General features: G+C 71.0%; 56 protein-coding genes (1 of these 56 only partly in view). 35 read left to right on the forward strand and 21 right to left on the reverse strand.

From position 1 onward, the window contains the following. Positions 1-247: 247 nt before the first annotated feature. From AB0J91_RS27230 to AB0J91_RS27250, 5 genes are all read right to left on the reverse strand, one after another. A complete protein-coding gene (locus tag AB0J91_RS27230) occupies positions 248-2155 on the reverse strand; it encodes a cellulase family glycosylhydrolase (RefSeq protein ID WP_363874330.1) in 1908 nt (635 codons plus the stop codon). A 266-nt stretch (positions 2156-2421) separates the two neighbouring features. After that, positions 2422-3261, reverse strand: coding sequence for a carbohydrate ABC transporter permease (locus AB0J91_RS27235; RefSeq protein ID WP_132673377.1), 840 nt, complete (start codon positions 3259-3261; stop codon positions 2422-2424). Beyond that, positions 3254-4225 (reverse strand): sugar ABC transporter permease, encoded by a 972-nt coding sequence (locus AB0J91_RS27240; protein WP_363874334.1) that lies wholly within the window; start codon positions 4223-4225, stop codon positions 3254-3256. The genes AB0J91_RS27235 and AB0J91_RS27240 overlap by 8 nt, the downstream gene beginning before the upstream one ends. Then, complete coding sequence (locus tag AB0J91_RS27245) at positions 4222-5529, reverse strand: sugar ABC transporter substrate-binding protein (RefSeq protein ID WP_363874337.1); 1308 nt, start codon at positions 5527-5529, stop codon at positions 4222-4224. Before AB0J91_RS27245 ends, AB0J91_RS27240 begins: the two co-directional genes overlap by 4 nt. A gap of 134 nt (positions 5530-5663) precedes the next feature. Further along, entirely contained in the window at positions 5664-6686 is a 1023-nt protein-coding gene (locus tag AB0J91_RS27250) for a LacI family DNA-binding transcriptional regulator (RefSeq protein WP_363874340.1), read from the reverse strand. A 141-nt stretch (positions 6687-6827) separates the two neighbouring features. On the opposite strand from AB0J91_RS27250, the gene AB0J91_RS27255 reads away from it, so the two are divergent. Genes AB0J91_RS27255 through AB0J91_RS27265 form a run of 3 tightly spaced genes read left to right on the forward strand, consistent with a single transcriptional unit; the run spans position 6828 to position 8727 of the window. Further along, on the forward strand, positions 6828-6983 hold the full coding sequence (locus AB0J91_RS27255) for a hypothetical protein (protein WP_363874343.1): 156 nt from the start codon (positions 6828-6830) through the stop codon (positions 6981-6983). A gap of 38 nt (positions 6984-7021) precedes the next feature. After that, the gene (locus tag AB0J91_RS27260; RefSeq protein ID WP_363874346.1) at positions 7022-7774 is read left to right on the forward strand and encodes an SDR family oxidoreductase; all 753 of its coding nucleotides are present in this window, start codon (positions 7022-7024) and stop codon (positions 7772-7774) included. Then, positions 7771-8727, forward strand: coding sequence for an aldo/keto reductase (locus AB0J91_RS27265; protein ID WP_363874349.1), 957 nt, complete (start codon positions 7771-7773; stop codon positions 8725-8727). The genes AB0J91_RS27260 and AB0J91_RS27265 overlap by 4 nt, the downstream gene beginning before the upstream one ends. Before the next feature lie 21 nt (positions 8728-8748). On the opposite strand, the gene AB0J91_RS27270 is transcribed toward AB0J91_RS27265, so the two are convergent. Then, positions 8749-9687, reverse strand: a complete 939-nt coding sequence (locus tag AB0J91_RS27270; protein ID WP_363874352.1) for an NADP-dependent oxidoreductase — start codon at positions 9685-9687, stop codon at positions 8749-8751. A gap of 99 nt (positions 9688-9786) precedes the next feature. On the opposite strand from AB0J91_RS27270, the gene AB0J91_RS27275 reads away from it, so the two are divergent. The 9 genes from AB0J91_RS27275 to AB0J91_RS27315 all read left to right on the forward strand — a co-directional run bounded on the left by AB0J91_RS27275 (position 9787) and on the right by AB0J91_RS27315 (position 19164). Further along, complete coding sequence (locus AB0J91_RS27275) at positions 9787-10608, forward strand: PhzF family phenazine biosynthesis protein (protein WP_363874355.1); 822 nt, start codon at positions 9787-9789, stop codon at positions 10606-10608. Between the two features lie 232 nt (positions 10609-10840). Then, the gene (locus AB0J91_RS27280; RefSeq protein ID WP_363874358.1) at positions 10841-11950 is read left to right on the forward strand and encodes an NDMA-dependent alcohol dehydrogenase; all 1110 of its coding nucleotides are present in this window, start codon (positions 10841-10843) and stop codon (positions 11948-11950) included. A gap of 93 nt (positions 11951-12043) precedes the next feature. Further along, on the forward strand, positions 12044-12997 hold the full coding sequence (locus tag AB0J91_RS27285; RefSeq protein WP_363874485.1) for a TIGR03560 family F420-dependent LLM class oxidoreductase: 954 nt from the start codon (positions 12044-12046) through the stop codon (positions 12995-12997). Continuing rightward, complete coding sequence (locus tag AB0J91_RS27290) at positions 12994-14112, forward strand: NDMA-dependent alcohol dehydrogenase (RefSeq protein ID WP_363874361.1); 1119 nt, start codon at positions 12994-12996, stop codon at positions 14110-14112. The genes AB0J91_RS27285 and AB0J91_RS27290 overlap by 4 nt, the downstream gene beginning before the upstream one ends. A gap of 17 nt (positions 14113-14129) precedes the next feature. Next, positions 14130-15419 carry an AMP-binding protein gene (locus AB0J91_RS27295; RefSeq protein WP_363874364.1) on the forward strand — a complete coding sequence of 430 codons (1290 nt, stop codon included), beginning with the start codon at positions 14130-14132 and terminating at the stop codon, positions 15417-15419. 11 nt (positions 15420-15430) lie between these two features. Beyond that, on the forward strand, positions 15431-15976 hold the full coding sequence (locus AB0J91_RS27300) for a UGSC family (seleno)protein (protein WP_363874367.1): 546 nt from the start codon (positions 15431-15433) through the stop codon (positions 15974-15976). Beyond that, entirely contained in the window at positions 15973-17040 is a 1068-nt protein-coding gene (locus AB0J91_RS27305) for a hypothetical protein (RefSeq protein ID WP_363874370.1), read from the forward strand. The genes AB0J91_RS27300 and AB0J91_RS27305 overlap by 4 nt, the downstream gene beginning before the upstream one ends. Further along, a complete protein-coding gene (locus tag AB0J91_RS27310) occupies positions 17037-18143 on the forward strand; it encodes an alcohol dehydrogenase catalytic domain-containing protein (protein WP_363874373.1) in 1107 nt (368 codons plus the stop codon). The genes AB0J91_RS27305 and AB0J91_RS27310 overlap by 4 nt, the downstream gene beginning before the upstream one ends. A gap of 16 nt (positions 18144-18159) precedes the next feature. Beyond that, positions 18160-19164, forward strand: a complete 1005-nt coding sequence (locus AB0J91_RS27315; RefSeq protein WP_363874376.1) for an amidohydrolase family protein — start codon at positions 18160-18162, stop codon at positions 19162-19164. 1 nt (position 19165) lies between these two features. Here the strand turns inward: AB0J91_RS27315 and AB0J91_RS27320 are convergent, their stop codons facing one another. Beyond that, positions 19166-19984: an IclR family transcriptional regulator gene (locus AB0J91_RS27320; RefSeq protein WP_363874378.1), complete on the reverse strand. Its 819-nt coding sequence runs from the start codon at positions 19982-19984 to the stop codon at positions 19166-19168. 458 nt (positions 19985-20442) lie between these two features. Here AB0J91_RS27320 and AB0J91_RS27325 point away from each other — a divergent pair, with 458 nt between their 5' ends. From AB0J91_RS27325 to AB0J91_RS27355, 7 genes are all read left to right on the forward strand, one after another. After that, the gene (locus AB0J91_RS27325; protein ID WP_363874381.1) at positions 20443-22074 is read left to right on the forward strand and encodes an ABC transporter substrate-binding protein; all 1632 of its coding nucleotides are present in this window, start codon (positions 20443-20445) and stop codon (positions 22072-22074) included. Beyond that, positions 22071-23078 carry an ABC transporter permease gene (locus AB0J91_RS27330; RefSeq protein WP_363874384.1) on the forward strand — a complete coding sequence of 336 codons (1008 nt, stop codon included), beginning with the start codon at positions 22071-22073 and terminating at the stop codon, positions 23076-23078. Before AB0J91_RS27325 ends, AB0J91_RS27330 begins: the two co-directional genes overlap by 4 nt. After that, entirely contained in the window at positions 23065-23907 is an 843-nt protein-coding gene (locus AB0J91_RS27335) for an ABC transporter permease (RefSeq protein ID WP_363874387.1), read from the forward strand. Before AB0J91_RS27330 ends, AB0J91_RS27335 begins: the two co-directional genes overlap by 14 nt. After that, positions 23904-24941: an ABC transporter ATP-binding protein gene (locus AB0J91_RS27340; RefSeq protein WP_363874390.1), complete on the forward strand. Its 1038-nt coding sequence runs from the start codon at positions 23904-23906 to the stop codon at positions 24939-24941. Before AB0J91_RS27335 ends, AB0J91_RS27340 begins: the two co-directional genes overlap by 4 nt. Further along, entirely contained in the window at positions 24938-25957 is a 1020-nt protein-coding gene (locus tag AB0J91_RS27345; protein WP_363874393.1) for an oligopeptide/dipeptide ABC transporter ATP-binding protein, read from the forward strand. The genes AB0J91_RS27340 and AB0J91_RS27345 overlap by 4 nt, the downstream gene beginning before the upstream one ends. 88 nt (positions 25958-26045) lie before the next feature. Beyond that, positions 26046-26279, forward strand: coding sequence for a hypothetical protein (locus tag AB0J91_RS27350; RefSeq protein WP_363874396.1), 234 nt, complete (start codon positions 26046-26048; stop codon positions 26277-26279). A 163-nt stretch (positions 26280-26442) separates the two neighbouring features. Continuing rightward, the gene (locus tag AB0J91_RS27355; protein WP_363874399.1) at positions 26443-27372 is read left to right on the forward strand and encodes an SDR family NAD(P)-dependent oxidoreductase; all 930 of its coding nucleotides are present in this window, start codon (positions 26443-26445) and stop codon (positions 27370-27372) included. A gap of 109 nt (positions 27373-27481) precedes the next feature. Here AB0J91_RS27355 and AB0J91_RS27360 read toward each other — a convergent pair whose 3' ends face one another. Then, positions 27482-28243: a TetR/AcrR family transcriptional regulator gene (locus AB0J91_RS27360; RefSeq protein WP_363874402.1), complete on the reverse strand. Its 762-nt coding sequence runs from the start codon at positions 28241-28243 to the stop codon at positions 27482-27484. Between the two features lie 67 nt (positions 28244-28310). Between AB0J91_RS27360 and AB0J91_RS27365 the strand changes: the two genes are divergently transcribed. Continuing rightward, the gene (locus tag AB0J91_RS27365; RefSeq protein ID WP_363874405.1) at positions 28311-28688 is read left to right on the forward strand and encodes a VOC family protein; all 378 of its coding nucleotides are present in this window, start codon (positions 28311-28313) and stop codon (positions 28686-28688) included. Between the two features lie 14 nt (positions 28689-28702). Here the strand turns inward: AB0J91_RS27365 and AB0J91_RS27370 are convergent, their stop codons facing one another. Next, a complete protein-coding gene (locus AB0J91_RS27370) occupies positions 28703-30043 on the reverse strand; it encodes an MFS transporter (RefSeq protein WP_363874408.1) in 1341 nt (446 codons plus the stop codon). 28 nt (positions 30044-30071) lie between these two features. After that, a complete protein-coding gene (locus tag AB0J91_RS27375) occupies positions 30072-31358 on the reverse strand; it encodes an FAD-dependent oxidoreductase (RefSeq protein ID WP_363874411.1) in 1287 nt (428 codons plus the stop codon). Between the two features lie 240 nt (positions 31359-31598). Here AB0J91_RS27375 and AB0J91_RS27380 point away from each other — a divergent pair, with 240 nt between their 5' ends. Continuing rightward, positions 31599-32393 carry an SDR family oxidoreductase gene (locus AB0J91_RS27380; protein WP_363874414.1) on the forward strand — a complete coding sequence of 265 codons (795 nt, stop codon included), beginning with the start codon at positions 31599-31601 and terminating at the stop codon, positions 32391-32393. 280 nt (positions 32394-32673) lie between these two features. On the opposite strand, the gene AB0J91_RS27385 is transcribed toward AB0J91_RS27380, so the two are convergent. The 3 genes from AB0J91_RS27385 to AB0J91_RS27395 all read right to left on the reverse strand — a co-directional run bounded on the left by AB0J91_RS27385 (position 32674) and on the right by AB0J91_RS27395 (position 35297). Then, positions 32674-33441 (reverse strand): IclR family transcriptional regulator, encoded by a 768-nt coding sequence (locus tag AB0J91_RS27385; protein ID WP_363874417.1) that lies wholly within the window; start codon positions 33439-33441, stop codon positions 32674-32676. Beyond that, positions 33441-34676 carry a D-arabinono-1,4-lactone oxidase gene (locus tag AB0J91_RS27390; protein ID WP_363874420.1) on the reverse strand — a complete coding sequence of 412 codons (1236 nt, stop codon included), beginning with the start codon at positions 34674-34676 and terminating at the stop codon, positions 33441-33443. The genes AB0J91_RS27385 and AB0J91_RS27390 overlap by 1 nt, the downstream gene beginning before the upstream one ends. A gap of 69 nt (positions 34677-34745) precedes the next feature. After that, entirely contained in the window at positions 34746-35297 is a 552-nt protein-coding gene (locus AB0J91_RS27395) for an NADPH-dependent FMN reductase (protein WP_363874422.1), read from the reverse strand. A 117-nt stretch (positions 35298-35414) separates the two neighbouring features. Between AB0J91_RS27395 and AB0J91_RS27400 the strand changes: the two genes are divergently transcribed. The 4 genes from AB0J91_RS27400 to AB0J91_RS27415 all read left to right on the forward strand — a co-directional run bounded on the left by AB0J91_RS27400 (position 35415) and on the right by AB0J91_RS27415 (position 39065). Beyond that, positions 35415-36071, forward strand: coding sequence for a helix-turn-helix domain-containing protein (locus tag AB0J91_RS27400; protein WP_363788632.1), 657 nt, complete (start codon positions 35415-35417; stop codon positions 36069-36071). A gap of 136 nt (positions 36072-36207) precedes the next feature. After that, positions 36208-37215: a TRAP transporter substrate-binding protein DctP gene (gene dctP / locus AB0J91_RS27405; protein WP_363874425.1), complete on the forward strand. Its 1008-nt coding sequence runs from the start codon at positions 36208-36210 to the stop codon at positions 37213-37215. A 9-nt stretch (positions 37216-37224) separates the two neighbouring features. After that, positions 37225-37758, forward strand: coding sequence for a TRAP transporter small permease (locus AB0J91_RS27410; protein ID WP_363874428.1), 534 nt, complete (start codon positions 37225-37227; stop codon positions 37756-37758). After that, positions 37755-39065, forward strand: coding sequence for a TRAP transporter large permease (locus AB0J91_RS27415; protein ID WP_363874431.1), 1311 nt, complete (start codon positions 37755-37757; stop codon positions 39063-39065). The genes AB0J91_RS27410 and AB0J91_RS27415 overlap by 4 nt, the downstream gene beginning before the upstream one ends. 138 nt (positions 39066-39203) lie before the next feature. Here the strand turns inward: AB0J91_RS27415 and AB0J91_RS27420 are convergent, their stop codons facing one another. Together AB0J91_RS27420 and AB0J91_RS27425 are read right to left on the reverse strand one after the other, a co-directional pair. After that, complete coding sequence (locus AB0J91_RS27420; protein WP_363874434.1) at positions 39204-40670, reverse strand: CoA transferase; 1467 nt, start codon at positions 40668-40670, stop codon at positions 39204-39206. A gap of 70 nt (positions 40671-40740) precedes the next feature. Beyond that, the gene (locus tag AB0J91_RS27425; RefSeq protein ID WP_363874437.1) at positions 40741-41361 is read right to left on the reverse strand and encodes a TetR/AcrR family transcriptional regulator; all 621 of its coding nucleotides are present in this window, start codon (positions 41359-41361) and stop codon (positions 40741-40743) included. An 82-nt stretch (positions 41362-41443) separates the two neighbouring features. On the opposite strand from AB0J91_RS27425, the gene AB0J91_RS27430 reads away from it, so the two are divergent. Next, positions 41444-42256, forward strand: a complete 813-nt coding sequence (locus tag AB0J91_RS27430) for an oxygenase MpaB family protein (RefSeq protein WP_363874440.1) — start codon at positions 41444-41446, stop codon at positions 42254-42256. A 62-nt stretch (positions 42257-42318) separates the two neighbouring features. On the opposite strand, the gene AB0J91_RS27435 is transcribed toward AB0J91_RS27430, so the two are convergent. Continuing rightward, the gene (locus tag AB0J91_RS27435) at positions 42319-43104 is read right to left on the reverse strand and encodes a DUF1932 domain-containing protein (protein ID WP_363874443.1); all 786 of its coding nucleotides are present in this window, start codon (positions 43102-43104) and stop codon (positions 42319-42321) included. A gap of 289 nt (positions 43105-43393) precedes the next feature. Between AB0J91_RS27435 and AB0J91_RS27440 the strand changes: the two genes are divergently transcribed. The 7 genes from AB0J91_RS27440 to AB0J91_RS27470 all read left to right on the forward strand — a co-directional run bounded on the left by AB0J91_RS27440 (position 43394) and on the right by AB0J91_RS27470 (position 49350). Beyond that, positions 43394-44698: an MFS transporter gene (locus AB0J91_RS27440; protein WP_363874446.1), complete on the forward strand. Its 1305-nt coding sequence runs from the start codon at positions 43394-43396 to the stop codon at positions 44696-44698. A gap of 86 nt (positions 44699-44784) precedes the next feature. Further along, positions 44785-46302 carry a histidine kinase gene (locus AB0J91_RS27445; RefSeq protein ID WP_363874449.1) on the forward strand — a complete coding sequence of 506 codons (1518 nt, stop codon included), beginning with the start codon at positions 44785-44787 and terminating at the stop codon, positions 46300-46302. A 31-nt stretch (positions 46303-46333) separates the two neighbouring features. Further along, positions 46334-47002, forward strand: coding sequence for a response regulator transcription factor (locus AB0J91_RS27450; RefSeq protein ID WP_363788897.1), 669 nt, complete (start codon positions 46334-46336; stop codon positions 47000-47002). 147 nt (positions 47003-47149) lie between these two features. Next, entirely contained in the window at positions 47150-47860 is a 711-nt protein-coding gene (locus AB0J91_RS27455) for an alpha/beta fold hydrolase (RefSeq protein WP_363874452.1), read from the forward strand. An 11-nt stretch (positions 47861-47871) separates the two neighbouring features. After that, positions 47872-48153 (forward strand): muconolactone Delta-isomerase family protein, encoded by a 282-nt coding sequence (locus AB0J91_RS27460; protein ID WP_363874455.1) that lies wholly within the window; start codon positions 47872-47874, stop codon positions 48151-48153. After that, positions 48150-48503, forward strand: coding sequence for a protocatechuate 4,5-dioxygenase subunit alpha (gene ligA / locus AB0J91_RS27465; RefSeq protein WP_363874458.1), 354 nt, complete (start codon positions 48150-48152; stop codon positions 48501-48503). The genes AB0J91_RS27460 and ligA overlap by 4 nt, the downstream gene beginning before the upstream one ends. Beyond that, positions 48496-49350 carry a class III extradiol dioxygenase subunit beta gene (locus tag AB0J91_RS27470; protein ID WP_363874461.1) on the forward strand — a complete coding sequence of 285 codons (855 nt, stop codon included), beginning with the start codon at positions 48496-48498 and terminating at the stop codon, positions 49348-49350. Before ligA ends, AB0J91_RS27470 begins: the two co-directional genes overlap by 8 nt. A gap of 39 nt (positions 49351-49389) precedes the next feature. Here AB0J91_RS27470 and AB0J91_RS27475 read toward each other — a convergent pair whose 3' ends face one another. Beyond that, positions 49390-50643, reverse strand: coding sequence for an amidohydrolase (locus AB0J91_RS27475; RefSeq protein WP_363874464.1), 1254 nt, complete (start codon positions 50641-50643; stop codon positions 49390-49392). Between the two features lie 167 nt (positions 50644-50810). Between AB0J91_RS27475 and AB0J91_RS27480 the strand changes: the two genes are divergently transcribed. Then, positions 50811-52730, forward strand: a complete 1920-nt coding sequence (locus tag AB0J91_RS27480; RefSeq protein ID WP_363874467.1) for a primary-amine oxidase — start codon at positions 50811-50813, stop codon at positions 52728-52730. Between the two features lies 1 nt (position 52731). Here the strand turns inward: AB0J91_RS27480 and AB0J91_RS27485 are convergent, their stop codons facing one another. Next, entirely contained in the window at positions 52732-52941 is a 210-nt protein-coding gene (locus AB0J91_RS27485) for a DUF2277 domain-containing protein (protein WP_363874470.1), read from the reverse strand. Positions 52942-53017: 76 nt separating this feature from the next. Between AB0J91_RS27485 and AB0J91_RS27490 the strand changes: the two genes are divergently transcribed. After that, positions 53018-53806, forward strand: coding sequence for an MBL fold metallo-hydrolase (locus tag AB0J91_RS27490; protein ID WP_363874473.1), 789 nt, complete (start codon positions 53018-53020; stop codon positions 53804-53806). 9 nt (positions 53807-53815) lie between these two features. Here AB0J91_RS27490 and AB0J91_RS27495 read toward each other — a convergent pair whose 3' ends face one another. The 3 genes from AB0J91_RS27495 to AB0J91_RS27505 all read right to left on the reverse strand — a co-directional run. Beyond that, positions 53816-54883 (reverse strand): DUF418 domain-containing protein, encoded by a 1068-nt coding sequence (locus AB0J91_RS27495; RefSeq protein WP_363874476.1) that lies wholly within the window; start codon positions 54881-54883, stop codon positions 53816-53818. A gap of 104 nt (positions 54884-54987) precedes the next feature. Next, positions 54988-55665 (reverse strand): response regulator transcription factor, encoded by a 678-nt coding sequence (locus AB0J91_RS27500; RefSeq protein WP_363874479.1) that lies wholly within the window; start codon positions 55663-55665, stop codon positions 54988-54990. Next, positions 55662-56034: the 3' portion of a histidine kinase gene (locus AB0J91_RS27505; protein WP_363874482.1), read on the reverse strand. The gene runs 830 nt beyond the window's last position; the window shows 373 of its 1203 coding nt (coding positions 831-1203); its start codon lies beyond the right edge, outside the window — the gene reads right to left on this strand; the stop codon is at positions 55662-55664. The genes AB0J91_RS27500 and AB0J91_RS27505 overlap by 4 nt, the downstream gene beginning before the upstream one ends.

Genomic DNA, 56034 nt, shown 5'->3' on the forward strand with positions numbered 1-56034 from the left:
ACGATGGGCCTGTACTTCCTGGCCCCGGCGATGGGCCAGGGCCTGGGCGCCCAGGTGGTCAAGGCCGACCGGCACCGTCGGGCTTCGCTGAAGGTGGCGGCGTAGCCGCGTGCACCAGGAGTGGCGCCCGGACCCAGTCCTCACGGCAGGCCGGCGCGGGGCACGTCGACGCGGACCGCTCGCAGCAGGTGGGTTGTCAGGCCGGCGGGCCTCGACCCCAGAGAGACCGAGGCCCGCCCGCGGGGTGTCAGGACTTCAGCTCGACCACCTCGACGCCGAACGGCGGCAGCGTCACCTCCGACAGCGACTCACCGGACAGGCTCCGCAGCGAACCGGTCGTGCGCGGGGCCGCCGTCGCGTCCTCCGCGTGCTGGCTGACCAGCCACGCGAACCGGCGTCCGTCCTCGTGCACCACGACGTCGGCGAACACCTTCGGGTCGTCCACCACGACCTCGCGGGACACCCCGGCGACCTCGGCCAGCGCGGCGTAGAGCCGGTGGCTGTCATCCGGGTTCACGCGCGTGCTGCGGGCCGCGAACAGCTCCACCGGGTACGTGCACAGCACCGCCTGGCCCTGGCCGGTCGCGCAGCGCAGCAGCGCCGGATTGCCGTGCGCGTCGGTGGCCACCACCTCGGCCCCGTCCGGGACGACGGGCAGGAACGAGCGGCTGTGCTCGTTGCCCGACACCCGGAACCGCAGCGCCGCACCCCGTTCGATGCCGCCGAAGTCCTCGACGAAGGTGAACACAACCTCCTCGTCGGTGACCTCGTCGACCACGCCGTAGGTGATCTCCTTGCGCACGCCGAAGGTCTCGTCGAAGTAGGGGATCCACGGCTGCCGGTGATGTCCCACCTCACCGGCGGTGTAGGACAGGTACAGCACCGCGCCCTCGGCGACCCGCTCGCGCAGCCGCTGCCACGTCGGGCCCTGGATCTGCTTCACGCACGGCAGCAGGTAGAGGTCGCAGTCGGCGTCGACGCCGTCGCGCTCCCTCGTGAATCCCACCGGCAGGTCCGCTTCCCGGGCCGCCGCGTACGCCTGGTGCAGCGTGTCGAAGATCAGCGGCCGGTCGTCGTCCTGGGTGAACGGGTACCCGCGTTCCAGGTACTCGGTCACCAGCAGGCTCGCGCGCGCGTCGCTGCGGTGGCAGCGGGCGAAGTCCACCTGTTCCAGAACCTCGGCGAAGGCGGCCAACTCGTGCAGCGGGGGTTTCGGCGCGCCCGTGTGATCGGTGATGCCGAAGTGCATCTCGAACGGGTGGTGCGAGTACGGGCCCTGACCGATCAGGTCGTCGTAGTCGGTGTTGTTCCACGCCACCCAGCCCGTCGAGCCGCCCAGCAGCGAGTTGTGCAGCGTCTGCCGGTAGTAGTGGCCGGCGTTCTCCGGCGACACCTGGTCGCTGGACAGGCCGAACTCCTCCAGCACCACCGGCTTGTCGGCCACCGCCGACAGCTCGCAGAGGAACGCCGCTATGAGGTGCTGGCGGACCGGGTCGCTGTCGATCCGGTACACGTGCGGACCCACGAAGTCCACCATCGCGCCCGTCTCGCGCACCGAGAACCCGTTGTCCACGCCGGTGACCTCGATGCCCCACGCGCCGTCGCCCAGCGACACCGGTTGGGTGCCGCCACCGGCGCGCACCGCCTGCACCATCAGCTGCGCCCACGCGCTGACCTGCTCGGTGGGCGCCTTCGGTTCGTGGCGCAACCGGCCGTAGATGGGCATCTCGTTGCTGAGCAGCCAGCCCGCCACCGCCGGATGCCCGGCGAAGCGCTCGGTCATCCGCTGGACGAACCACGCCTGCCGGGACACCAGCCACACGTCGGCGTAGAGATCCCGGCCGCCGCGCCACTCCGGATCCCAGTTGTCGCCGGACATGTGCCCGACCAGGAACGTGGGGATCGAGGTCATGCCGATCTCGGCGTGGGCGTCCAGGAAGTCCTGGTAGTGCGCCACCTTCTGCTCGTCCACGGTGTCCGGGGTGGGCATGAAGTCCGGCCAGTAGAAGAACGACCTGGTCTGCCGCAGGCCGTGGTCGTGGAGCACCCGGAGCTCGTCGCGCACGACCTCCGGCGAGTAGTTCCGCCACATCAGAGGACCACCGGTGCGCGACCAGAAGTTGGCCCCCAGCCACACCTGGGGCTGTCCGGCCACCGTCACCTTCGCACTATTACGTCGCATGAAAACCTTCCGCTCTATGGCATGGTTCGTGGTTGCTTTGCTGGGCGGTGCGGGTGGCGGAACCTGAGCGGTGCTGTGGACTCCGTGCGCCACTCCTGATGTATGTCCAATACACGGCGTCGCGGCGTACTCGCCACAGCACCGCTCAGAACCCGCGGCGGTGCGGGTTGAGTCCCACACTTGAAACTGGTTCTACCGGCGCAATCCTGACCTTGGGGGACCCGCCCGGCGAATGTGTGTCATTTGACGGCGCCGGCGGTCAGGCCTTGGGCGAGGTAGCGCTGCAGGGCCAGGAAGCCGATGACGACCGGGATGCTGACGACCAGGGAGGCGGCCATCACCTCGTTCCAGTACACGGAGGTCTCCGTGGAGTACTCGCGCAGTCCGACCGCCAGCGTCCGCGAATCCGAGTCCGTCATGATCGAGGCGAACAGCGTCTCGCCCCACGCCGTCATGAACGCGTAGATGCCCACCGCGGCGATGCCCGGGCGCGCGGCGGGCAGCACCACGCGCCACAGCGCGCCGATCGGGCTGGCGCCGTCGATCAGCGCGGCCTCGTCGAGATCGCGCGGGATCGTGTCGAAGTAGCCGACCATCATCCAGATCGCGAACGGCAGCGAGAACGTCAGGTAGGTGACGATCAGCCCGAGCTGGCTGCCGTAGAGCTCGATGCCGGTGTAGCGGCCGATCGTCGCGTAGATCAGGTACAGCGGCAGCAGGAACAGGATGCCCGGGAACATCTGCGTGGACAGCACCACGATCCGGAAACCGTTGCGCCCGCGGAACCTGTAGCGGCTGACGGCGTAGGCCGCCAGGATCGCCAGCGTCAGCGACACCAGCGCCGCGCCCAGCGCCACGATGGCGCTGTTGATGAAGTAGTCCGCGAGATCGATCGTGGACCACATGTCGATGAACGGCTCGAAGGTGAGGTGGTCCGGGATCCACTGGAACCGGTCCCGCACATCACCCAGCGGCTTCAACGCCGAGGTCACCATCACGTACAGCGGCACCAGCGTGAACAGCGTCAGCAGCGTCAGGCCCACGACCCGCAGGACGCGGAACCACCTCGGCTCAGGCATCCTTCATCCTCCGCGATGTGAAGGCCAGGTACCCGGCCGTGACGACCAGCAGGAACAGCAGCAGCAACGTCAACATCGCCGACCCGAGGCCGAAGTTCCAGGTGATGAACGAGTTGTTGTAGATGTGGATCGACAGCAGGTTCGCCGCGTTGGGCACCGACTTGTCGAACAGGATGTAGGGCACGTTGAAGTCGTTGAACGTCCACAGGAACAGCACCAGCACCAGGACCTGGTTCACCGGCCGCAGCATCGGCAGCGTGATCGAGCGGAACTGCTGCCACAGCCCGGCACCGTCCACAGTGGCTGATTCGTAGACGTCGTTCGGGATGGACTGCATCCCCGCCATCAGCACCAGGAACGCGAACGGCCACAACCTCCACGTCGCCGTGGCCACCGTCGCCAGGAACGCGTTGTCGCCCAGCAGCCAGAACGTCTGGCCTCCGGTGAGGCCCAGCCCGCCCAGGGTCGCGTTGACCATGCCGTCGTCCTGGTCCAGCAGGAACTTCCAGATCATCGCCGCGGTGTAGACCGGCAGCGCGTAGGGGACCAGGAACAGGGTGCGCAGCACCGCACGTCCCCGGAAGGAGCGTTGCAGCAGCGTCGCCGCGAACACCCCCAGCAGCCAGGACAGTCCCACGGTGAGGATCGAGAACCCGGCGGTCACCGCGAACGAGCGCAGCAGGGTGACACCGACGGCGCTGTTGAAGTCCAGCGCGAAGCCGAAGTTCGACAGGCCGGCGAACGGCGCGTTGAGCCAGTCCCGCAGGTAGAACTGGGTCAGCTCCAGCGCGCTCATGTACAGCCCGCCGAGCATCGGCAGCAGGTGCACCAGCAGCTCGAAGCACAAGGCGGGCGCCACCAGCAGGTACGGCAGCAGCCGACGGCTCGGCGACCACGTGCGTCTCCGCGGGGGTTCCGGCGTCGTCGTCGGCCGGGTGGGGGAGGGTGCGGCGGTGCTGGTCAACTTCCGGTACCTCGCATCTTCTGCTCGGCGTCGGCCAGCGCGGCCCGCACGTCCTCGGTGGTGACCTGGCGGCCCGTGGCGATCTCGGCGAACAGGTCCCGCATCGCCGATCCCACGGTCGTCTCGAAGTGCGCCTCGGTCGGGATCATCGGTGCCGGTTCCGAGTAGTTGGCCAGCACGTCCGAGAAGACCTCGTCCTCCTCGGTGTGGAAGGCGGGATCGTCGTAGGCGTCGGTGACCACCGGCAGCGTCCCGTACTTCTTGTTCAACGACGCCTGGATGTCCTTGCTGGTCAGGAACTCCACCAGCTTCAACGCCTGCTCGCGCTTCGGGCTGTCGGCGAACACCGCGACGTTCGACCCGGCCACGTGGCTCAGCGCGGGCGTCCCGCCACGCGGCAGCGGATCGGGCGCGGGCAACCTGACCACGCCGTAGGCGTCCTCGGACATCCCGTTGTCCTCCAGCGTCGGGATGACGCTGTTCTGGGCGATGAGCATCGCCGCGTTGCCGTCGGTGAAGTCCTCGGCGGCGCTGGAGGTGTTGCCCTCCTCGGCGTCGCCGGGGCTGACGACCTTCTGCGTCGACATCAGGTCCAGGTAGCGCTGGACGGCCGAGACCGCACCCGGGGAGTCGAACTCGGGGCCGTTGGCGGTGATGAGGTCGACGCCCTCCCAGCGGGCGAACATGAAGGCGAAGTGGGCGTTCTCGGTGTAGCTGGCGCCCGCGATGGTCAGTCCCCAGCGGTTGCGGGCAGGATCGGTCAGGCGTTGGGAGGCGGCGAGGAACTCGTCCCAGTTGCGCGGGGGAGCCAGTCCGGCCTCGGCGAAGAGCTTCTTGTTGTAGAACACGCCGTAGCTCAACCCGTACAGCGGGAGCGAGGTCGGGACCTGGCCCGCCATGCCGGTCGAGCTCATGCTGCTGTCCAGGAACCGCTCCCGGCCGCCGAAGCGCTGCATCAGCTCGTCGTCGAACGGCACGAACGCGCCGGTGGCCTGCAGCGACGCGGCCCAGGTGTTGCCGAGGTTGACCACGTCGGGCCCGACCCCGGAGGTGGCCGCGCCCAAGATCCGGTTGAGCAGATCGGACCAGCCGATGACCTCGACGTTCACCTCGATGCCTGTTTGGGCGGTGAACTGGGCGAGCTCGTCGTGCAGGATTTCCATGTCCTGCTCGGCGCTCTCGCCCTGGTTGCTGGCCCAGTAGGTGATCGTGTTGGGGTCCTCGGCCGAGCCCGCGCATCCCGTCAGAGTCCCGGCGAGCAGGGCCGCGATGAGCGACACCGCCGCGAGTGAGCGTTTGATCACGAAACGACTCCTCGGCCTCGTCGGACCCGTCGTTGGGCCCGCCGCTCAAAGTAGGGACTTAACCGGTTAACAAGAAGGCCCGGTCCGATCTGCGTGACCGATTCGTTACTTTTGGTGTTCGGGTGCTGCTCCGGTCAGCCGAACACCGGTGCCGCAGCGGTGCTCTCGCGCGTGATGAGCTCGCGGGGCTGCAAGCGGGAGTCGTCGGCGACACCCGTTTCGATCAGCTCCAGCAGCATCAACGCCGCTCGTGCCGCGGCAGCGCCCACGTCGTGCGAGAAGGCCGTGATCGCCGGGTGCACCACCCGGCACAGCATCGAGTCGTCCCACGCCAGCACCGAGACGTCCCCGGGGACCCGCACTCCGAGTTCGGCTGCCCGCGCCACCGACGCCACCGCCATCACGTCGTTGTCGTAGATGATCGCCGTCGGCGGCCGCGCCGAAGCCAGCAGCCGCGCCGTGGCCGCCACGCCGCCACCTTCGGTGTAGTCGCCGGAATCGCGCACCAGCACCACACCGGGCCGTTCCTCCGCCGCCCGCCCGAGTTCCCGCTCGCGGCGAGCGGTGTGGCGCAGCTGCCCCGGTCCCTGGACGTGGCCGATCCTGCGGTGGCGCAGGTCGGCGAGGTGCTCGATGGCGCTGTCGGCGATGTCGTGCTCGTCGACCCACAGCACGGGAATCCCGGCCATGGGCTGTTCGGTCCCGAAGAACACCGCCGGTATCCGCAGCTCCCGCAACAGCGCCGGGCGCGGATCGTCGACCCGCAGATCGGTCAGCAGCACCCCGTCGACGCGGCGCTCCGCCCACCACCGGCGGTAGGTCTCCAGCTCGGTGTCCGTATCGGACGCCAGCGCCAGCTGGAGGGAGAATCCGTGCGCCGAGAGCGTCTGCTCCAAACCGGCGACCACCTGCATGAAGAAGGGTTCGGTCCGCAGCACCTCCGGAGACCGGGCGAGCACGACGCCGACGGTGGCGGCCCGGTCGCTAGACAGGGCCCGCGCAGCACTGCTGGCGCGCCACCCCATGTCCGCGGCCACGTCGAGGATCCGCTCCCGCGTCTCCTGGGACACGCCACCGCGGCCGTTGAGCGCGTAGGACACCGCGGCCTTGGACACGCCCACCGCGCGGGCGATGTCGATGATCGTCGGTCGCTTCACCACGCGGCTCCCGGTCTGCAGGCACCTCGAATCCTCCGGAACACCCGGGAAGTATGCCGGAGGGATGCGGCGCGGGGCTCCGGTCGGGCGGCTCGGTAGGATCCGATCCGCCCGCTCGCAGCTGCTCCCACGGGATGGCTCATGTCCGAAGCACCGCCTCCGACGCGTGATGCCGCTGACTTCGCGTGGTTCGAGCGCGACCGGGTGGTCGTCGTGGAAGGCGAGGTGCTGGCCTCCACCTCGGAACCGGCGGACCCGGTTGCCCGCGCCTTGTTGCCGCCGCGTTCGAGCTGCTAGTTCTCCTGGGAGATCTCGGCGAGCGAAGGGGCTGACCGGTGAGCGCAGGGGAGTTCGAGGGGCTGGCGGCGGTGGTCACCGGCGGCGGGTCGGGCATCGGCCTGGCGGTGGCGCGGAGGCTGACCGATGGCGGGGCGAAGGTCGCGGCGCTGGACCTGGACCCGGGCGCGGTTCCGGCCGGGATCCTCGGTCTCCGGTGCGACGTCACCGACCAGGACTCGGTGCGGGAAGCGGTGCAGGAGGCCGTCGAGCACCACGGTGGCCTGGACGTCGTGGTCAACAACGCGGGCATCGGCGCGCAGGGCACGGTCGAGACCAACTCCTACGACGAGTGGCGCCGCGTCTTCGACGTCAACGTGCTGGGCATCGTGCGCACCAGCCGCGCCGCCCTGCCGCACCTGCGCAGCTCGGCCGCCGCGTCGATCGTCAACACCTGCTCGATCGCGGCGACGGCGGGCCTGCCGGAACGCGCCGCCTACAGCGCCAGCAAGGGCGCCGTGCTGTCGCTGACGCAGGCGATGGCCGCTGATCACCTCGCCGAGGGGATCCGCGTCAACTGCGTGAACCCGGGCACGGCCGACACGCCGTGGGTGCGTCGGCTGCTGTCGGCGGCGGACGATCCCGACGCGGAGCTGGCCGCGCTGAACGCTCGGCAGCCCTCGGGCCGCCTGGTCTCCGCCGACGAGGTGGCCGCCGCGGTCGCTTACCTGGCGGGTCCCGCTGCCGGGGCGACGACGGGGACGTCGTTGGCGGTGGACGGCGGCATGCAGGGCCTGCGGTTGCGGAAGTGACCGTCCTGGGCCGATCCGGGGTGCGGGTGAGCGCCCTGGGCTTCGGCGGTGCGGTGATCGGCAACCTCTACCGCGAGGTCTCCGAAACGACGGCGGCGGAGACCGTCGCGGCGGCGTGGGACGCCGGGGTCCGCTACTTCGACACCGCACCGCACTACGGCCTGGGACTGGCCGAACGCCGGCTCGGCGCGGCGCTGGCGGGACGGGCTCGGCACGAGTTCTCGGTGTCGACCAAGGTCGGCAGGATCCTCGAACCCGTCCCGAACCCCGGGCGAGCCCGCGACGTGGCGGGCGGCTTCGCGGTCCCCGCCGACTTCGCGCGGCGGTGGGACTTCAGCGCCGACGGCGTCCGCCGCTCCCTGGAGTCCAGTGTGGACAGGCTGGGTCTGGATCGCGTCGACCTGGTGCTGCTGCACGACCCGGACGAGCACTGGGCGCAGGCGGTCTCGGAGGCGTACCCGGCCCTGCACGAGCTCCGCTCGCAGGGCGTGGTGGGGGCGATCGGGGTCGGGATGAACCAGTGGCAGATGCTGCGGCGCTTCGTCACCGACACCGACCTCGACGCGGTGATGCTCGCGGGCCGCTACACGCTGCTGGACTCCTCCGGTGAGCCGCTGCTGGACGAGTGCGCGCGCCGCGGCGTGTCCGCGCTCGCGGCAGGCGTGTTCAACGGCGGGATGCTGGCCACCGACGACCCCGCTGCCCACGCCGTCTACGACTACCGCCCGGCACCACCGCAGGTGGTGAGCAGGGCGCGACGGATGGTCGAGATCTGCCGCCGCCACGGGGTGGCGCTCCCGCAGGCGGCCATCGCGCACGCCGCGAGGCACCCGGCCGTGGCGTCGGTGGTGCTGGGAGCGCGGTCGCCGGAGGAGGTCCGGCGCAACGCCGAGCTGTTCCACGCGCCCGTGCCCGAGGAGCTGTGGGAGGAGCTGGCGGCGGCCGGGCCCTGACCGTCCGGCCGCCGCCAGCGGTCAGAAGCGGATGACCAACCGGCCCCGGGTGCCACCGGCTTCGAGCCGCCGGTGCGCTTCGGCACCATCCTCGATCGGGTAGGCGTCGGCGATCCGCAGCGTCAGCGCGCCGTCCTCGACCTGCTGCCGCAACCGGTCGAGCTCGGCCTGCTCCAACCAGTAGTCGCGGACGAGCACCGCGTGGTACCGGATGCCGCGTTCGGTTTCGGCGGTGAACCCGCGCACCGTGGCGATGCCGCCGCCGTCGCGGACCGCGGCCTCGACCCGGTCGTTGAGCACCGCCGCGTCCACGACGCCGTCCACACCGCCGGGCGCGATCTCGCGGATGCGGTTGGCGACGTCGTCACCGCGCTCGACGATCTCGTCGGCGCCCAGCGAGGCGACCAGGTCGCGGTCGGAGTCCTTGGCGTCGGCGATCACCCGCAGGCCGTCGGCCTTGGCCAGCTGCACGACGTAGCCGCCGAGGGTTCCGGCGGCACCGGTAACGGCGAGCAGACCGCCGGGCGGGAGCCCGAGCCGGTCGAGGGCGAGGCGCGCGGTGAGCCCGTTCATCGGCAGCGTCGACGCGGCGTCGTGACCGGTCCCGGCGGGGGTGCGGGCGACCGACGCGGCCGGCACCACGAGGCTCTCCGAGTAGGCGCCGTGGGCACCGGACGGGATGACGATGGCCATCACGTCCTCGCCGACCCGCAGGTCGGACTCGGTGCCCTCGCCGATCTCGTCGACGACGCCGGCGGCGTCCATTCCCGGCACGTAGGGCGGTTCGACATCGCGGTACCGGTCGGGGAACCAGCCGGCGCGACCGGCGGTGTCGGTCGGGTTGACCGCCGCCGCGCGCACCCGGATCCGCACTTCGCCCGGTCCCGGATGCCGCTCCGGCACCTCGTGCACACCCAGGACCTCCGGACCGCCGAACTCGGTGAAACCAACGACACGCATGTCGATCACAACCCGGGACGGGCGGCGGCTATTCCGCGGCGTCAGGCGGATCACGTGGCCGAACCGGGCGAGGGGGTCCGCGCCCGCTAGTGTGCGTTCATGCGGAGGTTCCAGCAGGTAGACGTGTTCACCGACGTCCCGTACTACGGCAACCCGGTCGCGGTCGTGCTCGACGCGGAAGGTCTGTCGGACGCGCAGATGCAGCGCTTCGCGGCGTGGACGAACCTGTCGGAGACGACCTTCGTGCTGCCGCCGACCAGCGATGCGGCCGACTACCGGGTGCGGATCTTCACGGCCTCCGCCGAGCTGCCCTTCGCCGGTCACCCGACGCTGGGCACCTGCCACGCCTGGCAGTCGGTGCACGGTCGGCGCGACGCGGTGATCCAGGAGTGCGGAGCCGGGCTGGTGACGGTGCGCCGGACAGGTGGCGGACTGGCCTTCGAGGCGCCCCCGCTGCTGCGTTCGGGTCCGGTGGAACCGGAACTGCTGGAACGCATCGCCGCCGCGCTGGGCATCGACAGCGGCGAGATCGTGGACGCGCGGTGGGCCGACAACGGTCCCGGATGGGTCGCGCTGCTGCTGTCCGACGCCGATGCGGTGCTGGCGCTGGAGCCCTCCTACCGCGACGATCTCAAGATCGGTGTCGCGGGCCCGCACCCGGCGGGCGGACCCGCCAGGTACGAGGTCCGCGCGTTCGCCCCGGGCGGCGGCGGTTGCACGGAGGATCCGGTCACCGGCAGCCTCAACGCCTCCCTCGCGCAATGGCTGCTGACCTCCGGCCGCACGACGGCCCCCTACACCACCCGGCAGGGAACGGCCCTCGGTCGCGCCGGTCAGGTCCGCGTCGACACCGACGAGCGCGACGCCATCTGGGTCGGCGGAAGCACGATCACCTGCATCGACGGCACGGTCGAGATCTGAGCCCTCGCTCGACGACAGCGCAGGTGACCGAACCGGGCTCGCACGTGGTGCGGGCCCGGTTCGGCCGTTCCGGTTCGTTCCGCGGCTGCGGCTTCCGCGTCGCAGAAGCGGTGTCGCCGAGCCGGGGCGGCCGGGGGCATCGTGAAACGCGTTGCGGGTGAGCGCGTTCGCCGGTCCAGGACCGCGAGCCCCCGCGGATGTGCCGTGCCGATCGTCCAGGAACGAGGCCCACATGAGCATGACCACGCGTGCCGCCATCTGCCGGGAGCCCGGTCGGCCCTGGGAGATCACCGACGTCGAGCTCGACGAACCGAAGGCGAACGAGGTGCGGGTCCGCTTCCACGCCGCCGGGTTGTGCCACTCCGACGACCACATCCAGAAGGGCGACGCGTTCATGCGCTTCCCCGTGGTCGGCGGGCACGAGGGGGCGGGGGTCGTCGAGGCGGTCGGCGAGGGCGTGACCCGGGTCGAGGTCGGGGACCACGTGGTGTGCTCGTTCATCCCGGCCTGCGGGTCCTGCCGGTACTGCTCGACGGGCCAGCAGAACCTGTGCGACGCCGGGAAGAACGCCTCCACCGGCATGTTCGCCGACGGCACCTTCCGGTTCCACCTCGACGGCGAGGACCTGGGTGGGCTGTGCGTGCTGGGCACCTTCGCCGAGCGCGCGGTGATCTCGGAGTTCTCCTGCATCAAGATCGCCGACGAGATCCCGTTCGACGTCGCCGCTCTGGTCAGCTGCGGGGTGCCGACCGGGTGGGGTTCTGCGGTGCACGCGGCGGGTGTTCGGGCCGGGGAGACGGTGGTGATCTACGGGTCCGGGGGTGTGGGCAGCAACGCGGTGCAGGGTGCGCGTTTCGCGGGGGCGAAGAACGTCGTGGTGGTGGATCCGGTGGAGTTCAAGCGGGACATGGCCAAGGTCTTCGGTGCCACGCACACCTTCGCCGACGCCGCCTCGGCGCACGAGTTCGTCGTCGAGACCACCTGGGGAGAGCTGGCCGACCACGCCATCATCACCGTCGGCGTGCTGCACGACGCCGTCATCGACTCCGCCCTGCAGGTCGTCGGCAAGAGCGGGCAGGTCACCATCACCGCCGTCGGCAACGGCAGCGTCGACGCCCCCGCCGGGATGTTCATCGGCTACCAGCGGCGCGTGCAGGGTGCCATCTTCGGCGGCTGCAACCCGCTGCACGACGTCCCGCGCCTGCTGGGCCTCTACCGGTCCGGCGATCTCAAGCTCGACGAGCTCATCACCCGCAGGTACCGGCTGGACGAGGTCAACCAGGGATACCAGGACATGTTGGACGGCAAGAACGTTCGCGGCGTCGTCGTCCACGAGCAGTGACCCCCGCTAGGAGCAGATCGATGACGAATGCTGTGGCGGACCTCCGGCCGAAGGCGGTGGGTTTCCTTGGCGCCGCGTGAAAGCGGGGTCCGGATGCGGGTGCTCATGGAGCCCCGCCACGGAGCGCGCTACGCCGACGTCCTCGCGCTGGCGCTGGCCACCGAGCAGGCCGGGTTCGAGGCGTTCTTCCGATCCGACCACCTCCTCGGCGTCGACCCGGACGATCCCGAGTACCGGCCCACCGACTGCTGGACCACGCTCGCCGGACTGGCCCGCGAGACCAGCCGGGTCCGGCTCGGGTCGCTGGTCACCGCGAGCACCTTCCGGCCCCCGGGACTGCTGGCCGCCATCGTCGCCTCCGTCGACGAGATGAGCGGCGGCCGGGTCGAGCTCGGCATCGGAACCGGCTGGTACGGACGGGAACACGATGCCTTCGGCCTCGAATTCCGCACCACCCGGGAGCGGTTCGACAGGCTCGAAGAGGTGCTGGCCGTCCTCACCGGACTGTGGTCCACCGAAACCGGTGCGGCTCCCGGCTTCTCCTTCGAGGGCGAGCACTTCCGCATCGACGACAACAGGACCCCGCCCCGTCCGACGCAGCTGCCGGGCCCGCCGATCATCATCGGTGGTGCCGGGCCGAAGCGGACCCCGGCGATCGCCGCGCGCTACGCCGCCGAGTTCAACGGAGCCCTGGGCGGTGACCTGCGCGAGCGCTTCGCGATCTTCGACCGCGCCTGCGAGGCGATCGGTCGCGATCCCGGGACCGCGCGGCACTCGGCGGTGCTGCCCGTCGCCTGCGGCACCACCCATGCCGACATCGATCGCCGGGCAGCGGTGATCGGCTCGGAGTTCATGCGCGACCACGCCGCCATCGGCGCGCCGGAGCATCTCACCGACCGGATCGGCGAGCTCGCCGACAGCGGTGCGGACACCGTCTACCTGCACGTCTACGACATCCACGACCTCGACCAGATCGCGCTGATCGGTGCCGAGGTGCTGCCGCACGTGCCGGGTGCGGCACAGCCGGAAACGGGGGTCACGTCATGACCATCACCACGCGCGCCGCCATCGCGCACCGGCCGCACGAAGGCTGGGAACTCGCCGAACTCACCCTCGACGAACCCGGATCGCACGAGGTCCGGGTGAGGTTCCACGCCGCCGGGCTCTGCCACTCCGACGACCACATCACCAAGGGCGACGCGCCCGTGCGGTTCCCGATCGTCGGCGGCCACGAAGGCGCGGGATTCGTCGAGTCGGTCGGACCGGACGTGCGCCGGGTCAAACCCGGCGACCGCATCGTGTGCTCCTACATCCCCGCGTGCGGCGCCTGCCGGCCGTGCTCGACCGGGCACCAGAACATGTGCGTGAAGGGCCTCAACGCGGGCACCGGGATGTTCCTCGACGGCACCTTCCGGTTCCACCTCGGCGACGAGGACCTCGGCGGCTTCTGCACGCTGGGAACGTTCTCGCAGCACGCGGTGGTGTCGGAGTGGGCGTGCGTACCGCTGGACGACGACATCCCCTTCGAGATCGGTGCGCTCGTCGGCTGCGGGGTGCCGACCGGGTGGGGTTCTGCGGTGCACGCCGCCGGTGTTCGCGCCGGACAGACCGTGGTGATCTACGGGGCCGGGGGAGTGGGCAGCAACGCGGTGCAGGGCGCCCGCTACGCCGGGGCGAAGAACGTCGTCGTGGTGGACCCGGTGGAGTTCAAGCGGGACATGGCGAAGGTCTTCGGCGCCACCCACACCTTCGCCGACGCCGCCTCGGCGCACGAGTTCGTCGTCGAGACCACCTGGGGGCAGCTCGCCGACCACGCCATCTGCACGCCCGGGGTGCTCTCCGAAGAGGTCGTCAACGCCGCGGTGCAGGTCGTCGGCAAGGGCGGCAAGGTCACCATCACCGCCGTCGGCAAGCTCGGCGAGAACACCGTGCACGTGCACGCGGGCAACACCATCAGCTACCAGCGCCAGATCCGCGGCGCCCTGTTCGGCGACTCCAACCCGCTCCACGACATCCCCCGGCTGCTCGGGCTCTACCGCTGCGGCGATCTCAAGCTCGACGAGCTGGTCACCCGCAAGTACCGGCTGGATCAGATCAACGACGCCTACCAGGACATGGCCGACGGCAAGAACATCCGCGGCGTCGTCGTCCACGAGTCCTGAGCCACCGGAGGATCACCTTGGTCACGCCGAGCTTCGTCGCGCCGGACGATCGCGACGCCGTGTTCGACCTGCTCCGCGCCCAGCTCGACGGGCTGCCTGCGCGCTCCGCCTTCTACGCCGAGAAGTTCGCCGAGCACGGCATCACCCCGGCCGCGTTCGACTCGCTCGAAGACCTGGCCAAGTTCCCGTTCACCACCAAACCGATGCTGCGCGAATCCCAGTCCGCCAGACCGCCGCTCGGCGAGCACGCCGCGGCGGAGCTGGCCGACGTGGTGCGCGTGCACGCCTCCACCGGCACCACCGGCAGGCCCAGCTGGGTGGGCGTGACGCGGCGAGATGCCGCGGCCTGGACCGAGATGGTCGCCCGCGCCTTCCGCACCATGGGCGCCACCAGCGACGACGTCGTGGTGCACGCGGCCGGGCTGACCCTGTTCGTCGGCGGGCTCCCGGTGCGCGACGCGTTCGAGCGGATCGGTTCGACGTTCATCCCCATCGGAACCGGGGCGTCGGAGAAGGTCGTGCAGGCCATGGAAACCCTCGGCGTCACCGCCCTGCACTCCACCCCGTCCTACGCCCGCTACCTCGCCGAGCACCTGCGGGCGCGCGGGCGCGATCCGAGGGAGTTCGGGTTGCGCAGGATCTTCGTCGGTGGCGAACCCGGCGGGGGAGAGCCCGCGTTCCGCGAGCACGTCGAGCGGGAGTGGGGTGCGCCGGTCACCGAAGGTCTCGGCAACGCCGACATGGCTCCGGTCCTGTTCGGCGAACGCCCCGGCACCGGCGGCATGCGCTTCACCGGCGGCCGGCACGTCCTCGTCGAGCTCGTCGATCCCGACAGCGGCGCGGTGGTCGTGCCGGAGACCGGTGCGCGCGGCGAGCTCGTCTACACCTCGGTGGACCGGGAGTGCTGCCCGCTGGTGCGGTTCCGCACCGGAGACCGGGTGGTGGTCACCGGTGTCGCCGACGACGGGATGCCGCTGATCCGCTGCTTCGGCCGGACCGACGACATGCTCATCGTGCTCGGCGTCAACGTCTTCCCCTCGGCCATCCGGGATCTGGTGCAGGCCATGCACCCGCGCACCACCGGAGCCATCCAGGTCGTGCTGCCCGAAGCCGGGCCGCGCGTCGAACCACCGCTGCGCGTGCAGGTCGAACGCGGCGAGCAGGCCGACGACCTGGCCGAACTGACCACCCGCATCGAGGAAGCGATCCGCACGCGCCTGTCGGTGCGCGCCGAGGTGGACCTGGTGCCGCCGGGCTCCCTCGAACGTTCCGAGATGAAGACCCGGCTCACCCGGATCGCGACCTGAGAGGAGCCGACGTGCCCAGCAGAATCCTCGACCCCACCGGAGGCGCGACGAACGCCGGAGCGGAGGCGGCGCAGCTCGCCGAACGCCCTGCCGGTCTCGTCGGCGCCCGGGTGGGCTTGCTGGAGAACACCAAGCAGAACGCCGACCTGATGCTGCGCGAGCTCGCCGAGCTGCTGTGCACCGAGCACGGCGCGGCCGGTGTCGAAGTCCTGCGCACCAAGCGGGCTTTCGCCCAGCCCGCTCCCGCGGAGCTGATCGCGGAGTTCGCCGAGCGCTGCGACGTGGTGATCACCGGCGTGGGCGATTGCGGTTCGTGCAGCGCCTCGGCGGTGGCCGACGGACTGCTGTTCGAGCGGGCCGGGTTGCCCGCGGCGGTGATCTGCAGCGACGCGTTCGTGGCCACCGCGGACGCGATGGCCGAGCTGCGCGGTGACCCCGGCTACCGCTACGCCACCACCGCGCATCCGGTCGCGATCCTCACCCCGGACGAGGTGCGGCAGCGCGCCAGCGACGTGCTGCCCGAGGTCGTGGCGCTGCTGACGAGGGAGGGCTCGTGACCGCGCACGACCCCGACCTGGCCCAGCAGGCCATCGAGCACTGCTACGAGCAGGGCTGGTCAGACGGCTTGCCGCTGGTTCCGGCATCCCAGCCGCTGGTGGACCGGTTCCTGGCCGAGGTCCGGCGCGAACCCGACGAGGTGATCGGTCGGCTTCCGCAGTTCGAGCGGGTCGTGACCGTCGAGCTCGCCGCGATCAACGCCGCGATGGCCGGATGCCTGCCCGAGCACTTCCCAGTGGTGCTGGCCGCCTGGGACGCGCTGATGCGGGAGCGGGCCGCCACCGGTGGCGGCTGGCAGTCCACGAGCGGGCCCGCCCCGCTGATCGTCGTCAACGGGCCGGTGCGCGAACGCCTGGGGTTCAACCACGCCGGTGGAGCGTTCGGGCCCGGTTTCCGCGCCAACGCGACCGTCGCGCGGGCGATCGGCCTGATCGTGCGCAACGTCTTCGGCGTGCGCCCGCACGTGCTGGAGCAGGCCACCCAGGGGCTGCCGGGGCGCTGGCAGATCTGCCTCGCCGAGAACGAGGAGGAATCCCCCTGGGAACCGCTCGCCGAGGAAGCAGGAGCACCGGCGGGCTCGTCGGCGGTCTCGGCGACCTTGCTGCGGACCTGCGAGTTCGTCGACAACCGGCACACGAGCGCCCCCGAGCAGCTGCTCGCCGACTTCGCCGACACGATCTCGCGCACCGGCTCCTGGATCTTCCGGCACGCGGGCGCGGGCATCGTGTTCTGCCCCGAGCACGCCCAGCTGCTCGCCGGCGCCGGGTTCGGCAAGGCCGAGGTGCGCGCGTGGCTCGCCGAGCGCTGCGGCCGCGAGGTCAGCGACCTCGCCGCGGCCGGGAAGGACGGGCTCAGCGACAACGGCGTCCGCCACGCCGACGGCACCAGGCCCGAGGAGTTCGACCGGCTGCTGCCCGGCGACAGCCGCACGCACCTCCCGCTGCTCGTGGCCGGGGCGCGCAACGCCGGGATCTCCATGGTGGTGCGGCTCTTCGGCGAGTGGTCGGGCACGGCGGTGCGGATCGACGACGATCTTCCAGAACAACGGGGAAGGCAGACATGAGCGAGAAGGTGCGCGCCGCGGTGCAGAACGGGCCGAGGCAGATCGAGATCCGCGAGTTCGACCGGCCGAAGATCGGCGCCGACGACGGGCTGCTGCGCGTGGAGGCCAACGGCATCTGCGGCAGCGACGTCGAGATGTACAAGGGCCACATGACGATGCGCGGCGGGTTCCCGGTCATCCCCGGGCACGAACCGATGGGCATCGTCGAGGAGGTCGGTGACGAGGCCGCGAAGCGGTGGGGAGTGCAGCCCGGCGACCGGGTGGCGCTGGAGGTCATCGTGCCGTGCCGGGTGTGCGGCGACTGCCTGACCGGCCGCTACCAGGGCTGCAAGAACCGCACCATCGGCCACGGCGTCACCGGGATCGACGTCGCCCCGAGCCTGTGGGGCGGCATGGCCGAACACCTCTACCTGACGCCGAACGCCATCCTCCACAAGATCGACAACACGCTGCCCGCCGAGGTCGCCGCGATGTTCAACCCGCTGGGCGCCGGTGTGCGGTGGGCGGCGAAGCTGGGCGGCATCCAGCTCGGCGACACCGTCGTCGTGCTCGGCGCGGGGCAGCGCGGCATCGCCAGCGTCATCGCGGCCCGCGCGGCGGGCGCGGGCACCATCATCGTCACCGGACTGGAGTCCGACGCGCACAAGCTGGCGCTGGCCGCGGAGTTCGGCGCCGACCACACCATCGTCGTCGACGGCGAGCACGCCGAGGACCTCGTGCGGCGGGTCACCGAGATCACCGATGGGGCGATGGCCGACGTGGTGCTGGAGCTCACACCGATGGCGGCGCAACCGGTCACCGACGCCCTGCTGGTGGCCCGGCACGGCGGGCGGGTCGTGCTGGCCGGGCTGAAGGGGAACCGCGAGGTACCGCTGCGCACGGACCTGATCATCAACCGCGCCCTGCAGGTGTTCGGCGCGTTCGGCGTCGACGCCGAGTCCAACGCCGCGGCCATCCGCCTCATCGAATCGCGCAGGTTCCCGCTGGAGAAGCTGCACACCCACACCTTCGGGCTCGACGACACCGCGCTCGCCGTGGAAACCCTCGCGGGCGAGGTGCCGGGCGAATCCCCGGTGCACGTGTCGGTCCACCCCCACGACTGATCCCCGGGAGGAATCCGTGCTGGTCGACACGCACGCGCACCTGCTGCCCCGCGACTACCCGGCTGACGCCCCGGAGTGCTTCCCGCGCATGGAGCCCATCGACGGCGACAGCGCGCGAACGCTGCTGTTCGGCGCGCTGAAGTTCCGCGCCAGGGACGTGTTCTTCGACGCCGAGCGGCGCGTCGAGGCGCAGGACGCCTCCGGGGTGGACGTCGAAGTGCTCAGCCCGATGCCGCCGCTGCTGCGCTACGACCTGCCGCCCGCTGACGGCCTGTCGCTGGCGCGACACGTCAACGAGTTCACCGCGTCGCTGTGCCGAACCCACCCGCAGCGCCTGCTGGGTTTGGGGATGGTTCCGCTGCAGGACCCGGAATCGGCCGCCGCCGAGCTCACCGCGATCCGCGACCAGGGGCTGCACGGGGTGGAGATCGCCTCCAACGTCGCGGGCGAATCCATCGGCGACGAGCGGTTCCTGCCGCTGTTCACCGAGGCCGAACGACTCGGGCTCGCGGTGTTCGTGCACGCCATGCCCACCGCCACCGACCGGCTCCCGCCCGCGGCGATGGGGACCTACGTGGTGGGCCTGGAAGGAGCGCTGGCGGCGTCGTCGATGGTCGTGGGCGGTACCGCCGCGAAGTGCCCGGACCTGCGCATCGCCTTCAGCCACGCCGCGGGCGGCTACCCGCTGATGCTGCCGCGCGCCCAGTACTTCTGGGGCGGTTCGTGGAACGAGGAACCCGTCGACCTCGACCGGGCCGTCGCCCCCGACGACGGGCCGTCACCGCTGGAGCTGGCGCGGCGCTTCTACTACGACTCCCTGGTCTTCGACCACCGCGCGATCCGCTACCTCGTCGACCTCCTCGGTGCCGACCGCCTCCTGGTCGGCTCGGACTTCCCGGCCATGCCCCGCGAGGACCCCGCCGCCCGGACGCTTCGCGCGATGGACCTGCCGCCCGAAGCGCTGCGCCAGATCACCGGCGAGAACGCCTTCGCCTGGCTCGGAATCGACCCGCCGGGCTGACCTAGGGCTGGGGCACCGGCCGGAGGGGGAGCCTCCTGCCGGGGTCGAGGCCGCGGGAGATCGCCCGGGAGGCTTGGGTGAGCAGGGCGGTGAGTTCGCGCGGGCGGGCGTCGGCGGTTTCGACCACGACGCTGATCGCGGCGATGACCTCGCCGCGCGGGCTGTGCACCGGGACCGCCACCACCATGTCCGGCAGGGTGATCTGCCCGCGCGCGACGGCCACACCGGTGTGCCGGATCTGCGCGAGCTTGCGGCGCAGCTCCGCGGGGTCGACCACCGTCAGCGGTGAGAAGCGCTCCAGCGGCGAATCGAGCACCTGCTCCTGCAGGTCGGAGTCGGCGAAGGCCAGCAGCACCAGGCCGGTGCCCGTCACGTGCATCGGCCAGCGGTCGCCCACCCGGCTCGACACCGGGTTGCGCACCCTGGCCCGGATCGCCTCGACGTAGACGACCTCGACGCCGTCGCGGACGCCGAGGTGCACGTTGCCGCGCGTGATCTGGTGCAGGTCCTGAAGGTAGGGGAACGCGGCTTCGCGCAGTTCCAGGCCGCGCGGTGCCAGCGCCGACAGCTCCAGCAGGCGCAGCCCCACCGAGTATCGCCCTTCGTCGTCGCGTTCCAGCGCGCCCCAGCCGAGCAGTTCGCGCACCAGGCGGTGCGCGGTCGGCAGCGTCAGCCCAGCGCGGCGGGAGATCTCGCTGAGCGAGAGGGTCCGATGCCGCGGCCCGAACGCGTCGAGCACCGCGAGGACCTTGCCGGCCGCGGTGGGCCGCCGATCGGCCGGATCTTCCGCTGTCGTCTCGACTTCCGGTACAACCGTCATCACGCCGACCCCTTTGTCAACGTCGCCAGCTCGGGTCTGTTGCCTCCGCCCCAGTCTTGCCAGCCCGAGCGCGGCATCACAAGGGACGAGGCCCGGTTTCCGCCACCTCCGCCGCAACGACGCACCCGCTCCGGGACAAACGACGTACCACCGCTGCGGCCATCGGAGGTGCGGAGGTCCCGGCGGCCCGTCCCCGCTTCCGGACGGTGCGATCGGGAGGCGGTGGGCGCAGTTTCCCTTTCGTCGGGCGGAACCGGCCTGCATCCGGTGGGGCGGGTTGGTGACTCTGTAGCGGCGAGAACGTGAGCGCGGTCACTGCGGAGCACGACGGCGGAAACGTCCGGGAACCGCCGTGCTCGTGCCGTGCTCGCCCCACCACGGATCGGCAGCGGCGCCGTTGAACGAGCGCTCCCGCGCCGGTCCGCAACCGAAGCGGGAGTGCTCACGTGAGAAGCAGAATGCGACCGCTGTCAGCGAAGTGGGTTCCGACCACGAGAGCGGCACTGGTCTCGGCCGCGCTGTCGGTCCTGCTGGTGGCCACCGCGTGCGGCAGCGGCGGCGGAGCCGTGGACGCCCGCCCCTCCGGGCCGCCGCAGCGCGGCGGGGCGATCACCGTGCTGGCCGACGGCAGCTTCGGCGGTGGCTGGCCCACCGGGCTCGACCCGGCCACCAACACCACCGGTGGCGCCAACATCTCCCAGATGTTCGCCATCTACGGCGGCCTGTTCCAGTTGCGCGCCAAGGGCGACGACGGCAGCGGCGCCGAAGTCGTGCCGCACCAGGCCGAGAGCTACGAGCTGCTCGACGGCGGACGCGACGTGCGCATCACCCTGCGCGAGGGCCTCCGGTTCTCCGACGGCACGCCGATGGACGCCGAGGCCGTCGCGTTCAACCTGCGCCGCGCGATGAGCTCTCCCTGCACCTGCCGTCCCGCGTGGCCGCTGGCCGACAACGGCGTGACCGTCGAGGACCCGCGCACCGTCATGCTGCACTTCACCCGCCCCTACGGCGCCGCGATCAACAGCATGCCGACCTCCAACACCAACTGGATCGCCTCGCCGACGGCGTTGCGGACCATGGGCGAGGAGGCGTTCAAGATCAAACCGGTCGGTGCGGGCCCGTTCGTCGTGGAGTCCAACAAGCTGTCCTCCGAGCTGGTGCTCAAGCGCAACCCCACCTACTTCGAACCCGGCTTGCCCTACCTGGACGGGCTGACCTTCAAGTCCATCGGCGGGGACCAGCCCGCCTACCAGGCGCTGCTGGCCGGACAGGCCCAGGCGTACGAGGGGCTCAACACCACGCCGCTGCTGGAGCAGGCGCAGCAGAGCGGCAAGCTGGTCGTCACCGCCCAGCCCCCGACCTCGCCGTACGTCGTGCAGCTCAACACCAAGTCCGCACCGTTCAACGACGAGCGCGCCCGCGAAGCCATCTACGCCGCCACCGATTTCAACGCCATCTCCCAGGGCCTGTTCCGGGGCCGGTACCCGGTGAGCCAGTCCTTCACCGGCGCAGGCGGGCTGTTCCACCACGAAGCGGTCGAGGGCTACCCGCCCCACGACCCCGCGCGCGCCAGGAAGCTGGTGCAGGAGCTGGGCGGGCTGACCGTCGAGCTGGGCACCCTCGGCAACTACGTGGCACAGCAGGTCATGACCGCGTTGCAGACCCAGTGGCAGCAGGCCGGCATCAAGGTCACCGTGCACGAGTACGAACTGTCCACGTTGGTCCAGCAGTTCAGCTCCGGTCGCTGGCAGGCGATGCTGCAGACCGCGGGCGCCTGGGATCCCGCAGCCGGTGTGGGCGTGGGATTCCGGTTCAACTCGGCCTCGCGGTTCAGCGGGGTGTCCGACCCGGTGCTCGACGAGCTGCTCAACAACGCCGCCGCCACCGCCGACCCCGCGCAGCGCGACGCGCTCTACGGGCAGGCGGGCAAGCACATCAGCGACCGCGCCTACGCCCCGTTCGGCCTGGCCTTCGCCCCGGCGAACCTCGCCGCGGAGGGCGTGCACGGGCCCGGCCTGACCACGAAGATCCCGCCGATGCTGGTCAACAGCGGGGTGCTGTGGGACGAGGTCTGGAGGGAGCGGCCGTGACCGCGGCGGTGGTGAACCGGCCGCGCATCGGGCGGATGGCCTCGTCGCCGAGCCTGCGGCTGATCGGCAAGCGGCTGCTGATGGCCGTGCCGATCCTGCTCGGGGTGAGCGTGCTGACCTTCTGGGTGCTCAACCTCATCCCCGGCAGCGCCGCCCAGCAGCTGCTCGGCGCCGAAGCGACGCCCGAGCAGATCAGGGCGCTGGAACAGCAGCTCGGCCTGGACCAGCCCGCTGCCGTGCGCTACCTGCACTGGCTCGGCGCGGCCGTCACCGGTGACCTGGGGACGTCGGTGGTCAGCGGCCAGTCCGTCACCGGGCTGCTGGGCGAACACCTCGCGGTCAGCGGTGAACTGCTGGCCCTGGCGTTCCTGTTCTCGCTGGGCGCCGCGATCCCGGTGGCGCTGCTGGCCGCGTTCCGGCCCAACGGCTGGTTCGACCGGGTGAGCATGCTGGTGAGCATCACCGGCCTGTCGGTGGCCAACTACGTGCTCGCTCTGCTGCTGGTGCTGGTGTTCGCGGTGAACATGACGGTGTTCCCGGCGATCGGGTTCGTCCCGCTCTCCGACGGCGTCGGCGCGAACCTGCACTCCCTGGTGCTTCCCGCGCTCGGCCTGGGAATCCCGCTGTTCTGCATGTACACCCGGTTCCTGCGCGGCGACCTGGTCGACCAGCTGCGCGGCGAGGAGTACATCACCACCGCCCGCGCCAAGGGCATCGGGCCGTGGCGGGTGCTGGTGCTGCACGCCTTCCGGAACTCGGCGTTCGGACTGATCACCGTGGTCAGCCTGAACCTCGGCACGCTCATCGGCGCGACCGTGATCATCGAGCAGATCTTCGCGCTGCCCGGACTCGGACAGCTGCTGCTGCAGGCCATCAACACCCGCGACTACGTGGTCGTGCAGGCGTGCGTGGTGCTGTTCGCGGTGGTCACCGTGGCGGCGAACCTGATGGCCGACCTGCTCTACGCCGTGCTCGACCCGAGGATCCGCTATGGCAGTCGCTGACACCGCCCCGGTGCGAGGCTCCTGGTCCCGCACCCTGCCCATCGCACTGCCGGCCGCGATCGCCGCGCTCATGATCGGCGCCTGCTTCCTGGGTCCGCTGCTGCTTCCGCTGCCGGCCCCGACCGGCGGCAACGTCCTGGAGTCCTACCTGCCGTCGTTCTCGGCGGGGCACCCGCTGGGAACCGACCCCAACGGCAACGACATCCTCTCCCGGGTCCTGCACGGCGGGCAGGCGTCGCTGACCGTGGCGGTGTCGGTGAACGTGCTGGGCCTGCTGGCCGGCGGAACCCTCGGGGCGCTGTCGGGCCACCTCGGCGGAGTCGGCGACACGATCATCATGCGGGTGCTGGACGTGCTCATCGCGTTCCCGTCGCTGGTGCTGATCCTCGCCGTGGCGCAGAGCCTCGGGCCGAGCCAGACCAACACGATCCTGGCGCTGGCGTTCTTCAGCGTCCCCGCCTTCGCCCGCATCTCGCGCGCGGCGACCCTGCGGCTGCGGGAGCAGCCGTTCATCGCCGCGGCCCAGCTCTGCGGCACACCGGCCTGGCGGATCCTGCTGCGGCACGTCGCGCCCAACATCGTCCCGCAGCTGATCACCTTCGCGATGCTGGGCATGGGGCTGGTCATCGTCATCGAGGGCGCCCTGAGCTTCCTCGGGCTGGGCATCCAGGCACCCGCGCCGAGCTGGGGGAACATGATCGCTCAGGGGCAGCAGAGCCTGTCGGCGACACCGATGCTGGTGGTGTGGCCGTGCCTGGCGCTGTTCGTGACGGTGCTGGCGTTCAACCTGCTCGGCGAAACCCTGCGATCCCGTTGGAGCGGCGAATGAGCATCGAACGCGCCACCCGAACCCGTCCGTCCGCCGCGGACGAGGCGGAAACAACTCCGCTGCTGGAGGTGTCGGACCTGCGGGTGCGGTTCAGCGGGCGCGGCAGGCACGTGCACGCCGTCAACGGCCTGTCCTACCGGTTGCAGCCGGGTCGGATGCTGGCGATCGTCGGCGAGTCCGGTTCCGGCAAGAGCGTCAGCGTCCGCTCCCTGATGGGCCTGCTGCCGCCCACGGCGGAGGTCACCGGCTCGGCGCGCCTGGACGGCGTGGAACTGGTCGGCATGCCGGAGAAGGAGATCCGCGCGCACCGCGGCGCCGACATCGCCATGGTGTTCCAAGACCCGGCCCGGTCGCTGAACCCGACGATGCGCATCGGTGACCAGATCACCGAAGGCATCCGCGCCCACAGCGACCTCGACCGCACCCGGGCGCGCGAGCGCGCGGTGGAGCTGCTGCGGCTGGTGCGGTTGGCCGCCCCGGAGCAGCGCTTCCACGAGTACCCCCACCAGCTCTCCGGAGGCATGCGGCAGCGGGTCATGATCGCCATCGCGCTCGGGGCCCGACCGCGGCTGCTCATCGCCGACGAGGCGACCACCTCGCTGGACGTCACCACCCAGGCGCAGATCATGGAACTGCTGCTGGACCTGCAAGAACGGCTGAACATGGCGGTGATCCTGATCAGCCACGACCTGGGACTGGCCGCCTCCTACGCCGAGGACGTCATCGTCATGTACGCCGGAAGGGCCGTCGAGCACGCCCGCACGGCCGACCTCTTCGAGCACGTCCGGATGCCCTACACGCGAGCCCTGCTGGGGGCGATCCCGGTGCTGGACCGGCAAGCCCACACCCTGCTGCCGGTCATCCCCGGTCAACCACCCGACCTGGCCCGGCTGCCCGAGGGCTGCGCGTTCCGACCGCGCTGCTCCTCGGCCGACGACCGGTGCGGCCGGCCGCCGCCGTTCGCCGAGCACGAACCCGGGCACTGGTGGGCCTGCTGGCATCCGGTCACCGACGACGAGGAGGCGAGCGCATGACAGCGGTCGAGCACCGGCAGGCGGCCGGTCCGGCACGCACCGGCGAACCTCTGCTGCGGGTCCGCAACGTCGTCCAGCAGTTCACCTCCCGGGGAGCCGGGGGAGTCAAGGGCGGCACCGTGCACGCCGTCTCCGACGTGTCCTTCGACCTCCACCCCGGCGAAACGCTCGGCGTGGTGGGCGAAACCGGCTCGGGCAAGTCCACGTTGGCCCGATCGGTCCTGCAGTCGCCCCGACCGAGGTCCGGTGAGGTGATCTTCCAGGGCACCGACCTGATGACGTTGCGCAGGCGGGCGCTGGTGGAGGCCCGTCGCGAGATGCAGATGGTGTTCCAGGACCCGTTCGGTTCGCTCAACCCGCACTGGCGCGTCACCGAACTCGTCGAGGAACCCCTCCGCGGCTACGGGATGCGCGCCGCCGGGGCCCGTCGCAGGCGAGTCGGCGAACTGCTCGACCTCGTCGGGCTCGACCCGGCCACCTACGGCCGACGCAGGCCGAAGGAGCTCTCCGGCGGTCAGTGCCAGCGGGTCGCGATCGCCCGCGCCATCGCGCTCAACCCCGCGCTGGTGATCTGCGACGAAGCCGTGTCGTCGCTGGACGTGCTCGTGCAGGCCCAGGTGCTCAACCTCTTCGAGCGGCTGCGCCGCGAACTCGGCCTGTCCTACCTGTTCATCTCCCACGACCTCGCGCTTGTCAAGCAGGTCAGCGACCGGGTCGCGGTCATGCACCTCGGGCAGCTCGCCGAGGTCGGGCCCGCCGAGTCGCTCTACCGGCATCCACGTCACCCCTACACCGCCGCGCTGCTGGCCTCCATCCCGGCGCTCGCACCCGGTGCGGGCAGGGCGCGGGGACGGTCGGCGCCGCTGGCCGGGGAACCGCCGTCGCCGCTGGAACCGCCCAGCGGATGCCGGTTCCGCACCCGGTGCCCGAAAGCCGAAACCCGGTGCGCGCAGGAGAGTCCGGTCCTGCGCGAGCACGCGCCCGGACACCTCGCGGCCTGCCACTTCCCGCAGTGACCGGCGTTCCGCGACGCGAAAAGCCCGTGGCAGCGGGAAACCGGCCGCCCGTACCGTGCGAAGGAACCGCCGACCCCGGAGGTGTGGCGTGAGCATCGACGAATCCGCGCTCGCACAGCTGCGCAGCACGCTCGCCGCCGACGACTACGACCTGGCCGTCACCGGCACCGGCACCGGCACCGACGTGCGCGTCAGCATCACCGCCGGTCCCGCGGCCTGCGAGGACTGCCTGGTCCCCAAACCGCTCATGCGCGGTGTCCTGCACAAGGCCCTCGGCGTGCCCGAGGACGCCATCACCCTGATCTACCCCGGCGAGGACTAGGAGCCGTTGAGGAATTGCGTTGCTTGGCGGTGCGGGGGTGGACATCGGCGTCCCGGCGTACTCGCCACGAAACCGCTGGAGAACCTGCGGCGGTGCAAGCTGAGTCCCACACCTGAAACAGCGGCTCCGCCGCATTCCTGAACAACTCCTAGAGGGAGCGCACGTGGAGATCTCGCTCGAAGGCAAGGTCGCGATCGTCACCGGCGCAGGACCCAACATCGGCAGCGGGATCGCACTCGCCCTGGCCAGGTACGGAGCGACGGTCGCGTGCAACGACGTCGACCCCGACGCGGCCGAGACCTGCGCGAAGCGCGTCGAGCGCAACGGCGGCACCGCCATCGCCATCCCCGGCGACGTCACCGACGAGCAGCAGGTCACCGGCTACGTCTACGACGTCGTCGAGCGGTTCGGCCACGTCGACATCCTCGTCAACAACGCCGCCGTGCTCGGCGGCCGTGGAGTGCTCGACGAGAGCGCCGAGTTCTTCCGACGCGCGGTCGAGGTCGCCGCGCTCGGCAACTTCCTCAACACCAAGCACGTCGGCAGGCACATGGCCGAACGCGGCATCCGCGGGTCCATCGTGGCCATCTCCTCCTCCAACGGGTGGTCGGGCACCGCGGGTGTGATCGCCTACGCCTTCCACAAGGGAGGGGTGAACAACTTCGTGCGCGCCGCCGCCATGGACCTCGCGCCCTACGGCATCCGCGTCAACGGGTTCACCCCCACCGCGCCGACACCCGACAACCCGGCGCTCATCGCCGAGCGCGGTCCCGGTGGTGTGCTGGAACGCCCGCGCGCCAACGGGATCGGCGGGGAGACCGGTGACGAACCGTGGCGGCGCCCGTCGCGTTGGGCGGGGGAGCGGGTCCCGCTGGTCCCGATGGGCACCACCGGAACGCCCACCGACATCGGCCACGCCGTCGCGTGGCTGTGCTCGGACTACGCCCGCCTGATCACCGGGTGCGATCTGGTCGTCGACGGCGGCGCGCGCGCCAAGAACTTCGCCTACGCCCCCGCGGCCCCGGCCGACACGGCGGGCCCGGTCCCGCTGATCCCGCTGGACATCACCGGAGAACTCGACCGCGACCTCTAGGCGTTGTGTAAGAACGCGGCGGAGCCGCTGTTTCAGGTGTGGGACTCAGCTTGCACCGCTGCAGGTTCTGCTACTGGCACCGCCAAGCAACGCAATCCCTCAACAGCACCTAGCCGTCGATCAGCGCGGCGAGGCCGTCGAGGATGCGGGCCAGGCCGAACTCGTAGGCGTGGTCGGGGCTGTAGGCGGCCCGGTGCTCAGCACCGGCCGCGGCGCCGATGCGCGCGGCGTTGGGGTACTTCGCGGGGTCGAAGACCTCCGCCAGCAGGGGGGCGTTGATCCGCCACCACTGCTCGTCGGTGGTGGCGCTGTCGCGCTGCGCCGCTTCGGATTCGGCCGCCGCGAGGGCGGTGGAGTGGACGAAGTCGAGCACCAGTGTCAGCGCCGAGTCGATGGCCACGTCGTCCAGGCCGAGGCCGAGGAACGTGCCGAGCTCGTGCTCGTACTTGGTGATCAGCCCCGGACCCAGCGGCGGTCGGCTCGTCGAGACCTTCAACGCCCACGGGTGGAGCCGGTAGAGCTCGCGGTTGCGCGCGGCGAGCTCGACGACCCGCTCCCGCCACGGCAGCTCCGCCAGGGGGTCTCGCGGCATCCGCTGGTAGATCGCGTCGAGCATGAGGTCCAGCAGCTCGGCCTTGCCGGGGACGTAGGTGTACATCGACATGGTCGACACGCCCAGGCGTTCGGCGACCCGGCGCATCGTCACCGCCGCCAGCCCGTCGGCATCGGCGAGTTCGACCGCGGCGTCGACGACCTGCTCGATGCTCAGGCCCTTGCGCGGGCCGCGCTGCGGCGAGCGCTCGCCCAGCTCGTTCCGCCACAGCAGTTCCAGCGTCCGCCCGGGATCCCCGGCGCTGCTCCGCTCAACCACCGCACATCACCTCCGTACGATGTACACTGTACGACGTACGGGAAAAGGGAGCACGAGGGGATCGCCGATGCGGATCACAGCAACCGCGGTGTCGCTCAACGTCGAGGACGTGGCGGCGTCGAGCCGGTTCCTGGTGGAGCACTTCGGGTTCGCCGAGGTCATGGCCGCCGACGGGTTCGCCTCGCTGGCCAGGGACGACGCCGGGGTCAACGTGGTGTTCCTGCGACGCGGGCTGGCCTCGCTGCCCGAGGACCAGCGCGACGACCACGCCGCCGGGCTGATCCTGGCCTTCGAGGTCGACGACCTGGAGGGCGAGCTCGCCCGGCTGCAGGACGAAGGCGTGGTCATCACCATGCCGCTGACGGTGGAGGAATGGGGTGAGCGGGCGTTCCAGGTCCGCGACCCCAACGGCGTGATCGTCCAGCTCGTCGACTGGAAGGGCTGAACGCGGGTGCGGGCTCACGCCTCCGCGGCGGGGGCCCGCACCTCGGCGTCCGCGGTGGCCGGCGGGTTGGTCTCCGGCCCCCGGCGGACGGCGAAGAACATCAGAACACCGCCGAGGAGCACCAGCACGATCGGCCCGTACTCGTAGGGCATCAGCGCGCTGAGCCCCAGCAGCCAGAACGTGTAGAGGCCGGGCAGGATCAGCCCGAACATGTAGCCGATCCCGTAGCCGCTGGCCCGCACGCTCGCCGGGAACCGCTCGTTGAGGTACACCAGGATCACGCCCAGCGGAGCCGACGGCGTCGCCTTGGCGATGATGCCGAGCAGGACGATGAACCACGCCGGAGCTCCGGCCGGGACCGTGACCGCCAGCAGCAGGAACGAACCCGAGACGGCCACGGTGATCACCAACGCCGCGCGCATCAGCAGCTTGCGCCGCCCGATGCGCTGTCCCAGCACCGCCATGCCCAGGATGGCCGCGATCGTCACCACCGATGAGATCATCTCCACCGTCGTCGTCAGCTGCGGGCTCACGTCCAGCACCTGCACCAGCAGCGTCGGCAGGAACGACACCGACATCTGCGCGGTGAACCAGTAGCCGCAGGTGAACAGGAAGACGCTGAAGATCAGCGCCCGGTGCGTGGTGAACAGCTCCACCACCGGCTGCTTGCGGCCGGACGCGCGCCGCTGCTCGTAGACCGACTCGTCCTCGACGACCTTGCGGTAGTGCATCAGGTACGCCACGCCGAGCACGAACCCGACGATGAACGGGATGCGCCAGCCCCAGGTGAGGAACCCGTCGTGGCTGAAGGACTCCAGCAGCACGAAGATCAGCAGGTTCACGCCGAGCACCGAGGCCGGTGCGCCCATGCCGATGAGGCCGCCGATCCGGCCGCGCCGCTCCGGTTTCGCCTGCTCCAGCGCGAGCGGGATCGGTGCCGAGTAGCCGCCCGCCAGGAAGATCCCGCCCACCAGGCGGAGGATCGCGAACAGGGTGATCGCGCCGAAGCCCATGAGCTCGTAGCCGGGCAGCAGTCCCATCACCAGCGTGATGATCGTGAAGCCCCAGCCGCTGATCATGGTGACCCGCTTGCGGCCGATGCGGTCGGAGAGGTTGCCGAAGATGACGCTGCCGATCGGCCGGGCCAGCAGCCCGATGGTGAACAGCAGCGTCGTGAACGTCGCCCGCGCCTCCACCGGCAGCCCCGGTGGCAGGAAGTAGCCCATGGCGGCCGGCAGCACGAACGCCGGCAGGTAGACGTCGAAGCTGTCGACGAACATCGAGATCGCGCCGCCGCGCGCGGATCTGCGCTCGTCGGCCTCGGTGATGGGCTTGCCGGAACCGGACAGCGTCATCGCCGACCTCCCGTGGTTGTGGTGGTGCTCAGCCGTCCAGGTTCTCCGCCAGCCGTGCGGCCAGCGCTTCGTGATCGACCGCGTGCAGCGAGCCCGTCCCGGCCAGGTCCAGCGCGTGCGCCGCACCGGCGCCCATCGCCGCGCACGGTCCCATCACGCGGATGCTCGACAGCGCCGCCGCGTCGCCGTCCGCGCACCGGCCCGCCACGACGAGGTTGTCCACGTCCGGAGGCAGCAACGATCGAAGCGGCACGTAGTGGACGTGGTCGGGGCCGAAGGTCTCCCACACGTAGCCCTCCGGGCGGTCGTGCAGCTCGATCGGCCAGGACGTGCGGGCCACCGAGTCCGGGAACCGGGTCCCCGCGCGGATCTCGTCCGCGGTGAGCTGGTGAACCGCCTTGACCCAGCGCGTCTGCCTGCGTCCCGGAAAGCCGTAGGTGCGCACCCTGGCCTGGCCGAACACCTGCGGGTACTCCTCGCGCAGGAACGCCACGACCCGGTCGGCCTGGGCCCTGCCGCGCAGTTGCGCGCGGGAGGCGTCGACCGGGTCCAGAGGTGCCTCGATGTGGGTCATGTTCAGCACCGCCGTGCCGCGCCCGGGGAAGAAGAACGCCAGGCCGTCGCGTCGCATCAGCCCGAACTCCTCGGCCCGCGCGGTGAGTCGCGCGGAGAGGTCGGCGGGTTCGGGAGCGCGGTCTTCGCCGAGGTTTTCCACGACGACCTGCTGGGACCCGTAGATCTCGCGTTCCGGCAGGTGGCAGGGGAGTCCGGCCTCCCACGCGAGGGAGGCGTCCCCGGACGCGTCGACGAACCCGGCCGCGGCGACCGACACCTCGCCGAACCGGGTCGCCAGCCGCAGTGAGTGGATCCGCGCGTCGCGCGACACCGAGGTCAGCGAGGCGTTGGTGATCACCTGGATGTCGTGTGCCAGCACCGCGTTCTCCACCCACCGCCCGAGCGCCACCTCGTCGTAGTTGACGGTGATGGTGTGCCGGTGGTTGAAGTGGAGGTCGTTGGTGCGGGTTAGATCCCGGAAGATGTCGTCGAAAATGCCGTGCGTCAGCTGGCGGTAGTCCGGTCCGTTGCCGAAAACCCCGCAGAACAGGCCGATTAGCGAGTTGACCATCTGCCCGCCGAGCACCGGCAGCGCGTCGACCAGCACCACGCGCTTGCCGAGCTTCGCGGCTTCGATCGCCGCCGACACGCCGGTGATCCCGGCTCCGAGGACGCACACGTCGGCGGCGACGTGATGGGCCACCGGTCCGGACGGTCTGGTGACCACCCGGACCGGAAGGTCCGACAACGGATGCGGCATGGATCACACCCTAGGGAGCTCCTCCCGCGACGCGGAAATAGACGACGACAGGCCCGCCTCATCAACCGGGTCGATAGCCGCAGCTCACCCACCGCGCGAGCTCGCCACCGCACCGCGCAATTGGCCAACACCACGTCCGTCCCCCGGAAACCCCGCTGCTCCGAAGGTGGGGCTTTGGCCCCGGACGCGGGGGTCTGGTTGGCGGAGCGAGCAGGAGCGGCGCCGCATATTCTCGCGGGCATGCAGCTAGATCTTTCGGGACGCACCGCGTTGGTCACCGGTTCGACGCAGGGGATCGGGTACTCCATCGCGCAGGGACTGGCCCGAGCCGGAGCCCGGGTCGCGATCAACGGCCGCACCGCTGAGCGGGTCGACGAGGCCGTGCGGCAGATCCAGCAGGACGTGCCCGGCGCCGAGGCCGTGGCGGCGGCCGCCGACGTCACCACCGAGGCCGGGACCGCTGAGCTGCTGAAGATCCTCCCGCGCGTGGACGTGCTGATCAACAACCTCGGAATCTTCGGCGCCCAGCCGGCCATGGAGATCACCGACGAGGACTGGCGCCGCTACTTCGAGGTGAACGTGCTCGCCGCGCTGCGCCTCACCCGCTCGTACCTGCCGGGGATGACGGGGGAGGGCTGGGGCCGCATCCAGTACATCGCCAGCGATTCGGCCGTGGTCATCCCCGCCGAGATGATCCACTACGGCATGTCCAAGACCGCGTTGCTCGCCGCTTCCCGCGGCTTCGCCAAGGAAGCCGCCGGAACCGGGGTGACCGTGAACTCGGTGATCGCCGGGCCAACGCACACCGGTGGCGTGGAGAAGTTCGTCTACGAGCTGGTCGACTCCTCGCTGCCGTGGGAGGAGGCGCAGCGGCGGTTCATGCGCGAGCACCGGCCGCAGTCGCTGCTGCAACGCCTCATCGAGCCGGAGGAGATCGCCAACATGGTCGTCTACCTCAGCTCCCCGCTGGCCTCGGCCACCACGGGTGCCGCGGTGCGCGTCGACGGCGGCTACGTGGATTCCATCCTGCCCTGATCTCGCAGGTGGGAGTGGTGGACCAGCCAGTCCCACATCGGTGCCGCGGCGTCGAACTCGCGCTCGGTGCCGCGGCGTCGAACTCGCGCTCGGCGCCGCAGCGGCAGACCGCGCGGATCCTGTCGCCGGGCAGCCACTCCACGCGGTTGGCCAGGGTCTCGCCGGTCGGGCAGAGGGTGTCGATGGCGAGCTCCTGTCGGGTCCGCGATCCGTTCGCGAAGGGCGTGGGAGCTCCACCGTAATCGCTGTTGATCTTGACAGTAAACGGCAGAACCGTAAATCAGGGTTCGGCGATCGCTCGCGAGATGGCGCGGGCGCCCGCGCGCACCAGCGCGCTGAGCGCGTGCGGGCTGGCGCTGCCGTGGCGCACGACCAGCGACACCGCGGCGACGACCTCGCCCCGCTGGTCGTGCACGGGCGCCGCCACCGACAGCGCGTCGTCGGTGACCTGGCGATCGCTGACCGCGACACCGCAGCTGCGCGCCTCGGCCAGCATCCGCCGCAACACCGCCGGGTCGGTGGCGGTCAGGTCGGTGAAGCGCGGGATCGGCCCGCCGAGCACCTCGTCCTGGACCTCGGTGGGTGCGTGCGCCAGCAGCACCAGCCCGACTCCCGTGGCGGTGAGCGCGAACCGCCCGCCCACGCGGGTGCGCACCGGGACCGCGCCGCTGCCCGCTATCCGCTCGACGAAGACGACCTCGGTGCCCTCGCGGACCGCCAGCTGCACGTTCTCCCGGGTCACCGCTGAGAGGTCTTCCATCGTCGGCAGCGCCCGCTCGCGCAGGCCCAGACCGCGCGGTGCGAGCGCGCCCAGCTCCCACAGCCGCAGACCCACCCGGTAGGCGCCGTCCTCGCCGCGTTCGAGCGCGCCCCAGTCGACCAGGTCGCCGAGCATCCGGTACGCCGTCGAGGGCGGAAGCCCGGCCAGGCGGGCCAGTTCGGTGAGCGTGAGCGCCGTGCGCTCCGGGGAGAACGCGTCGAGCAGGTGCAGCGTGCGGCGCACCACGGGACCGGTTGCGCCGGCCGGTTTTCCACGCCGCGCGGCCATCATAGCCCGATCGTGCGGCTGAGGAAATCGTTGCCGAACTTGCCGTCGGGGTCGAAACGCCGTGCCAGCGAGCGGAAATCGGCCAGCTTCGGGTACAGCAGGTCCAAGTCCGCGGGTTCGGTGGTGAACAGCTTGCCCCAGTGCGGGCGCCCGCCGAAGGGCTCCAGCGCGGCCTCGACGTCGGGCAGCAGCCGCTCCACCGACGCCTGCGCGGGACGCCAGGTGAAGTGGAAGGCCACCGAATCGGCGCCGTGCGCGGGGCTCAGCCACAGGTCGTCGGCGGCGATGGTGCGGATCTCGCCGATGTGCAGCAGCGGAGCCATCTTGTCGGCCATCGGTCGCAACGCCGCCAGCGCCGCCGCGCCGTGCTCGGCGGGGACGAAGTACTCGCTCTGCAGCTCGTCGCCGTCGCTGGGAGTGACACCGGCCTTGAAGTGTGGCAACCGCTCGTGCCACGAGCCCGCGTCACCGAGCTGCTCGGTGAGGTTGTCGATCCCGGTGCCGCGCAGCATGTGCGTGGGCGCCTCGGCCGGGCGGGCGCCGAAGAAGTCGGTCCGGGCGTCGTCTCCCACCCGGGCCTTGGCCCACACCTGGACGGTCTGGTCGAAGTCGGTGAACACGCTGACGCTGTAGGCGGCGGAGGTGATGGCGTCGAACTCGCCGAGCAGCGAGTCCCACTCCAGGCCGAGGTGCACCGTGGTGGCGACGTCGAAGGCCGGTTGGACGTGCAGGCCGATGCGGGTCACGACGCCCAGCGCGCCCAGGTGCACCACGGCACCGGCGAAATCGGGGTCGTCGGGGCGCAGCCGCACCAGTTCGCCATCGGCGCGCACGATGTCGAGGCCGGCCACCGCCGCGCTCAGCGAACCGTTGCGCACGCCGGAGCCGTGGGTGCCGGTGGCGGTCGCACCGACGACGGTGATGTGCGGCAGCGACGCCATGTTGTGCAGCGCGCGGCCGGAAGCGGCCAGGTGAGCGGCGAGGTCGCCGTAGCGCATGCCGCCGGGAACCCACACGACGTCACCGTCGATCTCGACGTCGTCGGGCAGGGCGTCCAGCGAGAGGTGATCGGCGGTGGTGTCGGCGATGTCGTTGAAGCAGTGCCGGGAGCCGAGCGGCTTGATCCGCCCGGCCTCGGCGACGATCCGCCGCACCTCCTCCACGCTGCGCGGGCGGTGCATCCGCTGCGCGCTGTAGGTGAGGTTCCCAGCCCAGTTCGTTCCACTACCAGCCACGGGGAAACGTTAACGCGGCGAACGCCGGCGGCGGTACGGACCGCGATCATCGCACCGCCGCCGGAGGGCTCATGCCGAGACGTTGGCGGTGAGCTTGGCGATCGCGGTCGTCAGCTGCTCGACGACCTCCGAGTCGTCGGCCGGGTGGGTCTCGGCGAAGCGGGTCATGGAGCCGGGGATGCTGAGCTTGACCTCGTCGACGATGGCCGCGCCCGCGATGCCGGCGGACTTGCGGGTCTCGTCCTGCGCCCAGACCCCGCCGTACTGGCCGAAGGCGGTGCCGATGACGGCCGTGGGCTTGCCGGACAGGGCGCCGGCGCCGAACGGGCGGGACAGCCAGTCGATGGCGTTCTTCAGCACGGCCGGGATCGTGCCGTTGTACTCGGGCGCGAACAGCAGGAACGCGTCGGCCGCGCCGGCGACGTCGCGCAGCCGGGTGGCGGCGGCGGGCACGTCGGCCTCGGTGTCGATGTCCTCGTTGTAGAAGGGCAGGTCGCCGAGGCCGTCGAAGATCTCGATCTCGACATCGCTGGGGGCGAGGCTGCGCGCGGCTTCGGCGAGCTGGCGGTTGTGCGAACCGGAGCGGAGGCTGCCGACGAGCGCGAGGATCTTGACGGACATTGGTATCTCTCCAGGTGAGGAGTATGGTGGAAGTTATTCGGACCGTGGTCCGATTAACTTTGTACCACTGAAGCGGACCGTGGTCCAGTTCCTTGTGGGAGGCGTTACGCTGTGCGCATGAGTGCTGGCACTCCGCGGATCGGCCCGACCGGCGACACCCTGGCCGGGCCGGTGGAACTCGACCTCACGTCCGTCGACGGCGAACGCCGTCCGCGCGCCGACGCCGTGCGCAACCGGGCCAAGCTGCTCGACGCCGCCGCTCGCCTGATGGCCGACTGCGGCGCCGCGAACCTGACCATGGACGCCGTGGCGGCCGAAGCCGAGGTCGGCAAGGGCACCGTCTTCCGCCGCTTCGGCGACCGCAACGGCCTGCTGCTGGCCCTGCTCGACCACGAGGAGCAACGCCTCCAGGAGGCGTTCCTGTCCGGCCCACCACCGCTGGGCCCCGGTGCTCCGGCCATCGACCGGCTGCGCGCCTTCGGGCCCGCCGTGATGCGCCACGAGCTCGACAACCTGGAGCTCTACCTCGCCGCCGAGCCGCCCGCCGAACGCCGCTGCGTGGTGCCCGCCCGCGGACTCCGCCGGAGCCACCTGGCGATCCTGCTGCGCATGACCGAAGCCACCACCGACGTCGAGCTCGCCGCCGAAACCCTGCTGGCCTCCCTCGACACCCCGCTGGTGCACCACCTGGTCGAGCAGCGCGGGTTCAGCCTCGCGCGTCTCGAGTCCGGCTGGCAGGACCTGGTCACCAGGCTCGCGACGCCCTTGCCCTGATCTTCCGCTGAGCGGGAAGATCGATTTGGTGAAAACGCGTTCGCGGTGCGAACCTCCGGCGGCTCAAGCGTGAAGGGAGTTCGCCGGTGAACGACCCGGAGTTCGAAGTGCCGCCCCGGTTTTCGGGGAGGGCTGGATGAACGCCGTCCCGAGGCGGAGCTTCCTCGCCGCGGCCGGGCTGGGCGTTCTCGCCGGGGTCGCGGGCTGCGCACCCGGCGCGCACCGGCCGGTGGCCGCCACCTACCTGACCACGTCCTACGACGACCTCTACCCGGGCGTGGAGATGTTCCTCGGCAAGGCCCGCGAGCTCGGCGGGTTCGACTTCGACGTGTTCCCCTCCGGGCAGCTGCTCGGCGCCGAGGAACTCGTTCCCGGGATGCTGCACGGCGTCGCCGACGTGGTCGTGCAGACCAGCTCGTACGTGTCCTCCAGCTTCCCGATCCTCGGTTCGCTGGAACTTCCCTTCACCACCGAGGACTTCGACCGCTACCTGCGCGCCTGCGATCCCGACAGCGACATGTCGGAGCTGATCAACCAGAGGTTGACCGGCCAGAACATGCGGATGCTCGGCGGCATGGCCACCGGGTTCGAATACCTCTGGACCATCGACAAGCCCATCCGCACGCCCGAGGACGTGCGCGGGCTGAGGATGCGGGTCGCCGGTGAGATCGAGGGCGAGACCGTCAAGGCGCTCGGCGGAGCACCGGTCTTCCTCGGATCCGCCGAGGTCTACCAGGCGCTGGAACGCGGCACGATCGACGGGATGATGAGCTACCTCGGCACCGTGGTCTCCCGCGACCTGCAGGAGATCCTGCGCTACGGCACCGCCGCCCACTTCGGTGCGTACACAGTGGACGCCTACTGCCGCAACGACTGGTACGCCGGGCTCGCGCTGCAACAGCGCCACGCGCTCGACGAAGCCGGACGGGTGCTCTTCCGCGACGGCACCGCGAAGCTCGTCGACGTCCACGAGCACGAGTACCTGCCCGCCGTGCGCGACGCCGGCGTCGAACTCATCGAGCTCGACGAGGCGCAGCTGCGGCCCTTCCGCGACGCCGTGTCGACCGTGCACGAACGCTGGCGCGCCCTGCTGGGCGACCCGGCCGCCGCGCAGCGGGCGCTCCAGCTGATCCGCGACGCCTGAGGAGCGACGATGCTGAACCACCTCCGCCGCATCGTGCTGATCGGCACCCGGTCCATGGCGGTGCTGGCCATGATCACCACCGGGCTGATGATGCTGTCCATCAGCTACGACGTCATCGCCCGCTACGCCTTCCGCGCGCCCACCGACTGGGCCTACCCGCTCAACTCCAGCGCGGTGCTGGCCGTGACGGTGCTGGCCGTCCCGCACCTGTACGCCACCGGTCACCACATCTCGATGGACCTCGTGCACCGCTCGCTGCCGCCGACGTCGCGGAAGATCGCCGACGCGGTGACGGCGACCGCGGCCGCGCTGCTCGGACTGGTGCTGGCCGTCACCGGCTTCCAGTCCATGGTGCTGTCCTATGGCCACGGGCTCACCGGTTCCGGCACGTTCAGCGTTCCACTGTGGATACCGGACCTGATCCTCGGCGCGGCCGGAGCGTTCCTGCTGCTCGTGGCGCTGCTGTTCCCACCGCACGCCGAACCGGAGCTCGCCGCGACCGCTGCGGGAGCCGACACCGCACAGGACGGAGCGAACGCGTGATCTTCTCCCACGGGCTCATCGTGGTGCTTGCGGTCGTGCTGCTGCTGGTGCTGATCGCGGTGCGCACACCGATCTTCATCGCCCTGTCGGTCTCCGGCATCGGCGGGCTGCTGTGCCTGTCCGGATTCGGCGGGCTGAAGCTGGTGCCGCTGGCCATGGGCGCCCAGCTGCAGGAGTACGCGCTGGTCGCGGCACCGCTGTACATCCTGCTGGGCGAAGCGCTCGCCGTCACCGGACTCGGGCGCGACCTGTTCGGAGCCGCGCACCGCTGGTTCACCCGCGTGCCGGGCGGGCTCGGTGCGTCGGCCATCGCGTCCTCGACGCTGTTCGGTGCGATGTCGGGGGTCAGCATCTCGTCGGTGGCGCTCATCGGGCGGATGGCCGTGCCCGAGATGCTCTCGCGCGGCTACAAACCGGGTTTCGCCGCCGGTTCGGTGGCGGCCTCCGGCGCGCTGGCGATGCTCATCCCGCCGAGCCTGATGTTCATCCTCTACGCCTCGGTCACCGGCGAGAGCGTCGCCGCGCTGTTCGCCGGCGGCATCGTTCCCGGACTTCTGCTCGCCGCGTTGATGATCGCCTACGTCGTGGTGCGCGCCAAGCTCAACCCCGACAGCGCGCCCCGCGACGGCGAGCGGTTCAGCTGGCGGGAGCGCTGGACGGCCATCGGCAAGATCACGCCGGCGCTGGTGCTCATCGCGATGGTGCTCGGCTCGATCTACACCGGGTTCGCCACGCCCACCGAGGCCGCGGCGATCGGCGCGCTGCTGGCGTTCGCGATGACCGGGCTGGTGTACCGGAAGCTGGGGTGGCAGAACCTCAAGCTCATCTTCGCCTCGACGGCCACCGTGTCGGCGGCGATGCTGGCCATCGTCGGCTCGGCGTTCGTGTTCACCCAGATGCTGGTCGTGGCACGGGTTCCCGAGGCGCTCACCGATTTCGTGGTGGGCCTGGACGTGCACCCCTACGTGGTGCTGATCGGGATCATGCTGGTGCTGATCCTGCTGGGCTGCCTGGTGGACGCCGCGTCGCTGCTGCTGGTGGTGACGCCGATCCTGGTCCCGGCCATCGAGGAGCTCGGCTTCGACCCGCTGTGGTTCGGCGTGCTGCTGGTGGTGAACCTGGAGATGGCGGTGATCACCCCGCCGGTCGGCCTGAACCTCTACACGATGAAGTCGGTGGTCCCGGAGCTCGACCTCGGCGACATCTTCCGGGGCATCGCCCCGTACCTCGTGATCGAGTTCGCCCTGATTCTGCTGATGATCGCCGTCCCCGGAACCGCCACCTACCTGCCGAGCGTCATGACCTAGCCAGGACCCACCGCCGCGGCCGCGGCCTTGCCGAAGGGCGGTTGTGGTCCGAATCGTCCATGACCGAAGTCCTTTTCGTCCGGTCAATTCGGACCAGAACCGCCCACGGCCCTGGAAGCTCGCGACGGGTGCCCGAGGTCAGAGCCACTGCGGGCGGCTGGAGCCTCGGGGGAGGAGGACGTGGCGGTAGTGACCCGGGGTCGCCGTCATGCGGACCTGGTCGGTGACGCCCTGGTAGTTGCCGAGAGGGGTTTCCGCGGTGAAGGTTTCGGGATCCAGGTAGGCGTGCTGCTCGCCGCGCCCGGCGGTGTCGAAGGCGTAGGAGCGGTCGAAGATCCCGAGGCTCAGGATCCACAGGGCCGCGCGGGTCAGCGAGACGTGGACCCGCCAGCTGCCGCCCTCGGTGGCGCGCCGCGTCAGGGCCGCGGTGATCCCGGCGGTGAGCAGCCAGGACACGACGTAGTCGTTGACGACCAGGATCGGCGGGAGCATCGGCCGGGTGCCGTCGCCCTCCAGGTTCATCATCCCGACCAGGCTGCCCGCCGTCTGGTCGAAACCCACCCGGTCGGCCCACGGTCCCCGCTCTCCGTTGAGCGTGGCGGTCGCGTGCACGATGCCGGGCCGCAGCTGGGCGGCTTCGGCGGGCGACAGTCCGAGCTCGTCGAGGTGGCCCGGACGCCGGTTGGCGTAGAAGACGTCCGCGCCGGCCAGCAGCTCGGCGACCCTGTGGCGGTGCGCGCGGGGATCGATCGTCGCCGAGCGCACGCCCACGTTGGCGCTCATGTAGGCGCCCTCGTGCTCGAACTCGCCCGGCCGCCACAGGTTCAGCACGTCCGCGCCGTGCAGCGCGAGCGCGCGACCGGTCCCGGCCCCGGCGATGACGTGCCCCATGCCCAGCGCCCGGACGCCCGACAGCGGCTGCTCGACGCCCGGGGCCAGAGGTTCGGGTTCGGCGTCGCCGATGCGCTCGATCTCCACCAGCGGCATCGTGGCGAAGTGCTCGGTGTGCTGCGGTTCGGCGAGGACTTCTGCGGTGCTGCGCAGCATCGGCATCACGACACCGGCTTCGGCCCCGGCTTCTTCGAGATCGCGGGCGTTCCACCGGCGGATGGCCGCCGCCACCGCCTCCGAGTCCTCCGGCACGCCGAGCAGCCGCTGCGCACCTGCCTTGATCTTCGGGTACAGGTTGAGCGGCATCACCCAGCGGTCATCGGCGGTGGGGTAGAAGCGGAAACCGAAGGCCTGGTTGGAATCTCCGGCGCCGGGATAGCCGTTGAGCAACTCCCACCTGCGGTCGTAGAACGGGCACAACCGGTGCGGCGCGGTGCGCAGGTCGACCTCGATGTCCTGCCCTTCGCCGCCGCGCAGCCGCCACAACCGCGCGATCGCCGCGGACTTGGCCGCGAGCGTGATCGCCGCCGCTCCGCCCAGCCGGAGCGTGCTCGGCACGACCGGGTCGGCGCCCAGGAACCGGACCTGCCCGCCGGTGTCGGCCGGGCTCATCCCGATCCCTGCCAGGACCTCGGCGAACTCGGCGTGAGCGTCGAAGTCGTCGTCGGTGCGGGGCGCGGCCACGGCTGCGGCGATCCGGTCGGTCAGCGTCACGATTGGCTCCCGTCTGGGACGTGACCACCGCCGTGATCGGGTCGCCGCGGTGGTCAGCGGGGACTACCGGTTACTGCGGAAACTCGGAGGTGGCCAGGAAGATCTCGCCGCACCACTCGACGATCTCGGATTCCGATGCGTTCAGCCCGCCGTCGAGCCACGCGGTGAGCGTCTGGGCGAGACCGCCGACCAGGAAGCTCGACAGCAGCTCCAGCCGGGCACCGCCCTGCACCCCGTAGACCTGGCGCGCCTGCGTGCCCAGCAACTGGGTGAACAGCCGCGTCGACTCGGCCCGCCGGTGCGCCAGCGGCGTGCCTGCCAGGAACGGGGAGAACAGCAGCCGGCCGCGACGCGGATCGTCGACGATGAGCCGCACGATCGTGGTCAGGCCGGAACGCACCTTGCTCTCGGGCTCCTCGACGACGGTCACCGCGTCGAGCGCGGTGGTGGCGATCTCGTTGACGACGTGGTCGTAGACGGCGGTGGCGAGCTCGTCGCGGTCGGCGAAGCTCTCGTAGAAGTAGCGGTTGGCCAGTCCTGCCTGCCTGCAGACCCCGCGCACCGTCAGGCTCGGATCGCCGTCGGGGGAACCGAGGAGTTCCAGCCCGGCCTCGATGAACGACGCGCGACGCTCGGCCTGGCGGTCCGAACCCGTCACGCCGCCGTAGACGCGCAGAGGAGTGGTGGCCACCGAACCATCTTGACATCTCGCACCGCGACTCGTCTCATGGATTTGACAACGACCGTTCCCAGATCTGGTCGGAGGTCGTGCGATGCGACGCGGCAGCGGCGTGGAGGACTCGGTCATGGGAGTCGGCCTGCTGGCCGGAGCGGCGAACGTGATCATGCAGCTCAGCCGTCCCGGCGTCGGGTACGGCGTGGTGGAGAGCCGGGTCGACAGCGGAAACCTGTTCAAGCGCCCGGTCAAGCGCACCCGCACCACGATCACCTACATCGCGGTGGCCACCCTCGGCACCGACGAGGAACGCCGGGCGTACCGGCGCGCGGTGAACGCGCAGCACGCCCAGGTCCGCTCCACCGAGCGGAGTCCGGTGTCCTACAACGCCTTCGACCCGGAGCTCCAGCTGTGGGTCGCGGCCTGCATGTACAAGGGGATCGAGGACGTCCACCGGCTGTTCCGCGACATCTCCGATCCCGCCGAGCTCGACGAGATCTACCGCTTCTCGGCTCCGCTGGGCACGACGCTGCAGGTGCGGGAGGACATGTGGCCCGCCGACCGCGCCGAGTTCGACCGGTACTGGAACGCCCAGCTCGACGAGGTCCACATCGACGACACCGTGCGGGAGCTCCTGCACGACGTGGCCGCGCTGAAGTTCCTGCCGAAGCCGCTCAACGTCGCGTTCGGCCCCTTGAACCTGTTCCTGACCACGGGCTTCCTTCCACCGAGGTTCCGCGAGGAGATGCGCCTGCCCTGGACGTCCCGCGACCAGGCGCGCTTCGACCGGATCATCGAGGTCATCTCCGCGGTGCTCGGCCGCACTCCGCGCCCGCTGCGCCGCTTCCCGTTCAACCTCCTCCTGTGGGACCTGCGCGTGCGCATGCGACGCGGGATGCCGCTGGCCTAGGGGCTGTTGGAGAGAACATTGCTCGGCGGCGCGGGTGGCGGAACCCGAGCGCAGCCGTTTCGTCAACGGCGGGACGCGCCGAGGTGGGCGTGGAGGTCTCGGCTGGCCGCGGCCATGGTGGGCGTGACGCCGAGGTCGGTGAGCATCTCGGTGGCCGCGGCCATCTCGTCGGTGCGGCGCACCGCGTGCTGGTAGGTGCCGGAGACGATGCGCTCCACAGTGGACTCACCGGCCGTGGTGAAGTCGGCGATGATGTTCTCCCGCAGCAGGTCCCCGAAACCGGCGGCCTCGGCGGCCTCCAGGGCCTCGACGATCGAGGCGGCCATGCCCTTGAAGTAGACGCTGCGCAACAACTTCCGGGTCGCCGCCAGCCCCGCCGGGCCGTCGAGCACCTCGACGTTCGCGCCGAAGCCGCTCAGCAGCTCGGCCGTGCGCTGCGCGCCGGATCCGCTGACCAGCATCGGGACCTGGAGCCTCGGCCCGGGAACGGGCGCCATGATCGCCACATCGGCGAACCGCACCCCGTGCTGATCGGCGATCTCGGCCAGCCGCCGCTTCTTCTCCGGCGACGCCGTGTTGAGATCGGCCCACACCGAACCCGGCGGGAGCGAGCCGATTCCGGCCTCCATCGCCTCCACGGCCGCCGCCGAGCGGTTCACGCTGAGCACCAGATCCGCGCCGGTCGCCGCATCGGATTCGCTGGTGGCCGCGATGAGGTCCGGCCCGGCCGTCACCGCGGGGTCGTAGCCGCGCACCACCGCGCCCGCCGCCGCCAGATCGGCGCTGAACGCCCCGCCTGCTTCCCCCAGGCCCAGCACGCCGATCACGGTCCGCTCCGACTGCTCCATCCGGTGCCACCTCCAGTCGCTCCACCGTCGCATCCACCCCGAAAATAGCCCGTCGGTCAGCCGGTGGCCGGTGAACTGTTCCCGGATTCACGCCCGTGCGGTCCGCATTGGACGTCGTGTCCGGTGCAGCGACATTTGACGTATTCGTCCCGGGTCCGGTGGCGCAGACCGGATGCGACACCGGACCCGCGTCCCGCGGAGGTGGAAGCACTTGGATGGCGGTGGCGGCCCGCCGCGGCCCGTGCCGGGCGCCCGTCGTGCCCATCCGCGTCCGAAGGAGTGCGCAGCCGTGGCAGAGTCAGGCAACAACGCAGGCCCGTCGAGACGAACGATCCTCACCGCGAGCCTCGTCGGCACGTCCATCGAGTGGTACGACTACTACATCTTCGGCACCGCGGCCGCGCTGGTGTTCGGGACGCTGTTCTACCCGCAGTTCTCCCCGGCCGCCGGGACCATCGCCGCGTTCGGGACCTTCGCCATGGGCTTCATCGCCCGCCCGCTGGGAGCGGCGCTGTTCGGCCACTTCGGCGACCGGCTCGGCCGGAAGTCGATGCTGGTCATCACCCTGGTCATCACCGGAGGCGCCACCTTCTGCATCGGGCTGCTGCCCACCTACGCCGCCATCGGCCTCGGCGCCCCCCTGCTGCTGGTCGGGCTGCGGCTGCTGCAAGGGCTCGCCGTCGGAGGCGAGTGGGGCGGCGCGGTGCTCATCGCCACCGAGCACGCCGAACCCCGCCAGCGCGCCTTCTACGGCAGCTTCGCCCAGTTCGGCGTCCCGATCGGCGTGCTGACCTCCAACCTCGCGTTCCTGGCCGTGTCCGGCATGCCCGACGACAGCTTCAACTCCTGGGGCTGGCGGATCCCGTTCCTGCTGAGCATCGTGCTGATCGTGGTGGGAATCCTGGTGCGCGCCCGGCTCCAGGACACCCACGACTTCGCCAAGGTCAAGCAGCAGGAGGGCGTCAGCAAGATGCCCTTCGGCGAGCTGGTGCGCAAGGAACCCCGCAACCTCGTGCTGTCCTGCCTCGCCTCGATCGCCCCGCCGGCCACCGGCTACATGGTCATCGTCTACATGCTCAACTACGGCACCCAGGCCGCCGGGTTCAGCCGTCCGACCCTGCTGACCCTGATCCTGCTGTCGACGCTGGTGTGGATCGTGGCCATCGTGTTCGCCGCCGTGGCCGCCGACCGCTACGGCGCCAAGAAGGTCTACGTGCTGGGCGCGTTGACCGCCGTGGTCTGGCCCTTCCCGATGTTCGCGCTGGTCGACACCGGGAACTGGGTCGCGGCCGGAGTCGCGTTCTTCGTCGCCGCGATCGTGCAGGGCATCATGTCCGGAGCGCAGGGCGGGCTGTTCACCGAGCTGTTCGACGCCCGCTTCCGCTACAGCGGCATCTCCATCGCCTACCAGATGGGCGGCATGATCGGCGGCGCCCTGACACCGATCGTCGCCACGTCCCTCTACGCCGCCACCGGATCGTCCGGTCCGCTCGCGCTGTACCTGACGGCGCTGTGCGCGGTCACCCTCGTCACCGTCCTCGGCCTGCGCACCCGCACCGCCCTCACCGCCGTGAAACCCGCGCCGGCCGAGTGAGACGGCCTTCCGCCTGGAAGACGCGTCCTTGCCTTCGCGCGTTCGGTGGGCCTTAGATTCAGGGTGGGCGACGGCGAGGAGGCTGCATGCGACCACCGGGACGTGCGCCGCTGGCGGGTGCCACCGCCGAGCCGGTCGTGCGCGCCCTGGTCGACGTCTCCGCGGACGGGCTGGCCGTGCTCGACGAGGACGGCCGGTTCGCCGAGGTCAACGCGGCCGGTCATCGCATCCTCGGACTGGGCGACGACGCCTTGCGCGGGCACCCCTCACCGTTCGAAGCAGGTCGCGCGCGACCCTCCTCGGACGTGCGCAGGCAGACCGAGTGGCAGGGCGGCGACGGGCGCTGGCAGCGCCTGGAGTACCGGATCTCGGCGCTGCCCGACGGGCGGGCCGCCGTCTGGTTCACCGACATCACCGAAACCCTGCGCGAGCAGGAACGGCTCTCGGCGATCACCCGCGCCGCCGCCAGCGTCGCCGACTCCGGCTCGCTGAGCGCCACCCTCGACGCCGTGGCGCGCGAGGTGTGGAGGACCGCCAACATCTCCGCCGTGCAGATCATGACCATCGAGCACCCGCGCGACGAACTGCGCGTGGTGGGCATGGCCGGGTTCGGCGACACCACCGGATTCACCGAGCGGCTCAGCGAATGCCGGAGGCTCGGCGCCGACGTGCGGTTCATCGACGCCCTCCAACAGCGGCAGGCCGTGGTGGTGCTGCACCGCAAGCGGGTGATCATGAACGATCCGCGCTGGCTGCCGCTCAAGCAGATCATGAGCGAACCCGACTGGGACGGTTTCGTGTCCATGCCGCTCGTGGTGCGCGGCAGCGTACTCGGCGTCATCAACGCCTACTACGTGCCCGGCGACGATCCCGGGCCGAGCTCGCTGGCGTTCCTGTCGGCGATGGCCGACCACGCGGCGGTGGCCATCGAAACCGCCTCGCTGCTGGCCCAGACCCGCTCCCGCGCCCAGATGGAGGAGCGCCGGAAGCTCGCCCGCGACCTGCACGATTCCGTCGTGCAGCAGCTGTTCTCGATGGGCATGCAGGCCCGCGCGCTGCGCTCGCGCCTGGACCGCACCCGGGAGGGCGGTCCGGACGTGCGCGAGGGCGTCGAGGAGATGGTGGGCCTGGCGCGCAACGCGCTGGCCGACCTGCGCGGGCTGGTGTTCGAGCTGCACCCGCTCGACCTCGCCGACCGCGGCCTGGTCGACGCCGTGCGCAGCTACGCCGCCGGGGTCGAGGCCCGCAGCGGGCTCGTCGTCGAGGTGCACGCCGACGACGGTCTGGAGCTGGACCTGGGCGTCGACGTCGAGGAGGACCTCTACCGCATCGTCCAAGAGGCGCTGCACAACGTCGTCAAGCACGCCCGCGCCGCACGGGCCGACGTCGCGTTCGGCCGCTCCGGGCGCGACGGCGGCGGGGTGACCGTGCGCATCACCGACGACGGCACCGGCGCCACCGCCGATGCCGGCAGCGGCGAGAACCTCGGCCTGGTGTCGATGCGAGAACGCGCCGAGCGGTGGCGCGGCGGGCTCGTCGCAGGAGGCAAACCCGGTGGGGGTTGGGCGGTCGAAGTCGCCCTGCCCGCCACCTCGAGCCGCTGAGAAGTCCCCGAGGGAGGAAGTGGTGACCGAGATGATCGCGACCGATGTGGTGCGCGTGCTGGTGGTCGACGACCACGCGATCGTCCGCCGGGGCCTGCGCGCCTACCTCGACGCCGAACCCACCCTGGAGATGCTGGGTGAGGCGGTCGACGGGCAGGACGCCGTGGCCCGGCTGACCCAGTGGCACGTCACCGGAGCCCGCATGCCCCACGTGGTGCTGATGGATCTGCAGATGCCGAAGATGGACGGCGTCGAAGCCACCCAGGCCATCGTCCGGGCGCATCCCGAGCTCAAAGTGGTGGTGCTGACCAGCTTCGGCGAGGCCGAACGCGTGCACGCCGCGCTGACCGCCGGTGCCGCCGGCTACGTCCTCAAGGACGCCGACACCGACGAGGTCGCCACCGCCATCCACGCCGCCGCAACCGGCGAGGTCCACCTCGACTCGGCCGTGGCCCGCCTGCTCGCCCGCCGCATGGCGGCACCCAAGACCGGCCTCACCTCGCTGACCAGCCGGGAGCGCGAAATCCTGGTCCTGGTGGCCCAGGGCCTGTGCAACCGCGAGATCGCCGAACGCCTGGTCATCAGCGAACGCACCGCCCGCACCCACGTCAGCAACCTCCTCGGCAAGCTCCAGCTCTCCTCCCGGACCCAAGCAGCCCTCCTCGCCATCCGGGAGGGACTGGTCTCCCCGCCCACCTGACTCGGGCTGGGAAGGGACGGATGTCTCGGTCCGGTCGGTGCCTCGCGGCGGGTGCTGTGCCGTCAGCGGTCGGATCTGCGGGAGCGGGCGGGTTCGTAGGTTCGTGGGCAGAGCGGGCATCCGACTGGTAGGGGAGAACTCCGGGACATGGACGGAACTTTCGTGCTGGTGCACGGGGCGTGGCACGGCGGTTGGTGTTGGGACCGGGTCGCACCGCTGCTGCGGGCCGCCGGGCACGAGGTGCACGCGCCGACGCTGACCGGGCTCTCCGAGCGCTCCCACCTGCTCTCGCCGCAGGTCGGGCTGGACACCCACACCGAGGACGTCGTGCGCCACCTCGACGTGCTCGGGCTGCGCGACGTGGTGCTGGTCGGGCACAGCTACGCCGGTCAGCTCGTCAGCGCCGTCGCCGACCGCAGGCCCGAGGTGGTGACCCGCAGGGTGTACCTCGACGCGTTCGTCGGCTCCGACGGCGAGGCGGCCGGCGATCTGCTGCCCGACCAGGTGCGCCACCACTGGGCCGAATCGGCCATCACCGACGGCTTCGGCTGGATGGTTCCCCCTCGCTCCCTGTCCGTGCTCGGCGTCAGCAAACCCGACGACATCGACTGGCTCACCCCGAAGCTCACCCCGCACCCCTGGAAGACGTACACCGACCCGCTGCGCCTGACCGGAGCCGAGGCGGACGTGCCCGCGGTGTTCGTCGAATGCGTCGACTGGATGCGGGTCTTCCGCGCGCACGCCGCCCGCGCGCACGCCAGGGGCTGGCCGGTGCACGAGCTCAAGACCGGCCACGAAGCCATGGTCACCGCCCCCGCCGAACTCGCCGATGCGCTCATCGCAATCGCCCGGAACTGACGGGAGAACCCGTGGAATTCCTGGTCCGCTCCGAGAACCGGCTTCCGCCGGACACCCCCGAGGAACGACGCGCCGAGCTCAAGGCCGCCGAACGCGCCCGCGCGATGCACCTGCGCGAGCGGGGAATCCTCAAGCGCCTGTGGCGGGTGCCGGGCCGCAACGCCACCGTCGGCCTCTACGAAGCCGACGACCCCGCGCAGCTGCACGAGGCGTTGATGTCGCTGCCCCTGTCGCCGTGGCTCGACGTCACGGTCGAAGCCCTGGCCACCCACCCGCAGGAGAGCGGCGCATGACCGAGATGGACGACATACCGGGAACGTTCGTCTTCAACGGGCACGCGGCCCGCCGCGGGTACCGGCTCAACAAGATGCTCATGACCTTCCGCGACCCCGCCGCTCGGCAGCGGTTCCTCGCCGACGAGCCCGCCTACTGCGACGAGTTCGGCCTCACCGGCTCCCAGCGCGACGCCGTCCTCGACCGCGACTGGCAGGCGCTGTGCGAGGAGGGCGGCAGCATCTTCTACGTCTTCAAGCTCGCGATGGTCGACGGCAAGTCCATGCAGCACCTCGGCGGTGCGTTCACCGGGATGACCGAGCAGGAGTTCGTGGCCATGATGCGCGCAGGCGGGAGGACCGGTGGCTGAGGTGATCTGGGGTTTGGCGACCTCCCACGTGCCCTCGATCGGCGCCGCCATGGACGGCGGCAAGACCCAGGACCCGTACTGGAAACCGCTCTTCGACGGCTACCGCCCGGCCCGCGAGTGGATGGCCGAGCGCACCCCGGACGTGGCGCTGGTGATCTACAACGACCACGCCAACGCACTCGACCTCGACGTGGTGCCGACCTTCGCCATCGGCACCGCCGAGACCTACCGGGTCGCCGACGAGGGCTTCGGCCCGCGGCCGGTGCCCGACGTCGCCGGTGCCCCGGAGCTGTCGCTGCACCTGCTGGAAAGCCTCGTCGACGACGGCTTCGACATGACCGCGCTGCAGAGCCTCGACGTCGACCACGGCTGCACCGTCCCGCTGTCGGTGTACTGCCCCGACCCGGGCGAGCAGTGGCCGTGCGCGGTGGTTCCGCTGCTGGTCAACGTCATCCAGTACCCGCAGCCCACGGCCGCCCGCTGCTACGCCCTGGGCGAGGCGATCGGCCGCGCCCTGCGGGCCTACCCGCCGGACGTCACGGTCGCGATCTTCGGCACCGGTGGGATGTCGCACCAGCTGGCCGGGGCGCGAGCCGGGTTCATCAACCCCGAGTTCGACCGGATGTTCCTGCGCGAGATCGAGACCGATCCCGAGCACCTGGCGGGCCTGTCCCGCGCCGACTACGTCCGCGAGGCCGGTTCCGAGGGCTTCGAGCTGGTCATGTGGCTGATCATGCGCGGCGCCCTGTCCCAGCAGGTCCACCGCGTGCACGACACCTACCACGTCCCGGCCTCCAACACCGCCGCTGCGCTGGCGCTCTTCGACAACCGCCCCTCGCCGAGTTGATCAGCCGTTGGAGGTGGACATCGGCCGCAACCGGAGACGTCAGCCGAGCCAGAGCGCGGCCGCGGTGACCAGGGCGGACGACGCGCGCAGCAGGGTGGGGTCCAGGCCGGTCGGCACGAACTCGGGCGAGTGGTTGCCGGGCGCCTTGCCGGCCGCCACCGCCGCGTTCGGCTTCGCCGGATCGGCGTAGAGCGCGGGGTCGAAGCCGCCGAAGTTCCAGAACACCGACGGCACCCCGGCCGCGGTGCCGAACGCGCCGAAGTCCTCGCTGCCGGCCTTCGCCTGCGGCGTGTGCACGAACTCGTCACCGAATTCCCCGGCGAAGGCGCCGGAAACCCGGAGCGCGGCGTCGACGTCGTTGACCAGCAGCGGGAACGCGTTGATCGGCTCGACGTCGGGTTCGCGGGGCGCGCCCGCCGCGGCGGCCTCGTGGCGGACGATGCGGCCGATGGCCGCCAGGACGGTCTCCCGCACCTCCGGGTCGAAGGTGCGCACGTTGAGCTTGAGCTCGGCGGTTGCGGGGATGACGTTCTCCTTGCCGCCCGCGTGCACGGCGGCCACGGTCACCACCGCGACGTCCTCGGGGGAGATCTCCCGCGCCACCACGGTCTGCAACCGCAGCACGATCGAGGAGGCGATGACGATCGGATCGACCGTGGCCTGCGGCTGCGCGCCGTGCCCGCCCCGGCCGTGCACCGTGACCCGCAGGCTGTCGGCGGCGGCCATGAACACCCCGGGCCGCATGTAGAGGTGTCCGCTCGGGGCCGAGGCGATGTGCTGGCCCAGGGCCACGTCGAAGGTGGGGAAGCGGTCCAGGAAGCCGTCGTCGATCATCGCCTGGGCTCCGCCGCCGACCTCCTCGGCGGGTTGGCACACCGCCAGAACCGTTCCCGACCAGGCGTCTCGCCGCGCGGCCAGCTGCTGGGCCGCACCGATCAGCGCCGCCATGTGCGCGTCGTGCCCGCAGGCGTGCATCACGGGTGACTCGTTGCCGTCGGCATCGACGCCGACGGCCGTGCTGCGGTAGGGGACCTGCTCGACCTCGCGCACCGGCAGCGCGTCCATGTCCGCCCGCAGCAGCACGCCCGGCCCGTCGCCGTTGCGCAGCACGCCCACGACGCCGGTCCCGCCGACCCCGCTGGTCACCTCGTAGCCGGCGGTCCGCAGGCGCTGCGCCAGCACCCCGGCGGTGCGCTCCTCCTGGAACGACAGCTCCGGGTTTCGGTGCAGGTCCTCGTAGAGCTCGCGGACACCTGCGATGCGGTCTTCCAACCCGGCCAGCAGCCCGGACATACCCGCTCCTCCCGTCGTGGGCGACGGAGCCAGCCTCGCACCTCGCACGCGCGAGGCGAAGTGGCGGCCCGCTCATCGGGGGATCGGCCTCGCCTGCGTGGGCCACGAGCGCCATGCTGGTGGTGGCCTGCCGCCGCCGGACCGCCGGCCGCTCTGGGGAGGGAAGCATGACCATCGCGGAACAGCCCGCCACGACGACCACGCACCCGCTGGACCCGATGACCGCCGAGGAGGTGACCGTGGTCCGAGCGGCGCTCGACGACGCCGGGCTGCTCGGCGAGAGCGTCCGGTTCACCTTCGTCGCGCTCGAAGAGCCCGACAGGGAAGCGGTGCTCGCCCACCGACCCGGCCAGGACGCGGACCGCCGGTTCCGGGCGGTGCTGCTGGACCTGGCCACCGGCGTCTCGCACGACACCGTCGTCTCCGCCACTCGCTCCACTGTGGACTCCGCGCGCCGGCTGGACCCGGCGGTGGACGGGCAGCCGCCGATCATCGACACCGAGTTCGAGCTGGTCGAGGAGATCGTCAACGCCGACGAGCGCTGGACATCGGCGTTGCGCAAGCGCGGCATCGACCCGGCCACGGTGCGCGCGGCGCCGCTGTCGGCGGGCGTCTACGACGAGCCGGGGGAGCGGGGCGAGCGCATCATCCGGTCGCTGGGCTTCCAGCAGTTCCACCCGGCGGACCACCCGTGGGCGCACCCGGTGGACGGGCTGTGCGCCTACATCGACCTCACCAACCGCGAGGTCACCCGCGTCATCGACCACCGCGAACTCCCGGTCCCGCAAGAATCCGGCAACTTCGACGACCCCGACGTCACCGGGCCGGCCCGCACGAGCCTGCGACCCATCGAGATCACCCAGCCCGAAGGACCCAGCTTCAGCGTCGAGGGCCACCGCGTGCGCTGGGAGAACTGGGACCTGCGACTCGGTTTCAACGAGCGCGAAGGGCTCACCCTGCACCAGGTCTCGTTCCACCAGCGGCAGGTGCTGCACCGCGCATCGATCGCCGAGATGGTGGTGCCCTACGCCGACCCGTCGCCGGTGCGGTTCTGGCAGAACTACTTCGACTGCGGCGAGTACATGTTCGCCCGCTACACCAACTCGTTGGAACTGGGCTGCGACTGCCTCGGCGAGATCCACTACTTCGACGCGGTGGTGGCCGACGACTTCGGCAGGCCGCGCACCATCCGCAACGGCATCTGCATGCACGAAGAGGACTGCGGAGTGCTCTGGAAGCACACCGACGTGTTCACCGGCTCGCAGGAGACCCGGCGGCAGCGCCGGCTGGTGATCTCGTTCTTCACCACCGTCGGCAACTACGACTACGGCTTCTACTGGTACTTCTACCTCGACGGCACCATCCAGCTGGAGTGTAAGGCCACCGGCATCACCTTCACCGCCGCCTACCCCGACGAGGGCCACGAGCACGCCACCCAGATCGCCCCTGGCCTGGGCGCCCCGTTCCACCAGCACTTGTTCTGCGCCCGGCTCGACGTGGCCGTGGACGGCCGGCACAACGCCGTGGAGGAGGTCGAGGCCGAACGCGTCCCGGTCAGTGAGACCAACCCGTTCGGGAACGGGTTCCGGGCCAAGAGGACCCGGCTGAGCACCGAGAGCCGGGCCGCCCGGCTCGCCGACAACTCCCGGGCCCGGACCTGGCACATCGTCAACCCCGGCAGCCAGAACCGCTACGGCGACAACGTCTCCTACGTCCTGCACCCCGAAGGCCGGCCGGTCATGCTCGCCGACGAGTCCGCCTCGGTGCACGCCCGGGGAACCTTCGCGACCAAGCACCTGTGGGTCACCCGCTACCACCCCGAGCAGCGCTACCCGGCCGGCGACCTGGTCAACCAGAACCCCGGAGGCGCAGGCCTACCGGCCTGGACGGCGGAGGACCGCGACATCGACGGCCAGGACATCGTCGTCTGGCACACCTTCGGGCTCACCCACTTCCCGCGGCCCGAGGACTGGCCGGTCATGCCCGTCGACCGCGCGGGGTTCACGCTCACGCCGGTGGGCTTCTTCGACCGCAACCCCACCCTCGACGTTCCGCGCTCGACCGGCGCCGACTGCCACGGGAAGTGATCTAGTGGCCTCTGACCTGCAATGAGCCGAGGAGCTTCGCGGTGGCCCGTTCGATCTCGTCCACCGCCTGGTCGAAGCTCTCGGCGTTGTGGGCGGCCGGCGCCCGGAACCCGGAGATCTTGCGGACGTACTGCAGGGCGGCCGCCCGGACGTCGGCGTCGGTGACCTGCTCGGCGTAGGGCGGGCGGAGGGTCTTGATGCTGCGGCACATGCCCGCATTGTCCGCCTCACCTCCGACAGCGACCAGCGGTAGTTTGGTCCGGGCGCCGACACCGGGGAGGGACGACATGGGGCTGCCGATCTGCGCGACCTGCGGGATGCAGTACGCCGAGGCCCGCGAGGACTGCCCGATCTGCGAGGACGAGCGCCAGTGGGTCCCGCGCGAAGGCCAGCAGTGGACCGACCTGGACGCCCTCCGCGCGGAGCGCAGCGCCGTGCTGCGCGACGAGGGCGGCGTGCTCGGCATCGGCTGCGAACCGAAGTTCGCCATCGGTCAGCGCGCGCTGCTGGTGCGCACCGGCGCGGGCAACGTCCTCTGGGACTGCACCGCCTACCTGGACGACGAGATCGTCAGCGCCATCGACGACGCGGGCGGTCTGATCGGCATCGCCATCAGCCACCCGCACTACTACACGACGATGATCGAGTGGGCCCGCACCTTCGACGTGCCCATCCACCTGCACGAGGCCGACCGGCAGTGGGTCGGCCGCCCGGACCCGGCGATCCGGTTCTGGAACGGCACGACCCACGAGATCCTCCCCGGTCTGACGCTGATCAACCTCGGCGTCCACTTCGCGGGCGGCACGGTCCTGCACAGCGCCTCCGGGAAGGGTTCGCTGTTCAGCGGCGACATCGTCCAGGTCATCCCGGACCGCACGCACGTCGGTTTCATGTACAGCTACCCGAACCTCATCCCGGAACGACCCAGCGTGGTCCGGCGGGCCGCCGAGCTCCTCGACGAGCTCACCTTCGACTCCCTGCACGGGGCCTGGTGGGACACGGTGATCCCCACCGGAGCCCACGAGATCGTCCAGCGCTCGGCAGCCCGCTACCTGCGGTTCGTGCGCGAGGAGTGAGGCGCGGACCTACGCGGGCGCGCTGCGCAGCGGCATGACCTTCCACCAGGTCGCGCTGCGCAGCGCCCACTCCGCGGGGCCGTACCGGAAGTGGCCCAGCCACCAGTGGCTGAAGGCGGCCTGGACCGCGAGGACGATCAGCGCCAGCAGCAGCGCGGTGGTCCAGTCGCTGGATTCGCGGAGGCCCAGCGGACCGGCCGCTGCGACGACCAGGAGCGTGGCGGTGAGGTAGTTCGTCAGCGCCATCCTGCCGAGCGGTTCCAGCAGCGCCGCCAGCGGTCGTCCGACCCTCGTGCGGAGCACGAGCAGGAACGCCGAGGCGTAGGCGACGGCGCCGAGTGCACCGGCCGCCGCCGTGATGCGGGTCGTCAGCGGACCGTCCGGCGGGTACACCAGCTGCGCCCAGACGGCGGGCACGCTCAGCAGCACCGCGATGGCCAGCACCGCGGCGAGTTGTCCGGGACGGCGGTGGACCGTCCGCGCGATCCCGGTCCGGGCGCACGCCAGTCCCAGCAGGAACAGCCCCGGGATGCTGAACATCCCGCCCGACACCACGGTGAACCCGGCGATGGCGGCGAGAACGCTCGCAGGAACCAGCACCCCGGTCGGCAACCACGACGCGGGCAGCAGGACCAGCAGCCCGAAGATCGCGTAGGGCAGCAGCGCTTCGCCGGGCTGCAGCACGTGGTGGGCCGCGCCGAGAAGCCCGAGGACGAGCAGCCTGCGCGCCAGCATCAGGCGGGGACGGCGGGAGCGCTGCTGGGCGCCGTCCAGGAACAGCGAGAAGCTCAGTCCGAACAGGAACGCGAACATCGGGTAGAAGTGCTGCTCCACCAGCATCCCGAGGCCGTTCGAGATGAGGTTCGACGCGCCGTACTCGGAGCCGTGGGCCATGCGGGTGATCTGCGGGATGTTGACGAGCAGGATCCCGCAGAGCGCGAAACCGCGGAGAGCGTCCCACTCGGTGACCCGGCGCGGAGCCGCTCGGCCGCTACCGGTGGGAGGGCGGAAAGGGTGTGGATCGGGGGAGGTTCGGGCCACGACCGCCCGAGCGGATTCGCTTCCTGAGGTGCTCATGACCTCTACGGTGCACCGCGGGCGCAGCTCTCCGCCTCGGCCTGCGGGCCGATCTCCATCGGCCGAAAGTCCGGAATCCCGAACCCGGCCGGTCGTCCGAGGTCTCAGCCGGTCTGGTCGGCGGTGACGGCACCGGTCGACCACGCCCACGCCGCGATCTCCACCCGGTTGCGCGTCCCCAGCTTGGACTGGATGTTGGTCAGGTGGGTCTTGACCGTCCCGAGCGAGAGGTACAGCTCGGCGCAGATCTCCTGGTTGGTGCGGCCCACCGCCACCAGCCGCGCCACGCCCAGTTCGCGCTCGGACAGCACCGCGGGCGGCGTCCGCGTCTGATCCGATGCCTCCTGGGTTTCCAGCCGGTGCAGCAGCCGGACCGTCACCGCCGGTGAGATCAGCGCGTCCCCGCGGTGCGCGGCCTCCACGGCTTCGACCAGCAGCGCCGGGCTGGCGTCCTTGAGCAGGAACCCGCAGGCCCCGTTGCGCAACGCCGCGTGCACGTAGTCGTCCTGGTCGAAGGTGGTCACCACCACCACGCGCATCGGTTCGGTGGTCGCCGGGCCGGCCAGGACCCGGGTCACCTCGAGTCCGTCGAGCTCGGGCATCCGGATGTCGACCAGGCAGACGTCCGGGCGGAGCCGCCTGGCCAGGTCGACGCACTCGGCGCCGTCGGCGGCCTCGCCGACCACCTCGATGTCCGGCCGGGCGTCGAGGATCATCCGGAAACCGCTGCGCACCAACCGCTGGTCGTCGGCGATGAGCACTCGTGTCGGGGTGTCGCTCACGCCGAAGAGTCTGGCACGCCCAGAACCGGGAAGTCGGCGGCGATGCGCCATCCGCCGTCGGGCGTGGCGCCCGCCTCCATCGTGCCGTCCACGGCGGACACCCGTTCGCGAAGTCCGACGACGCCGAACCCGCCGTGGCCGCCCACGGGCAGCGCGGCCCGCTCGACCGGCTGGGTGTTGGCGACCTCCACGCGCAGCCGGTCGCCGGTCAGGTCGATCCGCACCGACACCACCGCGCCGGGGGCGTGCCGCCGCGCGTTGGTCAGCGACTCCTGCACCAGCCGGTGCACGGAGGTCTCCACCTCGGGAGCGAGCCGAGCGCTGCGAGCGGCGGCGGCGACCGACAGCGTCGCGCGCTGGTCCTCGCCG

This window comes from Saccharopolyspora sp. NPDC049357, from assembly GCF_040677225.1.
Taxonomy (GTDB): domain Bacteria; phylum Actinomycetota; class Actinomycetes; order Mycobacteriales; family Pseudonocardiaceae; genus Saccharopolyspora.

What these genes read in the sequence shown, in the direction of transcription:
- AB0J91_RS27235 (WP_132673377.1), bottom strand. Translation starts at nt 3,261, where the DNA reads ATGCCTGAGCCGAGGTGGTTCCGCGTCCTGCGGGTCGTGGGCCTGACG.
- AB0J91_RS27255 (WP_363874343.1), top strand. Translation starts at nt 6,828, where the DNA reads ATGTCCGAAGCACCGCCTCCGACGCGTGATGCCGCTGACTTCGCGTGG.
- AB0J91_RS27270 (WP_363874352.1), bottom strand. Translation starts at nt 9,687, where the DNA reads ATGCGTGTCGTTGGTTTCACCGAGTTCGGCGGTCCGGAGGTCCTGGGT.
- AB0J91_RS27275 (WP_363874355.1), top strand. Translation starts at nt 9,787, where the DNA reads ATGCGGAGGTTCCAGCAGGTAGACGTGTTCACCGACGTCCCGTACTAC.
- AB0J91_RS27280 (WP_363874358.1), top strand. Translation starts at nt 10,841, where the DNA reads ATGAGCATGACCACGCGTGCCGCCATCTGCCGGGAGCCCGGTCGGCCC.
- AB0J91_RS27285 (WP_363874485.1), top strand. Translation starts at nt 12,044, where the DNA reads ATGCGGGTGCTCATGGAGCCCCGCCACGGAGCGCGCTACGCCGACGTC.
- AB0J91_RS27290 (WP_363874361.1), top strand. Translation starts at nt 12,994, where the DNA reads ATGACCATCACCACGCGCGCCGCCATCGCGCACCGGCCGCACGAAGGC.
- AB0J91_RS27310 (WP_363874373.1), top strand. Translation starts at nt 17,037, where the DNA reads ATGAGCGAGAAGGTGCGCGCCGCGGTGCAGAACGGGCCGAGGCAGATC.
- AB0J91_RS27320 (WP_363874378.1), bottom strand. Translation starts at nt 19,984, where the DNA reads ATGACGGTTGTACCGGAAGTCGAGACGACAGCGGAAGATCCGGCCGAT.
- AB0J91_RS27325 (WP_363874381.1), top strand. Translation starts at nt 20,443, where the DNA reads ATGCGACCGCTGTCAGCGAAGTGGGTTCCGACCACGAGAGCGGCACTG.
- AB0J91_RS27335 (WP_363874387.1), top strand. Translation starts at nt 23,065, where the DNA reads ATGGCAGTCGCTGACACCGCCCCGGTGCGAGGCTCCTGGTCCCGCACC.
- AB0J91_RS27340 (WP_363874390.1), top strand. Translation starts at nt 23,904, where the DNA reads ATGAGCATCGAACGCGCCACCCGAACCCGTCCGTCCGCCGCGGACGAG.
- AB0J91_RS27345 (WP_363874393.1), top strand. Translation starts at nt 24,938, where the DNA reads ATGACAGCGGTCGAGCACCGGCAGGCGGCCGGTCCGGCACGCACCGGC.
- AB0J91_RS27365 (WP_363874405.1), top strand. Translation starts at nt 28,311, where the DNA reads ATGCGGATCACAGCAACCGCGGTGTCGCTCAACGTCGAGGACGTGGCG.
- AB0J91_RS27370 (WP_363874408.1), bottom strand. Translation starts at nt 30,043, where the DNA reads ATGACGCTGTCCGGTTCCGGCAAGCCCATCACCGAGGCCGACGAGCGC.
- AB0J91_RS27375 (WP_363874411.1), bottom strand. Translation starts at nt 31,358, where the DNA reads ATGCCGCATCCGTTGTCGGACCTTCCGGTCCGGGTGGTCACCAGACCG.
- AB0J91_RS27380 (WP_363874414.1), top strand. Translation starts at nt 31,599, where the DNA reads ATGCAGCTAGATCTTTCGGGACGCACCGCGTTGGTCACCGGTTCGACG.
- AB0J91_RS27385 (WP_363874417.1), bottom strand. Translation starts at nt 33,441, where the DNA reads ATGGCCGCGCGGCGTGGAAAACCGGCCGGCGCAACCGGTCCCGTGGTG.
- AB0J91_RS27395 (WP_363874422.1), bottom strand. Translation starts at nt 35,297, where the DNA reads ATGTCCGTCAAGATCCTCGCGCTCGTCGGCAGCCTCCGCTCCGGTTCG.
- AB0J91_RS27400 (WP_363788632.1), top strand. Translation starts at nt 35,415, where the DNA reads ATGAGTGCTGGCACTCCGCGGATCGGCCCGACCGGCGACACCCTGGCC.
- dctP (WP_363874425.1), top strand. Translation starts at nt 36,208, where the DNA reads ATGAACGCCGTCCCGAGGCGGAGCTTCCTCGCCGCGGCCGGGCTGGGC.
- AB0J91_RS27410 (WP_363874428.1), top strand. Translation starts at nt 37,225, where the DNA reads ATGCTGAACCACCTCCGCCGCATCGTGCTGATCGGCACCCGGTCCATG.
- AB0J91_RS27430 (WP_363874440.1), top strand. Translation starts at nt 41,444, where the DNA reads ATGCGACGCGGCAGCGGCGTGGAGGACTCGGTCATGGGAGTCGGCCTG.
- AB0J91_RS27435 (WP_363874443.1), bottom strand. Translation starts at nt 43,104, where the DNA reads ATGGAGCAGTCGGAGCGGACCGTGATCGGCGTGCTGGGCCTGGGGGAA.
- AB0J91_RS27445 (WP_363874449.1), top strand. Translation starts at nt 44,785, where the DNA reads ATGCGACCACCGGGACGTGCGCCGCTGGCGGGTGCCACCGCCGAGCCG.
- AB0J91_RS27450 (WP_363788897.1), top strand. Translation starts at nt 46,334, where the DNA reads ATGATCGCGACCGATGTGGTGCGCGTGCTGGTGGTCGACGACCACGCG.
- AB0J91_RS27455 (WP_363874452.1), top strand. Translation starts at nt 47,150, where the DNA reads ATGGACGGAACTTTCGTGCTGGTGCACGGGGCGTGGCACGGCGGTTGG.
- ligA (WP_363874458.1), top strand. Translation starts at nt 48,150, where the DNA reads ATGACCGAGATGGACGACATACCGGGAACGTTCGTCTTCAACGGGCAC.
- AB0J91_RS27475 (WP_363874464.1), bottom strand. Translation starts at nt 50,643, where the DNA reads ATGTCCGGGCTGCTGGCCGGGTTGGAAGACCGCATCGCAGGTGTCCGC.
- AB0J91_RS27480 (WP_363874467.1), top strand. Translation starts at nt 50,811, where the DNA reads ATGACCATCGCGGAACAGCCCGCCACGACGACCACGCACCCGCTGGAC.
- AB0J91_RS27485 (WP_363874470.1), bottom strand. Translation starts at nt 52,941, where the DNA reads ATGTGCCGCAGCATCAAGACCCTCCGCCCGCCCTACGCCGAGCAGGTC.
- AB0J91_RS27490 (WP_363874473.1), top strand. Translation starts at nt 53,018, where the DNA reads ATGGGGCTGCCGATCTGCGCGACCTGCGGGATGCAGTACGCCGAGGCC.
- AB0J91_RS27495 (WP_363874476.1), bottom strand. Translation starts at nt 54,883, where the DNA reads ATGAGCACCTCAGGAAGCGAATCCGCTCGGGCGGTCGTGGCCCGAACC.